Below are 57,671 nucleotides of genomic sequence, written 5' to 3' on the forward strand. Positions count from 1 at the left end.
CCCGGATAAGCCACTCAAGGTGAGAACCGTTTGTCATCCAACCGCTCACTCGCCGTATCACAAACTCGCTGCGCTCACAGGCTTTCCAGCGTAACCAGTTGGGGAATCAGACAAGCTAGCTGCGTCCAGCAACCCGCCAGCATAACCAGTTTTGGAAAGGCGGCGGTCGCCCGGGAGTCACGCAGTCCTGAGCAGGAGCCTGGCGCGATACGAAAAATCGCGGCACCAAGCCGGTACCGCGATCGCGAGAGCGGATGACGGGAGTCGAACCCGCCTCTGAAGCTTGGGAAGCTTCCATTCTACCGATGAACTACATCCGCAGATGCACAGCAAAGCCACACATACAAGTAAGCACTCTACCACAGCGAGCCGATTTGTGCATCCTGCCCGCGCGGGACCACTACCCGGGACGCTGACGCCGCTACCGAACCCCTAGGACTATCGTCGCAAGAGCACAATATCTGGAGGGACACATGGACAAAGGCTTGCTCATCGCACAAATCGCACTCGGTATATTGCTGATCGTCTTCGGCGTCAGGGGTCACGACGTTCCGATTATCATCATCACGGCGGCCGGTATGATTCTTGACGTCATCGGCTGGTGGTGGCAGTCGCGCACGAAACGGCAGTAGCATGGTGCGGCTCGTCCGGCCGTTCGTCCGACTGGGTGTCTCCGCGTTCGCCTGGCTGTTCGCCTGATTATTTGCCTGATTGTTTATCTGGCAGCTCGCCCGATTGTTCGTCTGCCGGTCGAACCGGCGTCACCCGGCGTGCACACCCGGGCGGTACAGTGGCCCTAGCAATATGCAGGCGGTTTTGTTCCGCTCCAATATACGCTCCGCACACCCGCCCGGCACCGAGTGCCCGACCAAGTGCCAGGTGCCGGGCAACGGGTGCCGAACGGAACCGCGCTTCCAGCAATCCCTAAGGAGAGCCCCAGCCATGACGAACCACACCACTGACACCGCCAGAAACCCACTGCTCGGGCATGCGATTTCGCATGGCGGCACGGTGATCGGTTTGTTCGCCATCGTGTTATGGGGTTTCATGGCCGGTCTCATGCGTCTTGCCGCGGACGCGTTCGGAGCCACGCTCGGCGCCGCCATGGTTTACACGGTCGGCGGTGTCATGCTGCTGCTCACCCGCCGACCGAAACCGCTCCCCCAAGCGCCCCGCCGCTACCTGCTGCTTGGTGGCATCATGTTCATCACCTATGAGACGTCGATTTCCCTGTCCATCGGCCTTGCTTCGACCGCCGCGCAATCCGTCGAAGTCAGCCTCGTCAACTACCTGTGGCCGACCCTGCTGGTACTGTTCACGGCGGCGCTGTCCGGCCGAAAAGGCACAGTCTGGCAGGCTTTGCCGGGAGCGATTATCGCCACGGTCGGCGTTGCGATGGCGGTGGGCGGCGACAGTCTGGATGTGCAATCGGCGCTGCGCAATATCGCGTCGAATCCGCTGCCGTTCATGCTGGCGTTCGCCGGGGCACTGATCTGGGCGGTGTACGCGGCGATCACGCCGAGCATGTCCGGCGGCTACGACGGCACGACGGTCTTTTTCTGCTGCGTGGCAGTCACCCAATGGGTCATCCACTTCATTTCCGGCGGCGGGATGCCCACGCAGGCTCCGAGTGTCGGCGGTGTTCTCGCAACGGTTGCGTGCGGCGTGTCCATCGCGGCCGGATACGCATGCTGGGGGCATGGCATGCTGCACGGCAATATGGAAACGTTGGCAATCGGATCATACGCGACACCAGTGTTCTCGACCGCATCCAGCACCGTACTGCTGGGGGTCGCGCTCGGACTGCCGTTCTGGATTGGCGTGGCGCTCGTGGTCACCGGCTCGCTGCTCAACGTGTGGTTCTCGCGGCGGTCACAGGCGCGGGCGAGGCGGGCATCGGACGCCGGACGCCGCGAGTGAGGACCCGCTCACACAACGGCGCCTGTCTGGCATCGGCTGCGACCTGGCTCACACCAGAATGCCGTCGAGGTGGTCGACCTCGTGCTGGATGATCTGCGCGACCCACCCGGAATAGCCGGTCACATGCCTGCGGAAGGAGTCATCCTGCCAAGCGACGGTGATGTTCTCGTACCGTTTGGCACGCGTCACATCTTCCAGCGACAGGCATCCTTCTTTCGTCAGGTACATGCCGGAACGCTTGATAATAACCGGGTTGACCATGACGACATCTTCCTCGCCCATCGTGACGATGATGATGCGCGTCAAACTGCCGATCATATTGCCGGCCATGCCGACGCAATCGTCATGATGCGCGGCGAGCGTATCACGCAAATCCGTAATCACCGCGGCGTCGTCCACTGTTGCAGGCGCCGATTTGCGGGCGAGGAACGTCCGGTCTTTTACAATGTCACGCTGCATGAGGTCTCCTGTCTAAAGCCTTGTGCTGATTGGCGTCTGCCATCATACCGACAGCCGCAGATGCGGGCGGCCACGTCGATCGCCGCACGGGGACCATGTCATCACGTTTCACGTGAAACACCATCCGGCTGGACGACCTGCGCCCGATCGGAGCAAGCAGTCGCCCCACCGCTGTTTCACGTGGAACATTCTTAACCGGCATGACTACGCCACCCATCACGCGGAACCGCGCCATCCTGCATGGTGTTTCACGTGAAACACTCCGGCCGGAATCCTTGCGCCATTCACCGCATAGGTTCGCACAACCGGTACACGCACCACGTGAGCACTGGCGTCAACACAAGTGACGTACCTACATCGGTCGGATAATGCACGCCATACACCACACGGGAGAACGCAACCACGAACGGTACGATAATCAGGACAACCGTCAGCACCGCACGTACCCCACGCCAAACGACCGGCGATTGCGGTATCGCACTGTCGGCGGCGATAGCCGGGGTGCGCGAATCACCTGCCGACAATCCAGCCAACCTGCGGGACCCCTTGATTCGTGCGTCAATGACCTGCAACATGAACAATGCGAGTGATACGACCACCACCGAACACGCAGTATGGCCGCTGGGGAAGCTCGGATCGGGCATGAGCACGCCGCGCGCGGTACTCGGCCGCGGCCTATCGACGATTGTTTTGATCAAGCCGATCACCGCCATCGGCAGCGCAGCCATCGCCAATCCCCGCAGCATCTGGCCGACGCTGCGCGTGACCGCCAAAATCACGCCAAGCAGTATGGCAATCACCGGTACCGCAACCATTGCGGAAAAGCATACGGCGATAGCGTGCGCAGCCGGCACAAAAGCCGCCCAACGCGCCCCAGCGGCAAGAATAATCCGCATTTCAGCGGCATGATCTGCCGTGTTAGACCGCAGCATCAAACCTTCGACGATAGCGAGCGCCACCATCGCAACCGCGAACAGCACCAAGCTCAGCGACGTACGATGCCGCGATAACACACGTGACGCGGATTGCACACCGGCTTGCATGTCGGCTTGCGGGAGCGGCTGTTCGCTGATCTGCCCGCTCATGGTTGCGCTCATCGCTGTGTCGTCGTGGAGCTTGTGATGCGTTGTCTGAGCCACGCCGAATCCTTTCGCCCGTAACAATCATTAGGAAACATCCTCTGTACGCGCCGCACGAATAGCAGCGGAAGCGGGGACACGAGCCATCAAGCGTACCACCCAGCCAAATGTCGGAACGCAACAAGCCCTCTGACGGCACCAACCCATCACAATGCGCCCCGCAACCCTCCACCGACGCTCAGACAGTAGCCAGCGTTGGCAGACGGTTCTGATGACGCCCACACCACCCCCAACGTCGGCAAACGATTCTACCGACGCTCACACCATTCCCGGCGTCGGTAGACGGGGATTCAGCGGCCGTACTGGGAGTAGACGGGCTGTGCGGTCTGCTGGTAGGGGACCTGCGGGGTGCCACCCGGCATGGTGACGGCAGTGCCGTGCATTTCGTGGGCCATCTGCATCAGCCGGTTGATGCGGTCGGCGGTCGGCGGGTGGGTGGAGAAAAGCTTCTGGAAACCTTGCTCGCTGAACGGGCTTTCAATCATCATGGCAGCGGTGCTCTGATTACCGGCTGTCGCCTGCATCGGGCATTCCTTCACGCCGTACGAAATCTTATACAATGCGGATGCGAGTGCCTCTGGGTCTCCAGTCAGCTTGCTGCCGTCCTCGTCGGCGTCATACTCACGCGTCCGGGAAATCGCAAGCTGAATCAGCGACGCCCCAATCGGGGCGAGAATCGCACTGAGCATGACCCCTAGGAAGCCGAGCGGACCGGAATCACGGTCATCGTCGTCACCACCGCCGAAGTACATGAGCGCGTAGCCGAGATACGTGATAACCGTCGCCATGGCTGATGCGATGGCGGAGGTGAGAATGTCGTGGTTGTACACGTGCATCAGCTCGTGGCCGAGCACACCGCGCAGTTCACGCTCATTGAGAATCTGCAGGATGCCCTGCGTGCAGCATACGGCCGCGTGATGCTCGTTACGACCGGTTGCGAACGCGTTGGGGCTCATGGTCGGCGCGATATAGATGCGGGGCATCGGCTTGCCGGCGCGGGCGGACAGTTCGCGTACGATCCGGTACAGTTCAGGCGCTTCCTGTTCCGACACGTGGCGCGCACCCATCGAGGCGATGGCGATGCGGTCGGAGAACCAGTAGGAGATGAATGTGCTGGCCACGCCGATTATGAGATACATCCCCAGCGTGTCTTCACTTGCTCCGGTCAGCCACCAAATCAGCATGATGACAGCCCACATCAGCCCAAATAGGAGGACTGTTTTCAAGCCGTTGCAATGGCCATGCACCTTCATGTTGCCGTTCATGGTGCTCAGCCTAAAATTCCTCGCTGAGTTTTTTCTGAATACGCGCTTGACGTAAGGACGCGATGGCTGTCCGAGACGCGTGACGGCGGTGTCGCAACATGCGAAAAACGTTGCAACATCGCCGTTTTCCGGAGTATTCCAATCGCGTTCAGCAATGCTACGCCTACAGCTCAGCGCGCATCACTCAAGTCGATTCAGGCCCAATTATCCGGCCGCGTCACTCGGCGTGAGCGAGCTCACGCATCTGCTCAGGATCGATGACCTTCTTATGTTCACGGCCTTCTTTCGCGCCTTCGGACCGTTCGAACGCGTCAATCCGCTTCCATCCGGCGAAATCGATCGGCTTGATACCGCGTTCGGCAAGCAGACGGTCGATGGATTCGGGGTCGCGGTCGGGGGCGATGCGTCCACCCTCGGCGGCTTTCGACAGGTCTTCGAGCATATTGGTGACAATCATCAGGGCGTCGGACTTCGTGGAGCCGATCAGGCCCACCGGACCACGCTTCGCCCAACCGGTTGCGTACAGGCGGTCGCGTACGTCGCCGCCGTCAGCTTCGGTGGTGATACGGCCGTCACCGCCCGCGTTCGCCAGGTGCGCGTGACGCTCGTCATACGCGATACCGGGCGCGGTGGCCGGCTGATAGCCGATGGCATGGTACACGGCCTGCACGGGGTAGTCGGTGAATTCGCCGGTGCGGTGCATCACACCGTCGGCACCGGTTTCCGTACGTTCCACGCGAATCGCCTTGACCTTGCCGTCCTCGCCGAGCACCTCGGTCGGCGCGGAATTGAAGTGCACGTAGTACTTGCGGTCCGCCGGGTTGCCTTCGAAATCGACGTCGCCGTCGTCTTCCATGTCTTCGGCCATTTCGCGGATTGCGTACAGTTCCTCGACCATCTGACGGGTCAGCTTGTTCTTGCCGGCTTCCTCGATGGTGTCATCGTCAAGCTCGAAATCGTCCTCGTTGATAATCAGCTGGACGCCCGGCAGTTTCTCCATCTCACGAAGCTCCTGCACGGAGAACTTCGCCTGTGCGACGCCACGGCGGATGAACAGGTGCAGTTCGCGCGCCTTGTTGCCCTTGATACCCTCGTACACATTGTCGGGGATGTCGGTGCGGGCCTTGAGGTCGTCGGCGTTGCGCATGAGCTCGCGGGCGACATCCATCGCCACGTTGCCGCCGCCGATTACGGCGACCTGCTGCGCGTCCAACGGCCACGTGCGGGCGCCGGTGGGGTATCCGTCGTACCATTCGACGAATTTCGCGGCGCCATACACGCCGTCCAAATCCGCACCGGGCAGGTTCAGCGGCTTGTCTTTGACCGCGCCGGTCGCGAACAGCACGGCGTCGTAGCGCTGGAGCAAGTCATCAAGCGTGATGTCCTTGCCGAACTCCACATCGCAATACAGGTGGATGTCAGGATTGTCGAGGGTCTTCTCGAGCGCGTCCGCGATGAATTTGATGCTCGGATGGTCCGGGGCGACACCGTAGCGCACCAGGCCAAAAGGCACCGGAAGCTTCTCGAACAGGTCGATGCGGGCGTCCGTGCCCACGCCGAGCTTCTCGCCTTCCTTGCGCAGCTGCCGCAGGAAAATATCCGACGAATAGACGCCTGCCGGGCCGGCGCCGATCACTGCAATCCGCAGTCCGTTCTTGTCATCATGTTGGTCAACCATGCGTTCCAGCCTAACGCAACCACGGTAATTGCGGAAGATGTACGAGCGCCGTGCAACCAACCAGCCACACCGCAGGCGGATAGCAGCCGTCGGCACCAAATCCCGAAACACACTCGCCCGCCATGCAACCAATCAATCACACAGCGGACAGATACCAAGCCAAAGCAAGAGAATTCCCTAGACAACCCGCCCGCCATGCGACCCAACAATCGCACCAAGCACTCATCGCGACATGAGAAAGCCAAATCCAACTCGATGTCGTGCACTCACCAAATGAGGAACAACGAACATTATCTGGCACACTTCGCGGAATTCACCACCGCCCGGAAATCATAATATCAACATGAAATCCCGGCGAAGTGGTCTGTCATTGAATGAAATCCTTCACCCGCATGACAAATTCCTGCACATTGGATGAATAGTTTGGATAGGCGAGTTTCAACTGGTCGGGATTCTGTGCATAGACAAGGACCACGTTGTCGAACAGAGTCGACTCATTGGCCTTACTGGCGTTCTCGGCATTCTGATAAGCACGGATTGCAGTATCAAGTGCACCCGCAGAAAACACGCTCATGTTGAGGATTTGCTCGGCACGAGAGAACTCTAACAGATACAGTCCTGCCCCTTCAGCATGCACTTTCTCGGACCACGGCACCGGAAAAACCGTGTCGCTTGATGCTTCGAGGTCATCCAACAACGTCATGAAACCGGGTGTTGAACGGATTGTCTCGGCAATTGTGTCTCTGTCCACGCCTTCGAACCCTGCCGGTATCGATGTCCCCTCCTCTATTGCAAAGGCTGCGGATGCAATACGGAGGAAGTCGCGCATGCGTTTCTCTGTTTCGGAGAGACTCTCCTCAGGCTTTGGCGTCTTGAGATCGAGACTGTATATTTCTCCGGTGGCTTCCACAGTCGTCGCCCAGTAGTGCTGAAGCTTTGTGCGAATCTGTATCTCAACACGGTAGAGAAGAGGATTCTTTCCTTCACCGGCTTGGATTTGAACGACATCGTGGTAGCTTCGATATCCACTGGCCTCCGGACGCTCGATATAGTTCTTAGGCTGCTTGGCATTCGGGAATAAGTCATGCATCCGCTGACAGGCATCCTCCAGCTGACGTATGTCATCGACGATGAGCCTGCAACCGCCAATGTCATCAATGGCACCAAGCTCGAAGGCGTTTCCATGACGTTTCAGCTTGGACAGGATCGACGGCTGGCGCTTTAATCGATACGTCGCCACGCTGCCTGGAAATTCCTTGGAAATCTTGAGAAGACGCCGGAAGCTCTCCTGGGTCGGAACGATGTGCTGCTCCCTCCACTGGAGCATGACTGCCAGCGCGTTCTGATACTCTTGCGACTCCGGTGAGCAGTCGCGCAAAGCTTTTCCCGCAGCTGTCGCTTTCCTGCGACTTACGTCCATCTTCACCTCCGGCTCAACAACTTGTCTTGTCCGTTTCCACGCGTATCATGGATGTCTCAAAGATTCCGGATAATGGCAATCGTAACGCACCGAAGAAAATATTACAGAGGACAGCATCGCAGAGAAAAGCATCAGAGGGGAGGATGGCATGACAACGATAACCGATGTCGCGGCATACATACTCCAGAACAACGGCACGATGAGCACCATGAAGCTCGAGAAGCTGTGCTTCTACTCCCAGGCCCAATCATTGTCGAAACGCGGTGTCCCGCTTTTTGACGAAGACTTCCAGGCATGGCGCAATGGGCCGGTGTCGCCAGCGCTGTTCAATCTCCACCGTCATCTGTTCCTCATCCATGCTGGCGAGCTTGACCAGTTCCTTCCTGATGGCACACCGCGCCTGACGGACGAGGAGAAAACAATCATCGACGTGGTGTGCGGGCAGCTCGCATCAAAGACCGGCAATCAGCTTAGCGAACGCACACACGCTGAAGCACCTTGGCGGGACGCACGTGCCGGACTTTCGCCGGCCGACCCCTGCAATCGGACAATCGGCAAGGATTCCATCGCGCGATTCTATACAGCAAACCCCGTCGTCCGATAGGGTCCGGCGTAACGCGTTCATGCCCGGTACATCAATGGCCAGCGCATTATGCTGAAACGCTACAAGCCGGCGGAACGGCAGAAACCAAGGGAATATCTGCCCGTGGTGCGATCGGATAGTCGCACTGCGCAAAAGCATCAGCCGCCACAACCAAATTCCATGACATATCCGGCTGTTGCGCGACCCGCCAGTCGCACTACGGGCAGATAGCCAGCCCCAAGACCGGAATCCGCAATGCATCGGCACGCCGTGCAACCAACCAGTCACACCGCAGGCAGATACCTGCTATTGGCATCAAATCCCGGTATCTACCCGCCCGCTGTGCGACCGGATAGTCACATCACAAGCAGATACCAGCACCCCCAAGCGCAATCCCGTCACAAAACTGCCCGCCGGGCGACCAACCAGTCACACGACGGGCAGTTAGCGGCCAAGACAGGAAGACAGAGCAGACAGGAGAAACAAGCCTACTCGCGATCGAGCAGCGCGGTCAGCGCCCACAGAATCGACACCACGTCAATCGCCTCCTGCAGGAACGCGCCGACAACCGCAGGAATCAGGTTGAACGCGGCACACACCATGCCCACAATCGCCAGCGACAAGCCGGCAACCACCGCCTGCAGCATGACGCGCTTGGTCCGGCGCGCAATCGCAATCGCCTTCGGCACGCACGCGATGTCATCGTTCATGATGACCACTTGCGCGGATTCCGAGGCGGCAGTCGTCGTGCCATCAGTCATCGCCATGCCGATATCAGCGGCCGCGAGCACCGGGGCATCGTTCACGCCGTCGCCGACCATCATCGACACTGGGCGCGTGGTCGATTCGCCGACCAGCTTCTGGATGATCCGATCCCACCACGGTTGCACCGCGACCTTATCCTGCGCTGCGGAACGCACCGTATTCACCTTGTCTTCCGGCAGCAGCTCGGCATGCACGTCCGTAATGCCGACCTCGTCGGCGATGATGCGGGCGCTGGGCTCCTTGTCACCGGTCACCATCGTCAGACGCTCGACACCCAGTCCGCGCAGACGTTGCAACGATTCTTTCGCGTTCGGCCGTGGAATATCCTTCATCACGATGCGCGCCGCAAGCTTGCCGTTGACCGCCACATACGTGGCCATTTCGTCAGGCGCGAGACCGCCGAAGCGGCTGTCCGGGAAGAAGTCGAGCGGCGTGGCGGACTGCGGCTGCAGACCGGCATCCACCTGGGCTTGCGTGACGTACGCGAACCGGCCGACACTGATGTTCAGGCCGTTGACCGTACCGGAAATCCCCTTGCCGGCGTCCTCATGGATGTTCTTGACAACCGGGTAATCGCCGCGGCGATGCCCCGGATCGGTCGCAGGTTGCGCACAATTGCGATTGCCCTTGTCGTAGCGGTCGTGCAGGCGGTCGAGCGCCGCCGCGCCGGCCTTGACGATGCCTTTCGACAGGATGTGCACGGAATAGGTTTCCACAACACCCGCGAGCATAAGGATGTGATCCTTGTCGATGCGAGCGTGCGCAGCCCCAGCTTCGACACCGACACCAGCATGCTCGGCACCAGTGGCAACCATTCCCATCGCAGTGGCATGCACCGGAATATCCGCACCCGCATCCGGCAACAAATCAACACGCACAACCTGCGGTTGCTTGACCGTCAACGTGCCGGTCTTATCGAAGAAGATATGCGAGACACGGCCAAGATTCTCCAGAACCTCCTGTGCCTTGATGAGGATCCCCGCCTTCGCCAAACGACCAGTACCCGCCATATACGCGACCGGAGCGGCAATCAGCAGCGGGCACGGCGTAGCCAGCACGAGCACTTGTGCGAAGCGGGTCGGCACGCCGGACACGCCCCACGCCACGCACGCGATCACCAGCGAAATCACCGTGAACGGCACGGCCAGGATATCCGCGGTTTTGACGACGGTTGCGCGCGAATTCTGCGCGGACGAGACCAGCTCGAGGATGCGCTGATACTGCGAATCATGCGACAACTGGGTTGCCCGCATGGTGAACGCGGTCGAACCATTGACCGCGCCAGACATGACCCGCGCCCCGGCGAACACTTCACGCGGCACCGGTTCACCGTTGATATTGCTCAAATCGAGAGTCGCCTGGCCGCTCATCAGCACGCCATCGACCGGCACGGTCTCGCCGGGGAGCACGGTCAGCACGTCATCAAGCTTGACTTCCTCAACCGGAACCGTACGGAAATGCATGTTGTCGCTGGAAGCCACAGACGCGTTCGAATCACTGGAAACATTCGACGCCGCAGCGCTTGCGGAATCGGACGTATCAGCCGAATCAGCGGTACCGCCCGTAGCGCTCGCGGTTTTATGGAAGCCGTCTTCTCCGCTTTGCGTTTTCCCGCTTTCAGCGCCGACGCCCGGCAGCGTGGTGATATGCGCGGTTTGCGGAGCGGCTTTGATGAGCGCGGTCAGGTTGCTTTCCGCCTTGGATTGCGCGTACTCCTCGATTGCCTCGCCACTCCAGACCATGAGCACGACAGTCCAAGCAGCCCAGTACTCGCCCACAGCGACCGTGGACAGGATAGCGATAACCGCGAGGATATCAACGCCGACATGCCCGTGACGCAAATCGTCGACCATGCCGATGATCGTGTCGATGACAGTGTACGCGACCAGCGCGATGATGAGGTACTGCCCCAGTGAGGGGTCAAGGGAGCCGAGCGAATGGCCCCAAGGACGGAAGTTCCACAGCAGCGCAATCGGCAGCGCGCAGATGATGGTAATCGGTAATAGCGGTACTCGCTTGCAGAGATCGATGATACGTCTCATCGCTCCTCCTTACGCTCGTATACGGGGCCGGACGCAATACGATTGCACCCGGTTCTGCGATCACGCCTTGTTAACCCACCGACTGCGTTGTTGGCGCCCGGAATCTGGAATCCTGCGGACGGGGAACGCCTCCGATACACGGCGTAAAGATGACATATTCAGTTATGGTGTTCAGTTATGGTGTCGCGTATTCGCGTGACTTCTGCCATGGTATCAGCTTGTTTGCGAACGGAACGGAACACGCCGGTGGCGTGTCGTGAGACAACCCCGACGCCACCGATTCTCAGGAAATTCACAGCGAAACACGGGCGTGTTCAATGGTTCGGCCGGTATGGTCAATGACATCGACGGAATCCGTCGACCAGGCGCAAACCTGATAATTCAACCCCTTCTCTTCTTCTCCTCTGACCCGGCGGTATTCTTCTCTTCTCTCCCGCCGGGTTTCTTCTTTTCCGAACCGGTGATGCCGACAGCATGACGCGCATCACCGGTTTGCACAACCCCTGCAAACCGGTGATATCGAACACACTCCACGCGCAACTAGATCCACACAACCGGCGGATGCGTCCGCGTCACTCGTCCACTGGTGCGACCGAGGCAACCATATACCGCATCAGATCAGAGCGGCTGATTACGCCGACCACCTGCTTGCCGTCGGAGCCGCCGGTCACCGGCAGCTTCTTGACACGATTGCCGGCAAGCATCTCGCACACGCGATCAATCGTCGCGTTCGCCGCCACCGTCACTACACGATGCGTGCAGATCTCCATCACATTGACCTGACGCAAATCCGCGACACGCTGCGCAAACTTATCGCCCTGCACCCACAACGCGTACACATACGACATCGAAACCTTGTCATTCGTGTTACCGACCAGCGTGCGCATAATATCGCCATCCGTCACAAAACCGACAGCATGATGATGCTCATCAAGCACCGGAATCCCGGTCGTACCATTACGTACCATCACCACGAGCGCATCGTAAGCGCTGTCAGCGGCAGTGACAGCGTACACGTCACGCTTCATCGCATCAGCAAGCGACGGCTCAGCATCATGCCCCGACTCATGCGCCGCAGACGCATCCGCATGAGCGCAAGCAGCGGCACGCGACTTCGCCTCAACCCGGGCAAGCGCAAGCGCGGCCAAGAATCCCAGCACATCCACCACGAAAGCGACACGTCACGCCGCATCAAAACCGGCCGCAGCACCCGCCGCAGCAGACTGGCCGGACGCTTCACGAGCGACCGACACCGCAGACAGGATCCCCACAAACACTGAAGAACCCACGCATCCGGCAATCTGGAACGTCGTGGACACAATCGTCACACCGTGCGGGTACAAGCGGCGATCAAGACTGGACAGCGCATACGACTGCGCCGGGCCCATCACGCAAGCGCAGCCGGCGATCGCAGGCGCATACAGCAGCACAATCCGTGCGCTAGTCGTCGAACCACCGGTAAACGACAATGCCAGCACGAAGCACGCAATCACCGCCATGCCGACGCTCACCAGCCAGCCGACACCAAACCGGTCAAACACCTTGCCCGCCACCGGAGACAGCACGCACGACACGATGCACGCGGGCAGCAACGTGAGCGCCGCCTGCAACGGGGAGAAACCAAGCGCACTTTCCATGAACAGCGGCAGCAGAATATTCATCGAGAACACGGTCATCAACGCCGCAATAACCAGCAGCACGCCCAGCACAAACGCACGATTACCGAACGGCTCTAAGTTGAGGAACGGCTCAGGAATGCGACGCTGACGCATCACAAATACAGCCAACGCAACCAGACCGATAATCAGCGCAACCACCGCGGCAACCGTCTGACCGGAGAACACCGTAGACACACCATACAGCAGGCCGATCAGGCCGATAGCGGCAAGCGCCACCGACAGGGCATCCATATGCGGGTGCGTCAGCTGCGCGATATCGCCAATCCACAGCATCGAGCACACCAAGCAGATCGCCGCCAGAACGCCAAGCGCAAAGAACAGGACATGCCACGTGCCGTGCGCCAACAACGCGCCCGCCACAATCGGGCCGAACGCGGGGCCGAGCGTAGTCATCGCGCCGATAATGCCCATATACACGCCGATCTTGTTTTTCGGCGCGACAGCGAGCGTCAAATTCATGCCGATCGGCACAATCATGCCAGTGCCAAGCGCCTGCACCACACGCGCCACCACCAGCACCGCGAAATTCGGTGCGAATCCGCCGATCACACTACCCACGACCAGCAAAATCAACGATAACGCCATCAGGCGTGACGTGCGGATTTTCTTGTACAAGAATCCCGCAACCGGGACCATCACGGCGGCGGCAAGCATGTACGCAGTCGTCACCCATTGCACAATGCCGGCGTTCACCGACAGATCCTTCATAATCGGGTTCAACGCCACGTTGAGGAAGGTCTCATTGAACGTGGCGAGAAAAGTGGCGTATCCTGCCACAAAAAGAACACGGCCAGGTTTGATGGTCGAAGTCACGTATTGTCCTTTCATCTCATGTTGGTTCGGCGCAATCCCCACGTTGTTGCACAGAGCGGGCGTCACCGGAAAGCGCGAAAGCAGACAGTGAGGCCCGGACCGGGAAGCCCCGGAACCGTTGATTTTCCTCGACATGCCTGATGAACGAGAGGCGAGAACCGCATCGATGAAAGGCGAAATCTACAAAAATAGCCGCAGTGTCGCATGACACGCATCGTTTAACGTAACGGAAAATCTGCGACTTCGTAAGTGGACGGGCGTGTCGGGCGGCGGATTGTGTGGCGGGTGGGTGGATGCGGTGGGCGCGCCGGGCGGGTATGCCGGGGCGGGGGCGGCAGAGGTGCTGCGGGGCGGGTCGGGATGGCGGCAGGCGGATTGTGTGAGCCAATCCTCACAAACCCACCGTCAGACAATTCCACATCGCCAATCCGACCCGCCGCACAGCCCACCGTGTGAGCCAATCCTCACAAAGTCGCGGATTCGATCGGTCGCTACCAACACGCACCCAACCAATCCAATCAAGAATTGGCTGGGTCACAAAATCGCGGATTGGACCGATTCCGTAATGGATTTCAAACAATCAGCCCGCCATAATGATGCGTAATCACTAATGACGGGCGAGAAAACCGCGGAAAATCGCAGATTCGCAACATTCGCGAGCGCGCGACACCGGCGGCAGCCCCCGCCCGCCCGAACCGGAAAGGATCGACATGGCCGAAGAAAACCGTGCGGAACTCAACAGGAACCTCGCCCAGATGCTCAAGGGCGGCGTCATCATGGACGTCACCACCCCGGAACAGGCGAAAATCGCCCAAGATGCCGGCGCGTGCGCGGTGATGGCGCTCGAGCGCATCCCCGCGGACATCCGTGCGGCGGGCGGTGTGAGCCGTATGAGCGACCCGGCCATGATCAAGGGCATCCAGGAAGCTGTCACCATCCCGGTCATGGCGAAAGTGCGCATCGGCCATATCGCCGAGGCGCGCATTCTGCAGGCCATCGACATCGACTACATCGATGAGTCCGAGGTCCTCTCCCCCGCCGACGACGTCTACCATATCGACAAAACCCAGTTCAAAGTGCCGTTCGTGTGCGGCGCGAAGAACTTGGGCGAGGCGTTGCGCCGCATCGCCGAAGGCGCCGCGATGATCCGTACCAAGGGCGAGCCCGGCACCGGCGATGTCATCCAGGCCGTACGCCACATGCGCACGATGAACCGGCAGATTCACGAACTGCAGGCGTTGCGCGACGACGAGATCTTCGAAGCCGCCAAGAAGCTGGAAGTTCCTTACGATCTGGCCAAGTACGTGCATGACAACGGCCGTCTGCCCGTCGTGAACTTCGCCGCCGGCGGCGTGGCGACCCCGGCCGATGCCGCGCTCATGATGGAGCTGGGCGCTGAAGGCGTGTTCGTCGGCTCCGGTATCTTCAAGTCCGGCGACCCGGCCAAGCGCGCCGCCGCCATCGTGCAGGCCACCGCCAACTGGCAGGACGCGGACCTGCTCGCCCGCCTGAGCGAAAACCTGGGCGAGGCCATGGTCGGCATCAACGAGGATGAAATCAAGACCATCATGGCCGCGAGGGGCGAGTGACATGGTTGTAGCGGTCCAATACATCGAAAAGGAGCAGGGCGGCGACCAGACACATGACGTCACCGGTATTCTCGCCGTCCAGGGGGCGTTCGCCGAGCATGCGGCGACCCTTGACAAACTGGGCGCATCTTGGCGTCTGCTCAGGGCTGCGGAGGATTTCGACGACTCCATCAGCCGCATGATCCTGCCCGGCGGGGAAAGCACCACGCAAGGCAAGCTACTGCATTCAACCGGACTGTTTGACCCGATCAAACGGCATATCGACGCAGGCAAGCCGGTGCTCGGAACATGCGCAGGCATGATTCTGCTCGCCAGCAAACTCGACAACGATGACAATGTCTACTTCGGCGAGCTTGACGCGGTTGTGCATCGCAATGCGTACGGGCGGCAGCTGGGCAGCTTCCAGACGGTTGGTTCGTTTGGCGACATCCATGATTTGCCGCTCGTGTTCATCCGCGGGCCGTACGTCGCGCAGGTGGGGCCGAAAGCCACCGTCGAAACGGAAGTGGACGGGCATGTGGTCGGCCTGCGGCAGGGCAACATTCTCGCCACCGCGTTCCATCCGGAACTCACCGACGACACGCGCGTGCACGAGTTGTTCCTGTCGCTGTAGAGTTGCGGGGCACAGGACGCGGCGAATAGCGCGGTAGAGCAGGGGCCGAGAGTTGCGACGCCATCTCCCGGTCCCTGTCACGCCGCGCCGGCAATATCACGGATTTAGGCGCGCATCCCGCACAACAGTGCGCAGAAACGCGCCCATCCCGCGTTTCCCCGACCACCCGCCGCTGCAGGAACCCCGAGACGCGACGACATCCCCCAATCACCGGCATCTCCCGCGACACCCCGCCCACGGCAACCGGCAAATAGACAAGCAACTCATACACGCCGACACACCGGACTGACGGCATACTGCATTCCGTCAGTCCGGTGTGTCGTCATGAATCGCGCATTGTCGGGCTGGATAGGCGCATGCACGCCCTCCCCCTATTTTTCCGATTGTTCGGCGGTATTCACGGCCTCCCGGGTCTCGGCTTCGGCACGCGCTGCGGCGTCCCGGATTTCCGCGATCAATGCAGCACCGGCTTGCAATCCGCCCATCGCGAGTCGTTCGAAGTCCGCGGCCGCCTGATCGATCATATGCTCCACGGGCGCAGCCTTGTCGGTCAATTCGAGTTTCGCACCCTTAAGGGTGAGGCTGGAGTCCACGTACCCTTTGAACGCCAAGCTTTCAGCCAACCGGGTCGCCGACACGCGCCCGGCGTCAAGATAATCCTGCAACGCCTTGAAGTCAGCGGTATCACCGCCATAGTGCAGGAACACGATAACCCGCACTTCTCCAAGTTCAAGGCCGAACTGCGTGGCAATGCGTTCCAAATACCTGTCCAAAATCCGAGATGCCTGATGCGCCGCGATGAACGGGTTGTCGCGCATCCCGTCCGGCACAATCAACGGAAGCCGCTCCTCGCCAAGCCGCTTGGTGCTGGGCAACGCGGGATTCGCCGACCCATCCGACGCCCACGCAACCAGATACCGGTAGATGCTGGCCCGCTTACGTGCGAACGTATCCTCGTCGTACACCTGTCGGAAGAACTCAGTGTAATAGTCGAACACGTAGCGTTTGACCCGCACGGCCTCCGACAATTTCATCGCATGATTGACCAGCGACCCGTCGGTTTTCACGTAGTAGTACATCGGCACGTGGATTGGATACACGCTCGCCGCATGCACCATGTATTCAAGGTTGAAAATGAAATCCTCGCACCAGTTGACGCTCGTATCCATACGCACCTGATGGTCGCGGATGATGTCACGCCGGTACAGCTTGTTCCACAACACCCCAAAGTAGAAATCCGCGGGATCCTTGAGCAGTTCGTCCGCGTACTCCTCACGTGAAATCACGCGGTCGATGCCTGTCAGCCCGCCCTTGCGGGACGTGCCTTCGCCGACCACACGGTAGAAATCGGCGATGATCATGTCGGCCCCGCTGTGTTCCGCGGCGCGCACGAGTAGTTTGGTGGCGTCTTCGGTGACCCAGTCGTCGGCGTCAAGGAACTGGATGTAGGTGCCGCGGGCGAGCGCCATGCCCTGGTTGCGCGTGTCGGACACGCCGCTGTTGGGCTTGTGGATGACGCGGACGCGCGGGTCTTTGGCGGCGTAGTCGTCGAGGATCGCGGGCGATTCGTCTTTGCTGCCGTCATCGAGCGCAATGAGCTCGAAATCACAGTATTCCTGCCCGAGGATGCTGTCGATGCAGCGTCGCAGCGCGCCGGCCGCGTTATACACCGGCACGATGATGCTGACGGTTGGGGCGTGCACGTTGTCTTCCGCTTCTTTGGGTGTCTGAGACGTCTCGAACGTTTCGTTCGCCCCCACGGCGTGAAGCCCGTCATCTGCTTGCGTTTCGCTGTATTGTACTGTCTGCTGTTCCATAATCCTGCCCGCTTTCGGCCAGATCGCCGGCGTTGTCAAGTTTCGTCAATCGCTGATATCGCCTATTATCGCGCGTTTTCGCGACGGCCCGTGTATTACAGTGGGGGAAAAGATAGGAGCCTGCGATGATGCGATTTCCCCATGGCGGCGGTTCGTCCGGCACAGCTCAGGCCGGCGGATTGAATGCGCCCGAACCGATTCGTGGTGTGAATCTCGGCAACTGGCTGGTTTTGGAGAAGTGGATGGAACCGTCGCTGTTTGAAGGCTATCGGGCCGAGGACGAGGACACGCTGGCGACGGTCGCCCCGAAAGACCAGCTCGCACAACGTATCCGGCATCATCGCGACACGTACATCACCGAGCGAGATTTCCGCGAAATCGCCGCGTGCGGCATGAACTTGGTGCGTCTGCCGGTGCCGTACACCGTGTTCGAATCCGAGCCGCCGTTGGGTGGTGCGTGGCGGTATGTGGACAAGGCGATGGCGTGGGCTCGTACATATCACCTGCGTGTGCTGCTTGACTTGCATACCGCGCCGGGAGGGCAGAACGGTTTCGACAGTTCCGGGCTGATCGGCGCGGTCACGTGGCATAAGAAACCGCAGAACGTGGAGAAAGCCATCACCGTGCTGGAGGGGCTCGCCCACCGCTACGGCCATGATCCCGCGCTGTTCGGCATCGAAGTCATCAACGAGCCGGTCAGTTGGCCGGTATTCTTCTCCAACCGTAAGAAGCTGGTGGCGCGCAATCCGAAAGACAAACGCTATTCCAGCTACGTGCCGATGAGTTTCCTACGGCAGTATTACCGCGCGACCTACAAACGATTGCGGCGCTACCTGCCGGACGACAAGGCGATCGTGTTCCACGACGGATTCCGGTTCGGCTTGTGGCGGGATTTCTTCAAACGCAACCAGATGACAAATGTGTACGTGGATGCGCACGTGTACTTGTCGGCGGCCGAGCGGATTGTCCAAGTACACAGCCCGTGGGCGTATCGGCTGTTCCTGCGCTGGCAGCGACGGCGGATCCGCAGCATGCAGCGCGTGGTGCCGGTGCTGGTCGGCGAATGGTGTGTGGAGAACGAGTGGGCGAAGAACCTCGACCCTGGCGAAATGGACCTCGACCAGTTCGATGACGCGCAACGCCGCCGGTTCGCGCATGTCACGCGCATGCAGCTTGACTGTTTCGGGCAGGCCGCAGGGTGGATGTACTGGTCGTGGAAACTGGAGCCGTCATCGCACACCGCGCCCGACGCGCTGTGGAAGGAGTGCTGGGATTTCCGGCGGTGCCTGATGCACGGGTGGCTGCCGGATATCGCGGCGCAGGACGACGGGCGATGAGCACACCGCGGTGAGGCCGGGGTCGGAGGTATCCGCCTGTCGTGTGACGGAACGGTCACACCGCGGGCTGACATACAGGCCTGACGGCTTCCGGACGCCGATATCCGCCCACCATGCGACAGAACAGTTACACTGCAGGCAGATACCAACGACCAGCACCCGCACATCACCGGCTACCCCGCCGCCGTGCAATTGGAGAGTCACACCGCAAGCAGATATCGGACGCGCCCGACGCCCAATCGAGCGGTATCCCGCCGCTGTGCGATGGAACAGTCACACCGCAGACAGATAGCGAGACGACAGGAGCCAAACCCGGCGCTACCTGACCGCCGTGCAACCCACCAGTCGCACAGCTGGCCGATTCACAACAACGCCAGCCGTCAACCATCCGCCCACCGTCCGCCTGCCGTCCACGCGACACCACACGAGGGCCTATCCCGGCTAGAATATCGCGCAAAGACATCACGCCGAAAACTGAAAGCCAAAACCAACAACCCAACAACTACAAGCAAACAGCCGGAGGAAGGAGGGCCGCCGCATGCCGATTATGCTGAACCGCCACAGCAGCGTCCCGCTGTACCGGCAACTGGTCAACGCCCTGCGCGAGGACATCGTCTCCGGCGCGCTCGCCGCGAACTACAAGCTCCCGCCCGAACGTGAACTCGCCGAACGCCTCGGCGTCAACCGGGCGACCGTCCTGCAGGCCTATCAACAGCTGAAATCAGAAGGCCTGATCGCCTCACACGTGGGGCGCGGCACTTTCGTGTGCGCGAGCGATGACCGGCAAGGCGGCGCGCCACCCTGGCAGATCCTGTTCAGCGATTATTCGAACCGATTCACCTATCATGACATCGCCGCCGCCGACCAGGCGCAGCGAGCGCCAAATGCCATCGATTTCGCTACAGGTTCGCAGAATCCTGCGGATATTCCCGACGATCTGCTGCGCGATGTCAGTATCCGCGCGTTCGAATCAGCGGATTTCCATGGCACGCAGGAATCCCCCATCGAAGGCTTCCCCCAGTTGCGCGAACTGCTCGCCGACCATATGACGCGCCGCGGCGTGCGCTGCGACGCCGACAACGTGATGGTACTGTCCGGCGCTGAACAGGGACTGGACTTGTGCGTGCGCGCATTCGTGAACCCCGGCGACTGCGTATTGGTCGAACAATCCACGTTTTTCCCTGCATTGCAAGCTTTCCGGTCCGCAGACGCGCGGGTGATCGGCGTGCCGATCGACGAACATGGCATGCGCACCGACCTGCTTGACGGGTATTGCAAACGATTCCACCCGAAACTGATTTTCACCATCCCGACCTTCCAGAACCCGAGCGGCGCGACCATGCCGTTGCATCGCCGGCGCGAACTCGTCGAAACCGCGATGCGCTACCAATGTTTGGTCATCGAGGACGACCCGTACGGCGAACTGTGCTACGGCGAGCGCCTTGCTGAAGGACCAACCGACGCATTGGCGAGCGGGAAGCCCCGACGCCCCCGCGAGCTGACACCGCTCAAAGGCATGGAAAACGCGGGGTACGTGATCTACCTGTCAACGTTCTCGAAGACGGTGACGCCGGGTCTGCGAACCGGCTGGCTGGTGGCTGATAGCCATGTCATCGCGCGGATTGCGGCATTGCGGCGGATGATCGACCAGCATACGAGCTCGTCATCGCAACTGATTTGTATGGAGTTGCTCAGCAGCGGGCGTATCGGCCGGCATATCGGGCGATTGTGCGAAATCTACGGGCATCGGCGTGACCTGATGCTTGACGCTTTGCACCGGTACGCGCCGGAGGGGATGCGTTGGAACACGCCGCTGGGCGGCTACTACCTGTGGGCGCGATTGCCGGACGGGTTACGTGCCGCACGGCTGCTGGATGATGCCCGGCACGCGGGCGTGACGTTCATGCCCGGTGACATGTTCGCGGTTGATGAGGATGACAGCAGTCATATCCGACTGAATTTCGTGCGCCCTGATTCCCGGCAGATCGAACCGGGGATCCGGTTGTTGTGCGACACGATCGCCGAGACGGAGCAGAGCGCGGATGGGCACGGTGGCGAGCGCTAGACATCAGACGCCAGAGAACTGGGATATTGACGAAACTGACTTAGCGGCGATCAATCATGCCTGGATGTCGACGCCACAACGGTCGCAACCGCGATAGTCACAGCACGATGGCCATCACCGCGGCAGTCACCACCGCGACAACCGACAAAGCCGGGCGACGGCGCTTGACTTCAACGGCTTGAAATCCGCCATCCCACGCATGCCTAGACACACGCAAACCGACGGACCTACCGGACAGACTCGGGTACCGGTGGGAATCTGGCGACTTACGCATGTCGAGACATACGCTACGGGCGGTGTCGAAGCGCTTAGCCAAAGCACTGTCGTGGGTTTGACGGTCTACGTATGTCTTGGCATACGCACAACCAGTGCGGCCGCCCGCTGCGGGAACCGGACGGCTGTGTGTGAGCCAATCCTCACAAAGACGCCCCCTCACGACAGCGGACCGACAGATTTCAGCATCGTTGGCCGCCACTTTGTGAGCCAATCCTCACATAATGACACCCGGAGCCGTCCTGTCCTGCCAAATCCGGCCACCGCACCGGCCAGTATGTGAGCGAATCCTCACACAACGGCATGCTCTCAGTCCAGCGGCAGCGAGCACGACAGTCCAACAATCCGACCGCCAAGCGCCCAACAGCAACCCAGCCGCATCCATTCACAGCAGTCCGGTCGCCGACTCCACACTCGTCGTCGCGGTGAACAGCGTCCGCCCACCGCGCACAGACCGCAGCACATCGCACCGCTCGTATACGGCATCGAAGACACTGTCGGCGTCCAACACCACGAAGTTCGCGGGCTTGCCGACTTCCACACCGTACGAGTCACGCATGCCGAGCGTGGTCGCCCCGTTGACGGTAAGGAACTTCATCGCGTCATCGATTTCAGGGAAGCTCATCATCTGGGCTACATGCAGCACGTAATCGAGGATGATCATCATATTGCCGTTGCCGAGCGGGTACCACGGGTCCTGCATGGAATCCTGCCCGAGCGACACGTTAACACCCGCATCGGTGAGCTCCTTGACACGCGTGATGCCGCGACGCTTGGGGAAGGTGTCCTGACGGCCCTGCAAATAGAGATTTTCGGTCGGAGCGCACGCGAAGTTGATGTGCGCGGCCTTGAGCAGCTTGGTCAGGTGGAAGAAGTACGCGTTGTCAGCCGATCCCAGGGAGCACGTGTGGCTCGCTGTAGTGCGCTCGCCGATGCCCGCGCGATAAGCGAGCGCGCTGAGCAGTTCCACGTAGCGCGAGTTCGGGTCGTCGGTTTCGTCGCAGTGCACGTCGATGAGCTTATCGTACTTGGATGCGAGCTCAACCACGGTGTGCATGGAGCGTTCGCCGAATTCACGGCATTGCTCGAAATGCGGGATGCCGCCCACACAGTCGGCACCCATGCGCAGGCCTTCTTCCACGAGGTCCGCGCCGCTTTCGCCGTTCGGCCCTTCGTAGGAGTACATGCCTTCTTGCGGGAAGGAGACGATTTGGATGGTCACCGTGTCCTTGAGCTCTTCCTTGAGTTCGAGGAGCGCTTTGAGTGAGGTGAGATTCGGGTCGGTGACGTCCGCGTGGGAGCGGATGTACTGGACGCCGTGGCGCAGTTCCATGCCGATGGCTTTGCGGGCGCGCGTCTTGATTTCATCGACGGTGAGGTCGGATTTCGTGTCGCTCCAACGTTGGATGCCTTCGAACAGGGTGCCGCTTTCGTTGACGGCGCCGGGCTTGCGAGCGGTGAACACGTAGTCGAGGTGCAGGTGGGTGTCGCAGAACGGCGGGGTAACGAGCTTGCCGCCAAGATCCACCGTTTCGACGCCGGTCATGTCGTAGCCTTGCGCGGGAAGGCTTGCGGCAAGGCCTTCACCGATGGCGGCGAAGCGGTCGTTTTCGACGAGGATGTCTTGGAGCGGTGCTGTTTGTGCGGCGGTGCTGCCGGGCCGTCCGGTGGCGATATGGGCGTTGGTGAACAGGGTTCTGGCGGTCATGGCTGGCTCCTTCCGGTTGTCGCACCGGTGCTGCCGGCTGGTACGGCCGGTGCGGGGTGCGGCGATCATGTTCGTAATGTCGTAATGTATGTCGCCTATTGTGGGCGGAATGTTGCGCGTCATCGTAACGTGGAGATGACGCCGCGAAGCCAAGAAATGGACATTTTGTATGACGCTGACGATGCAGGACGTGATGGCCGATCCAATGTTCGAACGCACCGCCCCGACAGTCGAGGCGGGAGAAGCAGGTATGAGCGGTACGGTCCGATGGGCGTACACAAACGAACGGTACGATATCGCGTCGTTCCTGTCCGGCGGCGAACTGGTGATCATCGAGGGAAGCGCGCTGCTCAGCCATATGGATGACAACGAAATCATCCGATATGTGGACACGCTAGTGGACGCCGGCGTGGCCGGGCTCGCCATCGAACTCGTGGAAGGCGTGCGCACCGTACCCCCGGCCATGATCGCACACGCGAATACACGCGCACTGCCCGTAATCGGCATGCATCGGCGGATGCCGTTCGTCGACCTATGCCAGTCCATCAACACGGCAATTGTGAAAGACCAACTGCTCGTGCAGGTACGCACGGATGCGCTCGCCACCACGATGCGCACCCGGCTCGCCACGGCACGCTCCGCACAGGATGTCGCGAAAACCCTCAATGACATATTCGGAGAATCCGTGGCGATATTCGATTCCGATGGGCTGGTGGTCGCGCATAGCGGCCCGACAATCCGCCCCGCTGATGCTGGCCGCCCGGCGGAACGGACGCTGGTGTTGGACGTGCGCAAGAATGGCGGGCCGCTTGCGAGCATCGAAATCACGCAACGCAATCGTCTTGCTGACGGTCAAATCGCCGAACAGGTCAGCGAGGTGATCCGGCAGGTGCTGCCCGCGTTCATCCAGACGCAACCTCGTAACGCGATGCTCGCCCACGTGTTGCGAGGACCGGCGAACGAACGTCATGCGACCGAACAGGAGGCCGGTGACGCCGCCGCGATGTTGCAAGCGATCGGGCTTGACAGTACGAATCAGTTGGTTCCGTTCGTGATCGGCATGGATTCGGTGTCGTCATCGATTGATGCGGTGTCGCGATGCTTGTCCGGCGAGGGGACCGCGACAATCAGCGGCGGTGACGGCGACGATGAAAACGGTGTCGATCATATTGGTGGCCGTATTGGTGGAGCCCCAGCGCAAGGTGCCGAAGAGGGCAATATCGTGGCGGATGAAGGTATCGTCGTGGATGTGCTGGAAGGCAACCTGCTATTCGGGTTGTATGCGGCGAGCCTCGGAAGCACCGACCGCGGCAACAGCGGCAGCAGTGCGAGCGCCGGCAAACAATCCGACAGCATCGCCGGCACACGGCTCGAACGGCGTCTCGCCGATGCGAGCGCTCTTCCTGGAATCTGGTGTATCTATGGCCGAGCCGTGTCGAGTGTCGGCATGCTGCTTGATGAATGCGGTTTGCTGCAATTCGCGGCGCGTGAGATGCCGCCCGCCGCCGGAACCGTGGCGAACCTGCTTGACGCCGCACCAAAACGGCTGCTCGGCATCGAGCGCACGCGGGATGCGGCGGGAACGTTGCAGTCGCTGATGCTTGGCGATGCCTTACTCGGCCACGATTCATTGTTGCGCACGCTGGAAGCTTGCTTCGACACGGGCGGCAATATTTCCAAGGCATGCGGGCTGTTGGGGATCCACCGGCAGACGATGTACAACCGGTTGGAGAAGATCGGCGACATGACTGGGGTCAGCAAAGACGATTGCATGGCCTGGCCGCTGCTACTGTGCGCGGCGAAACTCGCGGCGGTTGGACGGACGTCCTCCGGACGACCGACATCGGAACAATCAGCGACCCGATGACCAGGCAGCCCACGACGAACAGCCCACACAAACACCGTTGGCACTATCCACCAATCCAACTGGACAATTTGTCCATTCTCTGTTCGGACACCGTAATCCCCGGTTCACCATCGCGCAAATCACCCCAGCGATAGTACGAGGCAACAGCTCGTTTTCTTATGCGTCATGAATGCAACATTCATGACCAGTGATTTTCTCCGGAAAGCCGGTACAAGCCGGCAGTGGTAGCGATAGAAAGGCGGTGCCCAATGACACAGAGTATGACACTGGCATCAACCAATGAGATGCCGACAACGACATACGTCACCAATAACAGCAATAGCAATTACGAAGACTTCCTCTCAGTAGTACCCGAACAAGCAAAGACCAAAAGCCTGTGGGGCCAGTTCTGGGTGTGGTTCGGCGCGAACGTCGCCCCGATCAACTGGCTGCTTGGCGCTTTAGGCGTCCAGATGGGGCTCGGCCTGTGGGAAACCTTTGCCGTCATCCTCGTCGGCAACGTCATCGGCATGTCCGTTTTCGGATGCATGGTACTCCTCGGGCAGCGCACAGGCCTTACCGGTATGCTGCTCGGACGCCGTGTATTCGGACGCTACGGCAACTACATCCCGACAACCATTCAGGCCATCGTGGTCATCGGATGGTGCGCCATCAATACATGGGTGGTACTCGACCTCATCACAGCGTTGCTCATGAAAATCGGCTTGGTTGACTCCATCGCAGGTCATTTCGCGCTTAAGGCATGCATTGGCGCCGTTGTCATGATTATCCAGGTTGTCGTTTCCCTCTTCGGGTACAAAGCAATATCGACGTTCGAGAAATGGACCGTACCGCCCACTGTCGCCATCCTGCTGGCCATGACTATCGCAGCATGGGGCTTCATGGGCATCGATTGGCACTACGCGGGCACGCTGACCGGCACCGGAACCGACAAAGTCGCTGCCATCTCCTCCATCATGACCGCAATCGGCATCGGCTGGGGCTTCACATGGCTTACCTATGCCTGCGACTATTCGCGCTTCGTCAGCCGTTCTGTTCCACGCCGTAAGCTGTTCGGCGCGAGCGCACTCGGCCAACTCATCCCTGTGGTGTGGCTGGGCCTGCTCGGCGCGACGCTTGCTACGAAGTCCGGCAGCATTGACCCCGGCCAGCTTATCGTCGACAACTTCGGCGCACTCGCCATCCCCGTGCTGCTCTTAGTCGTGCACGGCCCAATTGCGACCAATATCCTGAACATCTACAGTTTCACGCTTTCCGTGCAATGCCTTGATCTCAAAATCAACCGTCGCGCTATCAACGTAGCGGTCGGCTTCTTCGCTTGGCTTGGCGTATGCTTGTTCCTCAGCCTGTCCGACATCGGCAACACCCTCGACAGCTGGTTGTCCAGCGTCGCCGGGTGGACTTCCGTCTGGGGTGGCATCATGTTCGTCCACTTCTACATCATCGAGCGTCAGCGTGACGACTTCTCCTCAGTTCTCGACGACCCCGGCAGTGATGGCATCCCTGTGGTCCGCTGGCAAGCCATGGTCGCGTTCGTTCTCGGCCTGCTCATGACCTGGATGTTCAGCTACGGCGGGCTGCCCATCTTCCAAGGGCCGATCTCCGCTGCTATCGGTGGCATCGACCTGTCATGGCTTGCAGGAATCGTCACCTCAGGTGGCGTGTACTATCTGCTCGCCCGCGCCACCAATCTGCGGGAATGCAACGCGCCCCTCGCCTAACCGCTCCATGCGGTGCGCCTTCGGCAAGTCAACCGAGGCGCACCGCCTCATTGTTTTCCCATGTTGTCATCGCCCATTGCCGTCACATGGTTTGTTGAAAGAAGCATCATGATTATCCATAACGTGCATGTCGAAAACTCTCCCGAAACGTCAGATGTCAAAATCACGGACGGAGTCATCACCGCCATCGGAACATCGCTACAACCAACCGGGAATGACGAGGTGATCGATGCCCAAGGCGGACTGCTGATTCCACCATTTGTAGACCCTCACGTGCACCTCGATGCGGCACTCACCGCAGGCGATCCGGAATGGAATGAGACCGGAACGCTGTTCGACGGCATCCGCATCTGGTCGGAGCGCAAGAAGACCTTGACCGTCGAGGATGTCAAAGACCGCGCGAGACGGACACTGCTGATGATGGCGAAACGTGGAATCCAGTACGTCCGTACTCATGTGGATGTGACCGACCCGAGTCTCACCGCGTTGCACGCACTGCTTGAACTTCGCGATGAAATCGAACCGTATGTGACACTGCAGATCGTTGCGTTCCCACAAGAGGGAATTCTCTCGTTCCCGCACGGCAAGGACCTCATGCGCGAAGCCGTCGAAGAAGGAGCCGACGTCGTGGGCGGCATCCCCCACTTCGAGTTCACCGCTGATTACGGCGCGCAATCGTTGCGGTTCCTGATGGATCTCGCCGAGCGTAACGACCGTCTGGTCGATGTACATTGCGATGAAATAGACGACCCGGCATCACGCAACCTTGAAACGCTCGCCACGCTCGCCTACGAGAGCGGCATGGGGGACCGGGTGACTGCAAGCCACACCACGGCGATGGGCTCATATAATGACGCATACACTTACAAACTGTTCCATTTGCTGGGAATGTCGCACATTAACTTCGTGTCGAACCCGCTGGTCAACATGCACTTGGGCGGACGCTTCGATACATATCCGAAACGTCGTGGCCTAACTCGCGTCAAGGAGCTTTCCGAAGCGGGAATCAACGTCGCATTTGGTGAAGACGATATCCAAGATCCATGGAGTCCGCTGGGAGCCGGCAATATGTTCGACGTGGTTCGCATGGGATTGTATGCGGCGCAGCTCATGGGATACGGGCAGATCATGGACTCATACCGCTATGTGACATACAACGGCGCCCGCACACTGCATCTGGCGCCCGCTGATTACGGTATCGCCGTCGGGAAGCCGGCAAACTGCATTATCTTGAACGCGCCAAACTTCTATCACGCGCTCAACGAGAACGTAGAGGTGCTCTACAGCATCCGACACGGTCGCGTCATTGCACGGACGACGCCGCATGAAACACATCTTTTCAATCCGGAACTTCACTGATCATGCCCGTTGTTGCCACTCCGACCGGCCCGCGCTAGGTGATTACTCGGTGCGGGCCGGTTTGTGTGTGAGTCCAGACTCACAAAGGCGCCCCCCGGGAACGCCGAATCGGGCAAATCCTGCCATCGCGATGCCGACGCTGTGAGCCTAGATTCACACAGACACCCTCGGGGACCACCCAATCAGGCCGATTCAACCAGCCCGGCCCTCACTGTGTGAGCAAGCCCTCACACGACCGCATCCAAGGCCCAGCGAACCGGCCATTTTCGGCGCCCGCACTCCCCGACATGCGAGCCGATACTCGCGCAACGGCCCGCCGGTACAGGGAAACAGCAGATTCTTACCAGTCAAACTGCCACCATCTGAGCCGATACTCACACAGCCACAGCCGCATCTCAAGCCATTGGACACAGTAGCGACGGCTCCAGCCTCCTCGCGTTTGCGCGATCGCGCATGTCTGGCCATACGCGGGACGGCAGACCCGCTCGCCGAACTGAGGTATCGACTGATATCTGATGCCTTGCGTATGTCTCAACATACGCAACCCGTCAATCGCCGGGCGCCCCAGCCGTACCAATCCGCATCCGCCGACTTACGTATGTCGAGACATACGCACGATGACGGGTCCAATGCCCGGACCGAGGCACCGGCTGGCATCCGTCGACTTACGCATGCAGGAACACACGCGGCCCGCACACCGCTCCGTCACCCCGCACCCCACCCAAGCACCCGCCTTCCGCCGACAACAGAGAACCCGACATCCCGGCACGTCGTCTGATATGCTGAATCGACTGTCCCCAGCGATACGAATTACTTATAGCGAGCGCGAGACCGCTGCCATACCGCCGCACATCGCGCGTGCCGGTAATTTCCCCGTGATGTGGGACAGGAATACTTTGGTAAACACAACGACATCCTGCATGCAGAACAGCGAGAACAACGCTTCGCTCAAACAGGCACAAGACACGGGAGAACAGATACGATCATGGGGCACACACTCCGCACCGGCCGCATCAACCGGTCAACATTCGCAATATTCATCGCGGCCATCGCCGCGCTCACTCTCACGCTCGCCGGCTGCGGTTCCAGCACCGCCAAATCGTCTGGCGACGCCAACAAGCTGACGGTCGCCATCGCGTCGGCGGTCAGCACGCTGAGTGTCAATCAGGAGGCCGGCAGCGCGAACTACCAGCTGGCGGCCCTCTATCAGGAGGGTCTCACCGGCGTCGACGGCACGGGCAAGGTCATCCCGGCGCTCGCTACATCTTGGAAGTCCAGCGACAACAAGTCGTGGGTGTTCACCCTGCGCAAGAATGTGAAGCTGCATGACGGCAGCACGCTGACCGCCGACGACATCGTGTACGCGATCAACGTGGCCCGCGATTCGAAGAAGTCCCCCGGTCTGTCAGTGTACTGGCCAAATTATGTGCAGTCGGCCGAGAAGACCGGTGACGACCAGATCACCATCACCTTGTCCAGCCCGCACAGCGATTTTCCGATTCAGGTGTCCAATGTGGCTGGCCTGTTCGTCACGTCGAAGAAGTTCTTTGATGAGGCGGGCTCGAATTACGGCTCGTCCAAGAAGCTCATCGTCGGCACGGGCCCGTACAAGGTCACTGAATTCGACCCATCCAGCCATGTGACGCTCACGAAGTTCAAGGATTATTGGGGTAAGAACAACGGCCCGCAGACGGTTCGCGTTGACTTTGTGGCCGAGGATTCGACCCGTCAGCTGGCGTTCACCAGCGGCAAGGTTGACGTGTCGTTCAACGTACCGGTGACGAGTGTCGCCCAGTGGCAGAAGAATGGCGCTTCCACAACCGCGTACGCCGACCGCTCCTACTACGGTCTGACTTTCGACCCGAATGTCGCTCCGTTCAACGATATCCACGTGCGTAGGGCGGTTTCCTACGCGGTGGACAAGAAGGCTATTGTTTCCGGCATTCTCAAGGGTTACGGCGAGGTCGCCACGGGTATTGACTCCCCTGAGCAGCTTGCCGGCTGGACCGACAACGATGCGAGCAAGGCCGCCAAGCAAACGGCTAAACTTCCTGCGATCAGCTACGACATGAAGAAGGCGAAGGCGGAACTCAAGCAGTCTTCCAAGCCGGACGGCTTCACGGCGACGCTCACTTACCCGACCGGTTATGCGCAGGCGGGTAAGGCGTCGCTTGCCATCGCGCAGAACCTCAAGGAGCTTGGTATCACACTCAACGTGAAGGAGGTTCCGCTGGAGCAGTGGCTGAGCGATATCGGCAACGGCAAGCAGGGTATCGGCTGGATGATCTACAATCCGACCACCCCGCAGCCGAACGAGGTCACGTCGTGGCTGCTGGCGGCGGGCGGTTCCGGCACGAACCCGGCTAATTGGAATAATGCTGAAGTGGCGGCGGAAACCGATAAGGTCGGCACGCTGGATAAGGAGTCCGACAAGCTGGCGCTCGTGCTGAAGAGCACTACGACCGCGCTGGATGAGGATATTTACTCGCCGATTTATTGGGGCAAGTCGGTGGTCGCCACGGCGAAGGGCGTGAAGCTCGCGAAGATCGGCACGTTCTGGCTCGGCACGAATTGGGCGGCGGATTTCAGCAAGAACGCGTAGCCTGATACGTGACACGTGATACCAGTTGCTGGAGGCCATCGCGTGTGGCTCTCAGGTGACTGATGGCTTGTCGCCCGTGGCGGATTCCGTCGCGGGCGACAAGCCATTCCCGCCAAACCAGCGCTTCGGCGGGGCCAAGTCCAGATGCGCATCGTAACGAAAGGCGGATTTGTGAAAGTCGCGAAGTTCATTGGCAGACGCCTGCTCAATCTGGTGATTCTGCTGTTCGTGCTGTCGCTGGTCACGTTCGGCCTGCTGTACTTGACGAACAGCGATCCGGCACGCACGCTGGCCGGCGCGAAAAAAGTCAGTGCGGCACAGCTCGCTGAAATCCGCCACCAGTATCATCTTGACGAGCCGTTGTGGAAGCAGTATGCGATTTGGCTCGGTAACGCTATACACGGCGATTTTGGTACGTCAATCCGCACGCAGCTGCCGGTGGCGCAGATGATCGGGCAGCGCGCGTGGGTCACGTTGACGTTGGCCCTGATGGCCATTGCGATTGCTCTGCTCATCGGCTTGCCGCTGGGCGTGGTTGCCGCGAAACGGCATGGCACGTGGCGTGATGGGCTGATTACCGCGCTGGCGGTGGTCGGGGTGAGTGCCCCGAGTTTTTCGGTCGGTCTGCTGCTACTCTACGTGTTCGCGGTCAAACTGGGCTGGTTCCCCGTGTATGGGCTGGGCGACGGCAGTTTCGCCGATGCTGTGCCGCATCTGCTGTTGCCGGCGATTACGCTTGCGGTCGGCTTGTTCGCCGCGGTGATCAAGGTGTCGCGCGCTTCGCTGCTCGAGCAGGTGGAGTCGGATTACACGCTGTTCGCGCAGTCGCGTGGCGTGTCTCGCGGCACGATTACCCGCTGGCAGTTGCGTAATGCGGCGCTGCCGATCATGACGTCATCCGGGTTGCTGATCGCTTCGCTGATTTCCGGCACGGTGGTTGTGGAGACGACGTTTTCACTTGGCGGCTTGGGCACGTTGCTGCAGGAGTCGGTGACGTTCAAGGATATTCCGGTCGTGCAGGCGGTGACGTTGCTGCTGGCGACCGTCATCTGTGTGACGACGGCGATTATCGACGCGTTGTACACGCTGGTTGATCCACGATTGCGTCCAAGTGGTGGACACCGCGGTTCTGCCGACGCACCGGCAAGCAAGGAAGGTGAGGCGTGATGTCCGACACGACACAAACTTCGACTCAAGCTCCGCTTCAACCCCAGCATGGGCCGCAGGAACCGGCTTCCCGGACCGCGTCCCGGACAACGCCGCAATCCTCGCCCCAACACCCGCGGCTGCTGCCGCTACCCACCCGCATCCGCCGCGCGATGAGCGGCTCGTGGGCGATGCTGGTCGCCACGCTGATTCTTCTTGCAACCGTTATCATCGGCCTGATTCCGGCATTCAATTCGCAGGCGTTGAAGCAGGATATCGTGCTCGGCGCGGTTCCCGCCGGCACAGACGGTCATGTGTGGGGCACGGACGCGCTGGGTCGTGACGTGCTCATGTTGACTATCGCCGGCGCCAGGACGGCCATCGCAGGCCCGGTGGTGATCGCTGTCGGGGCGATGGCGATCGGCCTTGTATTCGGTCTGCTTGCCGCGTATACGGGCGGCTGGGTGGATTGGCTGATCTCCCGCGTGGTGGAACTCATGCTTTCCCTGCCGACACTGCTGCTCGCCATTGTGCTCGCCGGCCTGATCGGCGGCGGCTACTGGGTGAATGTGCTCGTGTTCATGCTGTTGTATGCGCCGTACGAGATCCGCTTGGTGCGGTCTGCGGCGCTCTCGCACCTGCATGACCCGTTCCTTGATGCCGCACGGCTGCTGGAGCTCAGCCCGGTACGCATTCTTGCCCGCCACGTGTTCCCGGTAATCCGCCCGGTGGTCGGAGCGGCTATGTTCCTCGACATGAGCAACGCGCTGGTATCGCTGTCGTCGCTGTCGTTCCTCGGACTTGGTATTTCACCGCAGGCCGCTGATTGGGGCCGGCAGCTTTCGGATGCGCGCGACCAGCTATTCAACAACCCGATGACCGCAATCGCCCCCGGCATCGCGATCATCGTGGTTTCTGTCGCCATGAATATTGTGGGCGATTGGATTACCGCCCGCGCGGACAGAGGTGAGCGATGAGCATCATGAAGGACAACCGGCAATCGGTTGCGCAGCAAGGCGAAATCCCGCAGGATTCCAACACCACCACAACATTGGGGCAGGGGTCTGAAAGCCTGCAGGCCACGGCTATTACGCTTCGCGGGCTCAAGGTCCGCATCGGTGACGCCGAACTGTTGCACGGTGTCGATCTTGATATCGTGCGGGGCGAAACCACAGCCATCGTCGGTGAATCCGGTTCCGGCAAATCGCTGACCGCGAAGGCTCTCGCAGGCCTGTTGCCGCGGTATGCCCATGTGCAGGGGTCGTACAGCCTGCTGGGTGAGATGGTGAATTTGGCCGGCGACGGGCGCTCGTGGCGGGCGTTGCGTGGCGGCGCGATTGTGTGGCTCCCGCAGGACCCGTTCTCGTCGCTTGACCCGTTGCACACCTGCGGAACACAGATTGCCGTCGGAATGCGTGAAGGTTCCCGCGCCGAGCGCCGCGACCGTGCGCGGCAGTTGTTGACGGATGTCGGGCTTGACGCCGGTGTCGCCGACCGCTACCCGCATGAGTTGTCCGGCGGTATGCGTCAGCGTGTGGCCATTGCGGCGGCGCTCGCACCGCAGCCGCAGGTGCTGATCGCCGATGAGCCGACCACCGCACTGGACGCGCAAATGCAGAGTGGCGTCTTGGATTTGCTGGGCCGTTTGCGCGACGAACGCCAATTGACGCTTGTGCTGATTACGCATGATTTGGCGCTTGCCGCACAGCGTGCCGACCATCTGGCGGTGTTCCGCGATGGTAGGGTGGTCGAGACCGGCAGCCGGGACGATATCATCCGACACCCGCGAACCGCGTATACGCGCGAATTGCTGGCCGCCCATGCCGGCATCGGCGAGATGGAACGCCCGGCCATCGGCAGTGCCGTGGTGCGTGCCGAACATCTAGTGAAGCGTTTCGCCGGGGCTCCCCGACCGGCGGTCGATGATGTATCGCTCACCGTGCATGCCGGTGAAATTTTCGGCTTGGTGGGCGCCTCCGGTTCCGGCAAATCCACGGTTGCTCGCTGCCTGGTCAATCTGGAACGTCCTGATTCCGGCGATGTACGGTATACGGACGGCAAGGGCGGTATGACCGGCTGGTCGATGCATGTGGCGCAGCTCGTGTTCCAGAACCCGTACCAGTCGTTGAACCCGACGATGACGGTCCGGCAGACGCTTGCCGAGGCGTTGCGCGCGTCCGGCAGCCCTGCTGATGATGCGCATATCCGCAAACTGCTGGATGTTGTCGGTCTGGAAGCCGAGTATCTGGACCGCAAGCCGGGTACCCTGTCAGGCGGGCAATGCCAGCGCGTGGCCATCGCCCGCGCCCTTGCACCGCAGCCGAAACTGCTAGTGGCCGATGAAGCGGTGACCGCGTTGGACGCGAATGTGCAACGCCACGTGTTGGAAACGTTGCTGTCGCTGCGGGAACGCACGGATTTGGCGATCCTGTTCATTTCTCATGATCTTGATACGGTCCGGCGTATCGCCGACCGGATTGCGGTGATGGTGGACGGACGGATCATCGAAGAGGGCTCCACCGCAGAAGTCATGGACCATCCGAAACACGAATACACGCGCAAGCTCATCGCCTCGGTGCCGCAAGCGCTGTCCGTGAACCTTGCAGGCGAGGAGCGCCATCAATGAGCGCCGCGGAGACCCAACGTATGCAACGTGCACAGAACACACGGCACGTCGCCTACCGCGCGATCCCCGTCCCCCAATCCTGCGGCGCCGACGCCAAACGGCAGCAGGCTGCCGGCCGCACAACAACCGGCGATACCATCACAGCCGGCGCCCGGCACGACGGTATCTGCTCGATTTATCTCAAACTGCCGGAAGTCACGCGCGCCGCACTGGTCCAAGCGCAGGGCGCGTTGGAACGTACGGTGTATACGGCCAGCGATGGGCAGGATACCGCGTTTCTGTTGGGCTACCACCGTCCGCATACCGCACAGGAGAAGCTGTGCACGTTCAGTGGCGCGGAGCGGCTGCGGGAGGGGCTTGTCGAATATGCGGCGCTGCATGCAATCCGCGGTTCGCACGTGATCACGGTCAAAACGGAGCCGGGAGTCTACGCCGAACAGGCGATGACGACCGATGACGGGCAATCATGGCATCCGTTGGACGAGCATGAGCATTACCGGCAGACCACGGAGTTCACCTGCGGCCCGGTTTCGCTGCTCAACGCGATGCACCGGTTGCATCCGCAGGTGACGGCGAACCGCGTGGATGAGCTGCATATCTGGCGTGAGGCGACGATCGCAATGGCGTGCGAACCGTACGGTTTGGCATTAAGCGCGATGAAACGCGGGGAACAGCCGCGTATTATCGTTTCGAAAACCGGGCCGGTGCTCAACCCGGCAGATGGTGCGATGGGCATGCTCGATGCCGCGATGTCTCTCGACGTGCAGGAGCATTTCGCAACCCAGGCGCATGCGGCCGGCATCCCCGTCGAAGTCATGCCGTTCACTGCGGCGGATGTCGCCAAGCGGCTTGATGGCGGGCGCGTGGCGCTGGTACTCATTGACGAGCATGTCATGCATGGTGAAATCTGCCCGCACTGGGTGACAGTTACCGGCATGTTGGCTGATGGCACGCTGCTGGTCGACGACCCGTGGATTGATGAACCGTACGGTGAGACATTGGTCGACGCCTACCAGTTGCCGATCCGTCAGGCTGATTTCGATTTGATGATCCACTACGATGAGCCGGCGAGCGCCCAGGCGATGATCATCCTGTAGCCGCCGTATCGGCTTTGCCTAGATAAGTGCCGTATAGGCGAAAGCCCGGCAGGACTCGTACGTCCATGCCGGGCCTTCGTTATCCGGGCCGCTCAGTCAGCGGGTTTCCCGCAGACCGCAGGATTTACCACAGGCCGAACGGGTCGAACACGCCGCCGCCATCATCGTTGGAACCGTTGCCGTTGCCGGAACCGTTATTCCCGTTATTGTTGTTATTGTTGTTATTGTTGCCGGAACCGTTTGAATTGTTGGAGTTCGTGGTGGTTTCGGCCTGGTCGAGGGTCACGTCCACGTTCATCGTCTTGCCGTCGCGGACGATGGTGAGCGTCACTTTCTCATTCAGCGTTGCAGCGCGGACGTAGCCGAGCAGCGAGTAGCTGTTGGTCACTGCGTTGCCGTTGAAGGCGACGATGGTGTCACCGGACTTCAGGCCCGCCTTGTCTGCCGCGCTGCCGGAAGTGACTGCGGAGCCTGTGCCGGAGGAGGTGATTTCGGCACCGCCGCGAGTCACGCCGTCGGCTTCCACATTGGCGCTCTTGACAGTCACGCCGAGCACAACATGCGTTGCTTTGCCGTCCTTGATGATTTCGTCGGCGATGGTTTTGACCACGTTCGACGGGATGGCGAAACCGATGCCGATCGAGCCGCTGGAATCAGAGCTCGAAGAGCTGGAGGACGCCGTCGCGATCGAGGAGTTGATGCCGATGACTTCACCGGCCGCGTTGAAGGTCGGGCCGCCGGAGTTGCCGGGGTTGATGGCCGCGTCGATCTGGACGGCGTTCGTGACGACCTCGTTGTTGTTGTCGTCGGTCACGGAAACCGGACGGTTGATGGCGGACACGATGCCGGTGGTGGCGGTGTTCTCGTAGCCGAGCGGGTTGCCGATCGCCATGACACCTTCGCCGACGGCCAGCTTGTCGGAATCGGCGAAGCTTACCGCGGTCAGGTCGCTCGGCGGGTTGTCGAGCTTGATGACCGCCAGATCAGTGGTGCTGTCGGTGCCGACAACCTTCGCGGAGTAGATGTCCCCGTTGGCGAGGGTCACCTGGATGTCGGAAGCGCCGGAAATCACGTGGTTGTTGGTGACGATATAGCCCTTGGTGTCCACGATCGCACCGGAGCCTTTTGCCACTCCGCCGCTAATGCTCGCCTGGATGGACACCACGGATGCCGAGACTTTCTTCTCGACCGCGGTCCAGTCGGTGCTGGTGGTCTTGCTGTTGGTGCTGCCGGAGCCGGATGTGTTCGAGGACACGCCGCTGAGCGAACTGCTGGTCGGAACCGTAACCCAGCCGTTGGTGATCGCCGCGTAACCGACGCCAAGACTCAGAGCCGCCGCAACGAGGGCTGCGACAACGGCGACAACCACGTTATTCGCAGTTTTGCGGGCCGCTGGGCGTCCGTCGGGGCCTTGGGGCGCAACGCCCTCATTGAATGGTCCTTGCGGGCCGTTTGGGCCTTGGGGCGGGAACATCGGCGCTTGTGAGGCGCCAGGCTGTGCCGGGTTCGGCATACCACTGTTGGCTGACGAATCGCTGTACGGCTGCCGGGTGTCGGCGGGCTGTCCGCCGGCGTTGCCTGCACCATTACCGTAGTATCCGCCGTAATATGCGCCATACGGGTTCTGTTGATGCTGTGAGGGAATCTGTTGGGTCGCTCCGAAAGTCTGGGTGGGTTGCGTCTGCTGTGTCGGAACCGGACCGTACGCCCCGTATTCCGGTGCCGGCGTGTATGTCGGCTGCTGCTGGGTGGCGTTCGCGTCGTTGCCGGTGTCTGCCGTCGGCTCGTTCGTCTCGATGGCGGAAGTCGGCTGGCTTGCATTGTTGTCTTCTGCGTATGACGTGTCGCTGGTTGTCTGATCGACCGGCGGCATAGGCACGGTCTGCCGGGCATCATCCTGCGGCTGTTCGGGCTGGTTGTCCCAACCGGTATTGGTATCAGCCATGTTCACTCCTTTTGCCTAACTTTCGGCCGCACGTTCCGTTCGGCCTTGCACTATCTATGAGTAAAGACGCCGCTTCTTCATGTTTCCTGAATGTTCCTTGGAAACCGATGCAAAATCCTCGTCGAATATGCATAGAATGCAGAAAATCAAGGATTCCAGCGGGTTCGCCGTAACAACACAGGCTATCGGCTCAGCTGAGAGCGATGTCCGGCGCACGCCACACCAACCGAGCTACAGCAGGCCGATCAGCCGGTCCACCGATTCGGCGGTCGTCGCCCAGCTGGTGCAGATCCGCATCACCGTATGGTCGTCGTCATACCGTTCCATGAAGCCGAGGCGGACCTCACGTTCCAGCCGTTCGATGGTCGCATGATCGAAACTCACGAAAATCTGGTTGGTCGTGTTCTCGTACACCATCCGGTAGCCCTTGGCGCGCAAGGCCTCGCGGATGCGGTGGGCCATCTCGTCCGCGTTGCGGGCGATTCGCGTGTACAGTCCGTCGGTGAACAGCGTGTCGAATTGCAGGCCCATAAGCCAGCCTTTCGCCATCAATGCGCCATGCTGCTTGATTTGCGCGGTGAAATGCTTGGGCATGTTGCCTTTGGTGAATACCACGGCCTCACCGAACAGCGCGCCCACTTTCGTGCCGCCGATATAGAACACGTCGGCGATCCGGGCGATATCCGGCAGCGTCACGTCAGTGCCGGACGCCACCAGCCCGTAGCCGAGGCGGGCGCCGTCGATGAACAGCGGCATGTGGTACTCGTGGCAGACGGCCGCGATGGCTTCAAGCTGCGCTTTCGTGTACAACGTGCCGTATTCGGTGGGGTGCGAGATATATACCATGCCGGGGAAGACCATATGCTCATGGTTGTCATCAGCGTAGAAGGTTTCGCAATACTCGCGCAGCTCGCCGGCGTCGATCATCCCGTCGTGTTGCGGGACGGTAAGGACCTTATGCCCGGTCGCCTCGATCGCGCCCGCCTCATGCACGTTCACATGGCCGGACGCCGCGGCGACCACGCCCTCATACGGCTGCAGCATCGTGTCGATGACCAGCTGATTGGTCTGTGTGCCGCCGGAGATGAAGCGAACTTGTGCTTGTGGGCATGCGCACGCCTGGCGGATCTTCTCCTGCGCGGCCTCGCAGTAGTGGTCGGTGCCGTAGCCCGGCAGTTGCTCCATATTCGTCTCGGCGAGCCGCTTCAGGATCGCAGGATGAGCGCCTTCACTGTAATCGTTCTGGAACACGAGCATGGGATACGCCTCGAATCGTAGGTAGGACAATGGCTGAATACCAGTGCCATCGTATCATTGGGGGCCCTGCCGCCGACGGCCAGGTCCGTGGCGGCAATAGATTGAGGAACCAGCGGCCATTCCGATCCCCCTATTCCTATCCTGCCCGATGAATCCCGGCACCCGTCTTACGCAAAATCAAAACATCTCATCGAATCGGCATGTACGGAAGAGAAGTTCAGAAAAATCTCTCGAAAACTCTCCACGGAGACGAAATCCAAGATTTTTTGAGATTCCCAGCCAGCATCACGAATTCCCGTAATCGTGGGATCATTGAAATTCCAAGCTTCCGCCCGCCACGCCATACCGACGACCAGACGATGGAGTCTCAACAACTTCCGGAAACGGGCGTCATCCGCGAGATGTTCAGACTTTCTTCCCAATATCTCACGAAACCAGAAAAAGAACGAAGATTGTTGGATTCCGCGGGTTATCGGCATCAGCACTGGTGACGCAGGAGACTACGATGCAATAGTCCCTATCCGCACCCCACCGTCGGTCTGGGAAATTGTGCGTAAATCGGACATCCGCAAACAAAGTCCCATGTATCCGCGGAAGTTTATCGCCGATGTACAGATTCGGCACTGTTCTCCCAGTACTGCTTTCTAGGGCGATTTTCAAGAACTGCGGATTTCCAACGTTCCCGTTGGGAGATCTCTTGCGAGGCCACCGGAATCCGGTAAACTCCCGCACCACGCGCGGGAGAACAGACACGAATCACAAAAATCCGCTATTTCTCCCACATCGACCACCAACCGCAAGCCACCGACCTGTCATCCCTCCGACCTCACCGACCCGAGAACCACCTCAGCGTCGGCAGAAAGTCGGAATATTGAACAGCTAATTCTGGCTTCGAAAATATACACGCGCAAATTGTCATCCAGTCGCCGACCCATCACCACTGCCAACCAACGCACGGGGATAGATAATCCGCCCGCGTGAATCTGAGACCATGCTGGGCATGTCCAAATATGTGACTTCGATGCCCCCATCATCTTGCGCAAAATGTCCCCCTGGAACTACGGTTGCAACCACGGAATAGGCGACGACGATGAACTCGTTGTATGCCGCACCGGAATTCTCAACATCCGCAATGTTATCGGACTCGTATGAAGTGAGGAACTTGCACACATACTCCTCATGCTCGCCATACTTTAGTGTAAGCAGTTCATCACCATGGGCAATACCGTATTCCAATAGAATTCCTACGGTGTTCTTTTCTTCTTTGTGGTACCACATCTATTCTTCCTCCGGATAAGCTGGCACGATATGCGCGCCCTTGGCGCTGTAGTGAATTGTTCCGCAAGTTGTTTGGCGTGTTTCTCCGGTATCGGGATTGACCCATAGCCCCACATCTTGTTATTCAGCCCCGGAAGTCACCGGAAAACAAAAAACCGGAGCCGAAGCTCCGGTTTGTTCGTGCGAGCGGAGGGAGTTGAACCCTCACGAGCATTCGCTCACTGCCACCTGAAGACAGCGCGTCTACCATTCCGCCACGCTCGCAGACAAATAGACAAGATACCATGATTGACTATCTGTCGCAAGCCGAAAGCATCGGCGTGTCGCAAAATACCGTACCCGGCGGGCGTCGGCGGGATATCTCCCCCGGTACCGCATCAGCCAGTTCACCCGCGCGACCCGTTCGCGTAGAATCGCGCCAGCGTCTCGTCGCGGAACTCGTCGAAGTACCCGCCGTCAATCGACGCGCGGATATCATCAAGCAACTTCACGAAGAAATGCTCGTTGTGGATCGTCGCCAACGTGAAGCCGTTGAATTCCCTCGCCCGCAGCAGATGATCGACATACGCCCGCGAATAGTGCGTGCACGTGTAGCAGTCGCAGCCCTCCTCGAGCGGCGAAAAGTCGAACTTGTTGGCGGCGCGCTTGATGTTGTACCGTCCGTCGCGTGTGAAAATGGCGCCGTTTCGCCCGCAACGCGCGGGGGCAACGCAGTCGAACGTGTCGCCGCCGTTTTCCACGCATGCGAAGATGTCATCCACCGCCGCGATGCCAAGCACGTGGCGCGGCCGATTCTCCGGCATTGCGTCGCAGATCCACGCGCACGTGTCGCCGATAATCCGTTTCTCGATCGCGCCTCCGATACCGACGCCGTCGAAGTCCAGCGAGGCGATTTCCTCGGCCGCGTGCCGCCGCAAATCCTCGTAATTCGCGCCTTGGACCACGCCATATAGCGCCTGGTACGGCTTGCCGAGCCGCTCCCGGGTGAGCCGCTCATGCTCGGCGACGCACCGCTTCGCCCACCGGAACGTGCGTTCCACCGAGCGTTCCTGATATCCGCGCGTATTCATGAGCGTGGTCAGCTCGTCGAACGCGAACATAATGTCGGCGCCGATCTTGTGCTGGATCCCCATGCTGATTTCCGCGCTGAACCGGTGTTTCGCGCCGTTGAGCGGCGATTTGAACGTCACGCCGTCCTCGTCCACGAAAGCGAGACGCTGCTTGCCTTCGGCAATCACATCATCCGACTTCATGCCGGTCACGTCCATGGCGAGCGTCTTCTTGAAGCCCGCGCCCAGCGACAGCACTTGGAATCCGCCAGAATCCGTGAAGGTCGGGCCATCCCAGTTCATGAACTTCGCCAGCCCGCCGGCAGCGTCAAGCACGTCCTCACCCGGGCGTTCGAACAGGTGGAACGCGTTCGACAGCAGGCATTGCGCACCAAGCTGCTTCATGGATTCCGGCAGAACGGCTTTCATTGCCCCCTGCGTGGCGACCGGCACGAACGCGGGCGTATGGATGTCGCCGTGCGGGGTATGGATGATGCCGGTGCGCCCGTACCGCGCACCGCCTCGCCCTTTACCGTTCGCGGCATCCGGCAGACGGGTGATGGTTTCGAACCAGAACGCGCTACGGTCGCCAGGTTTGCCGGGTTCGGCGCCACGGGGGTGTTCAAGCAGACTAGTCATAGCCGCTACTTTAGGCGGAACCTAGGGAAAAGACAGTTGCGTGGCAGAGTTCGCGCACTGTCCATTCGCGTGGATATGTCCAGGTGACACCCCGATGATGTCCGATGATGACTAACGTCCCGTCGCATGGCTACGCGGGACTATACGCCCGTGAGGGGCTGTACGCGAGCAAGCCCCCGGATTTCGCGGGAGTTTATGCGGAATCCCGCGATTTGCGGATAACCTCCCACGCAGAGCCCGGGAGTTTGGCGCGATTGCGCTGTACGGCCGATAAACTCCCAATCAAAACGTTGGAATTCCGCGATTCTGAAAAATCAGCCTCGAAGCCTCCAGCGGGAGTTTATTCGCCAAATGCCATATCCACGATACTCTCCCACGAGAATCCGGGAGTTCACCCGCCGGCAGGCAGTTCCGGCACAAAGTCCCAAGACCGGTACACCTCGTGCCCATTTCTGCGTCACGAACCACGGCGCGCATCGCAGTCACTGTCATCGGCCAACAGCATCATAGTCTCAATTTCTCGCGTTTTCGTCCCCTCCCTCCGAGATGTTGAGACCAGAATCTGAAAAAACCATCTCCACTGGCATTTCCGAAGAGATATTGAGACTTGACGACAAGGAGGCCCCCGGGCGGCATACTGCGAAAACGCCGGAAAATCAACGATTCGAAAGCGCGAGACTCTGGCGGATATGGGCGCGACATCTCAAAATCTCGCAGAATCGAGCCCAGAGAAGAGACATCAAGAGTTTTTTCTGAATATCTCTCGATTTCGACGAATCGACAGAGATATTGAGATTCGCGGCCCCACGCGCGCCGGACATCAGACATCACCGGCACCCGTATACGACACATCGCATTCGATGCACACGATAACTCGCCTGCGGTACGACGTCCATCCAGAGCACACCGTGCATCTTGCATTCCCAGCAACGATGCCCTGCTTCCAACACAACTGACCGCGCCCGGCATATCAACCGGACGCGGTCAGTTCGTGTAGCGCTGAGCTTATGTATCGCCGCCAGCCTTCTGGCTTGGCTTACGGCACCGGCACAATCACCAGCAACCGCCAGAACCGCCAGTGTCTACCGCCAGCTACCAGCGAACCTACTTCGCCGATTCGTCGCTTGGATGCGGCTTCGGCTTCATGGCGCTTGGCAGCGGCATGTGAATCGGCTTGTGCGGCTTGACCGGCGTATGCTGCACCGGCGGCTCGTCGCTCGCGGCCTTCGCCGCTGCTTCCGCAGCCCACTTCGCGTATTCGTCTAAATCGTCATCAACTGGTGATGACTCGCTCTTTGTGCCCTCGCCCGACTCATGCGCATACTGCTCTTCAACGTCGGCGAACGGATCGAACGAACCGGTACCCGGCTCCTGGGAATTGAGCTCCTTGGCGAGCTCATCGTAGTCGGTATCGGTAGTCAGGTACTTGAGCTTACGGGCTATTTTCTGCTGTTTTGCCTTCTGACGTCCGCGGCCCATCTGACCCCCTGCAATGCTTATAGTTGTTGAATCATCATATAAGAGAGTACCACTTATTATGCACGTCGTGGTTGTCTGATGACACTTTTACGATAAAAGCAAGTTTTCCTTGGGTTTTCAAGCAAAGGATTGGTCATGGCAGAAGAGCAAGTGACTGCTGTAGGCAACGAGATGAGCGCGAGTTTCCTCGCCGCGAAGAAGCGTTCCGATGAGACGCTGGCGGCCCTCAAAGAGAACCCGGGCAAGTTCACGATGCTCACCGGCGACCGCCCGACCGGACGGCTGCACTTGGGCCATTATTTCGGCTCGATCCGCGAGCGTGTCGCCATGCAGAACCTGGGCGTGAACACGAATATCATCATCGCCGATTATCAGGTGATCACCGATCGCGACACCACCGAGCACATCCAGGACAACGTGCTCAACCTGGTGCTTGACTATGTGGCCGCCGGCATCGACCCGAACAAGACCATGATTTACACGCATTCCGCGGTTCCGGCGGAAAACCAGCTTATGCTGCCGTTCCTGTCGCTGGTCACCGAGGCTGAGCTGCACCGCAACCCGACCGTGAAGTCCGAAATGGAGGCTTCCGGCCACGCGCTGACCGGTCTGCTGCTCACCTACCCGGTGCATCAGGCGTGCGACATCCTGTTCTGCAAGGCCAATGTGGTGCCGATCGGCAAGGACAATCTGCCACATGTGGAGATCACGCGCACCATCGCCCGCCGGTTCAACGAGCGGTATGCGAAGAAGCACCCGGTGTTCCCCGAGCCGAGCGCGATCCTATCCGAAGCCCCGGAAATCCCAGGTCTTGACGGCCGCAAGATGAGCAAGTCCTACGGCAATTCGATTATGCTGGGCGCCACCGCTGAGGAAACCGCGAAACTCATCAAGAAGAGCCGTACCGATTCCGAGCGCAAGGTGACGTATGATCCGGTGAACCGTCCGGAAGTGTCCGCACTGCTGACCACTGCTGGCCTGGTGACGGGCCGCGACCCGAAGGATATCGCCGAGGAGATCGGCGATGCCGGCGCCGGCGCCCTGAAAGCGTATGTCACCAAGTCGGTCAACGAATTCCTCGCCCCGCATCGTGAGCGCCGAGCCGAACTCGCCAAGGACATGGATTCGATCCGCGATATTCTGCACGACGGCAACAAGCGCGCCAACGAAATCGCCGAACAGACCCTGGACGAGGTCCGCGAGGCCATGGGCATGAAGTACTAAGCAGGTCAGGCAATCCGCGCTGGTTCTCACAAACCGGCTACGCTACGAAGACCTTAGCGTAGCCGGTTTGTGTATGCGGCGCCTGCGAAAGTACTGCCTTGACGGTTATCAATCACCGTTGCTCATTGTCAACCATTGCTTGAACGACGCAGGAGGCACGATGCCGACGTGGACAGCATTGCGCCTTGCATCCTGTGTACCTCACCATTTCGTGAAATGCACCTCACCCACATTCAAATGGATGCTGGCATCATGCCCTGGCATGGAACGAGTCGTACATTACGATGTTGCGAGCGCACCCCGCATGCACGCTCAAACGAGCGGTAGCAGGCCGCTCAGATCGTCGCGCTCGCCGACCGCGCTGATGCGGCCGGCCTGTTTCTCTTCGGCCCACGTGGTGATACCGCACGCCAGACGCAGCCATACGTCCGGATCGAGTTCGATGACATCTGGCGGCGTGAGATTATGCGGGTCAGACGCCGGCCCGTCCAGGATCTTGATGGCACCCCACGGTGCCACGCGCACTTCGACGCCCTCCCCCGGCGCCTTGCGTTCCAGCAGATACAGCGAGTAACGCACGGCCCACGCCCACACCGGACGCGGCAAATCGTCCGGAGACACGGCCAAGCGACCGGCTTCGTTATTATCCTGTGCAGCGATCGCCCGCGCCTTGTCACGCCACTGTTGCAGCCCGTCGCGGCCTTTATCAATATCCTGTTCCCTGATTACCGGCATACCCCCCATTGTGCCACGGCCGGCGTGTGACATGACGTGGCGTATGGCGTATGGGCGGTTCGAATATGCTGCACCGCGTATGCCCAGACATACGTCACATGACGGGGATGGAAGGCGTTCCGCCCTGCCTAGGGCCATAATGCCGGCACGTATGTCTCGACATGCGTAGACCGCAGAACACGGCACGGCACGACCGCTTTCCGGCGAAATCTGACCAACCGCGTATGCCCCGGCATACAGGATGCGACGGAAACCGGAACAGCAATCCAGACTCCCCCACGCCCCGCCACCGGACACATATACTCACCCAAACGCAAAGAGGCGGAATCCCGCACCACACATCACACATGCAGTGCAGAGCTTCCGCCTCTTGAGCCGACCGGCGTCTACCGACCTACCGATCTACTGGTCTACCGGCTCAGGCGTTCACGCCCCTACCGGCCAGCACTGGCGCTTACTTGAGGGCGCCGGTGTGCCAGATGCGCTCGAGGTAGTCCTCGATGGAGCGATCGGAGCTGAAGTAGCCGGAGTTGGCCACGTTGAGCACGGCCATACGAGCCCACTTCATCGGATCGCGATAGGTCTCCTCGATCTCGGCCTGGATGTCCAGGTACGCGCGGAAGTCCGCGAGCGTCATGAAGTAATCCTTGTTCAGCCAGTCGTTGACGAGGTCCTTGTAGGTGTCCTTGTCGCCGTTGGAGAAGGTGCCGTCCGCGACCATGTCGATGGCCTGCTTGAGCTGCGGATCCTTCTCGTAGTACTCGCGGGACAGACCCTTGGTGTCGTAGCCCTTGGCGTACAGGGCGGAGACTTCCGGCTCGGTCATGCCGAAGAGGAAGAAGTTCTCCGGGCCGACGAGCTGGCGGATCTCAACGTTCGCACCGTCGAGCGTACCGACGGTCAGAGCGCCGTTGAGGGCGAACTTCATGTTGCCGGTGCCGGAGGCTTCCTTGCCGGCCTGCGAGATCTGCTCGTCGAGGTCGGTGGCCGGGATGAGGTTCTGGGCCAGTTCGATGTTGTAGTTCCACGGGAAGTAGACGTGCAGCTTGCCCTTGGTGGCCGGATCGTTGTTGACGACGCGAGCCACATTGTTGATCAGCTGGATGGTCTGCTTGGCCAGATAGTAGCCCGGGGCGGCCTTCGCGCCGAAGAACACGGTGCGCGGCACCAAGGTGTCCGGGTCGACTTTGCCGGACTTGATGTCGGCGTAGGTGGCGATGACCGCGAGGATCTTCAGGGCCTGACGCTTGTACTCGTGCAGACGCTTGACCATCGTGTTGAACATGGTGTTCGGGTCGATGTCGAAGCCGTACTTGCGCTTGGCGAACGCAGCGAAGTCGTTCTTGTTGGCCTGCTTGACCTCGGCGAACTTCTTGACGAACTCCGGATCATCGGCCAGCGGGATGAGGCCCTTGAGCTGCTCGAGATCGGACAGCCACGCGTCGGTGCCCAGGCCCTCGGTGATGAGGTCGGACATGCGCGGGTTGGCGAGCTTGATGAAGCGGCGAGGGGTGACACCGTTGGTGACGTTGGTGAACTTGTCCGGGTACACGGAGGAGAAGTCCTTAAGGGTGACGTCCTTGAGCAGCTCGGAGTGCAGCTCGGCCACACCGTTGACGTAGGAGCCGCCGTAGGTGGCGAGGTACGCCATGCGGACGGAAGCGTCCTTGCCGTCGGTGTAGATGCGCATACGCTCGATCTGGTCGTCGGCAACGCCCTTGCCCTTCAGCTCGGCCATGAACTGTTCGTTGATCTTCTTGATGATCTCAAGGTGACGCGGCAGCAGCTCGCCAATCAGGGAGGCCGGCCACACTTCCAGAGCTTCCGGAAGCAGGGTGTGGCAGGTGTAGTTGAAGGTCTTGTTGGTGATGGACCAAGCGGTATCCCAGTCGTAGCCGTACTCGTCGATCAGGACGCGCATGAGCTCCGGGATGCCGATCACCGGGTGGGTGTCGTTGAGCTGGAACACGATCTTGTTCGGCAGCGTGGTCAGGTCAGGGTTCTTCTCGCCCGGGTAGAACACGCGGATCGCGTCGTGGATGGACGCGGAGACGAAGAAGTACTGCTGCTCGAGGCGCAGCTTCTTGCCCTGCGGGGTGGAATCCTCCGGGTAGAGGATCTTGGAGATGTTCTCGGCTTCGACCTTCGGAACCACAGCGTCGAGATATTCGCTCTTGTTGAAGGTGAGCAGGTCGAACTCGTCGTAGGACTTCGCGGTCCACAGACGCAGCGTGTTGACGCGGCCGGACTTGTAGCCCGGAACCATGTAGTCGCACGGGACGGCGCGGACAGCCCACGCCGGCTTCCACACGCGCTTGCCGTTCTCTTCGACGACTTCACCGCCGAAGTTCACGCGCTGGTCACGGTTGTAATCGACGTGGCCCCACGGCTCTTCGTTGACGAGCCAGTAATCCGGGGTTTCAATCTGCTTGCCGTTCTCGTCGAACTCCTGCTTGAAGATGCCGTACTGGTAACGGATGCCGTAGCCGAACGCCGGCACGCCGATGGAGGCGAGAGAATCGATGTAGCAGGCAGCCAGACGGCCGAGACCGCCGTTGCCCAGGCCCGGTTCGTATTCGGCGTCGATGACGTCCTTGGTGTCGAAGCCCAGCTCCTTCATGGCGCCTTCGAACTGCTCGGTCAGGCCGGCGTTCAGCAGCGCGTTCTCCAGCTGCTTGCCCATGAGGAACTCAGCGCTCAGGTATCCAACGGCCTTGGTGTCGCCGTTGACCATGTCATGCTGGGTCTTCATCCAAGAATCCACGAGGTGGCGGCGCACGGCAGCAGCGGTGGCCACATACACATCAGCGGCGGTCGCCTGCTCCGGCGTCACGCCCTGGGTGTACTTGAGCTGCTCGCGAATCTCGTCGGTGAACTCACCGGAAGTAAGCGAAGACTTCGGTGCAGTGATTTCGGTCATTATCTGACTCCCTTTGACGGAACCTATTCCAAGAACCATTATGCCTGAAAGTCTCGGCATCGGCACGGCCTGACAAGCGCAGTGCGCCCCTTTCTGCATACGTTCTCAGAGGTTGATATTAACATCACCCCCTCAACCATGCTCAATCACGTTGAAACATGACGTCAAACCTTCTTTGTGTTTACTGAATTAACAATTGCGGAAACCCAACTCCCACGCGCCCCTACGCGGAACGCCGACATGAAAGCAATCGTTTGCATAACACGACACGCCCAATACCGTTTGCCCGTGCCGGATGGAGCGCCAGCAGCAGATGGAGCGGCAGCGGCGGATAGCGCGGGAGAATTCGCCGGATTCCCCGATTCGCGCCCGTTCTCCCCTATCCGACGCGGGAGTTTTACGGGAATCCGGCGCCGTTATGATCAATCTCCCAACAGGAACATTGCAATTCCGCCGTTCTTGAGCATCGTCCCTGAAACCGTTTTCGGGAGAACATCGCCCGAACCGCACATCCCCGGCAAACTCCCGCGAAACCACAGGACTTTACCCTCCGACGGCGGGTTTGCGGATATCTCCCGCTTTTCGTCTTGAACGCTCACCGATATCACGGCCGTTCGGCACAACCGGTTCGCGCCGGTACAGCCCGCGGAATCCGCCAAACGCCCAATACCACAGCAGGGACGCCCCTTACGGAACGTCCCTGCATATGCGCCATACGGAACAACCTGTACGGCATCGTGATTACTGTGCGCAGTCGGCTGAATCAGGCCTGTTCAGGTTCTGCTGCGGCTTCATCGGCTTCACCTGTAGCCTCATCCTCCGCCTTGTCCAATCCCAGATCGACCGGCGAAGAGCTGTTCTCCCACGGCTCCTCCCACGGGTCGTAGTCCGGGTTCTGCTGCTTGTAGATGTACACACCCGCGACTGCGGCGAGCAGCGCTCCGAAAAGCAGCGCAAAGAACTTCCAACCGTTAGAAGACTTCTGCTCCATGACGGCTCCTTTCAGGTACCAGGTGACCTGCCCATTCAAGTCAACTCTGATTACCATAGTAAGACCTTGTTTGTGACGATTGGGTGGAAGAACGTCAAGAGTCCGCCCATTGCAAAGAATCACCGGCGCCGCCCCGCATCGGGCGTTACAGTTAAGACCATGCGAATTGGCAGTTTCACTCTCGACCGGCGGTCCATCGATGCACAATGGCGCAACGGCGGACCGGTGATCACCGCGGCGATCACCGTAGCGTGCGTCATCGTATGGCTTCTGGAAATCCTGTCGCGGTACATGTCGCCGACGCTGTTCACCGCAATGCTGGGATCGGGCATGTTCATGCCCATCACCGCCGTGGAGCATCCGTGGACCTGGCTGACGTCAATGTTCCTGCACTCCACATCGATTCTGCATGTCGGTTTCAACATGATGGCGCTATGGTCGGTCGGCCCGGTATTGGAACGGCTGTTCGGGCACTGGCGTTTTCTGGCGTTGTATCTGATATCAGGATTCGGCGGTGCCGTAGGCGTCGCCGTGTGGTGTCGCATCACCGGCAACTGGCTGATGGCGGCGTATGGTGCGTCCGGCGCGATTTTCGGCCTGTTTGCGGCGCTGCTCATCGTCTTCAGGCGGATGGGCGCCGATATCCGATCCATGCTGGTGTGCATGGTCATCAATTTCGCGATGCCGGTGGTCATCCCGAATATTGCGTGGCAGGCGCATGTCGGGGGTTTTCTTGTCGGCGGTCTGCTGACCTGGCTGCTGATGGATGGGGTTCCTGCATTGCGTAGGCAACCGTTTCCCAAGCGCATGTGGATATACGGGTCGATGGTGACCGTGGTTCTTGTGGCGGTTTTGGTGCTGTGCGTCCCGCCGATTGGGCGGATTGCGTAAGACTCGCATGGCGGCCTGCGGCGAAGTGGCCTGATGGGCCGATTGTGCGGCATCGATGCGGCGCGTATCCCGTCGTGGTGCGATTGGTATGTCACACCGCGACGTGATATCGCCGGCGTATACGTCAGCGGGATCGGTAATCTGCCCGCGGTGCGATGCAGCAGTCACACAGCAGGCGGATATAGACGGATGTGGGCGGTTATCGGCTGGCACTTGCCTGTGGTGCGATCATACGGATACACAACAGGCTGATTGCCGCCCGACAGCTTGGCACCAGCCGCCATCGGCCCGTCATCAGTCCGCCTCAGGAGAATTACATCGGTGTAGTTTTCCACATCTGTGGACAACGCGGTGGATAACTTGGGTATAAGTGGGGTATAACTCGTGGACAACACGACAAGTTATCCACATACATATCCACAAAACGTGCGTTTCCAAGCATTTTCAAGTGTGGACGATGTGCACAAACAGTTATCCACATTTTTTAAATCCATCGATTATCGATAATTTTCTCTTGTGGTGCCCACACGCGCTAACCCCTAGATGTGGTGTTACCCACAACTTATCCACCAAGTTGTCCACTTATCCACATTTGGTGGACAATCCACATCGCGCTTCCCCACTGCTGGCACCATCCCTCCACGTATGATGACGGCATGGATTTCAACGAGCCGACACGACAGTTCATCGCCGCCCACAGAAACGACGATGTCCGCAACGCGGCGCTGCACGCACACCAAGACGATGTCGATCTGCCCTTCGCGCTCGACCAAATCGAAGGATGGCAGCGCGCCCGCACCAAACTCCCCCAATGGGCGTCATGCGCGGATATCATCTATCCCCCGCATCTGGCAATGGAACAATGCTCATCGCAATCCACCGCACAATACAAGGCGGATCTTGCCCGACGCCTGACCGCCGACGCACCGCACCCCACCACGCTAATCGACATCACCGGCGGGTTCGGCGTCGATTTCTCCTTCATGGCCCGCGTTTTCGACCACGCCATGTATATCGAACAACAACCCCATCTGGTCGAGCTCGCCCGGCACAACATGCGGGTGCTCGGCATCAACCACGCCGAATACCTCAACGGGGACGCCACCGACATGCTCGACAGACTGCCCGAGGCAAGCCTGATCATGGCCGATCCGGCGCGACGCGACAGCCACGGCTCACGCACGTACGCCATCGCCGATTGCACCCCCGACATGCTGTCCATACTGCCGCGGCTCACCGCCATCGCCCCGAACATCCTCATCAAGCTCTCCCCCATGCTTGACTGGCATCAGGCGGTCCGGGATTGCACGGCCGCCCTCACCGCTTCACCGACCGGCGCGGCCGTCACCGAAGTGCATATCGTGTCGGTGCACAACGAATGCAAAGAACTGCTACTGGTTGTCAGCACCGGCAGCTCAAATGGCACAAAAGCCGGCACGGACGACACCGGATACGCCCCGACCATCGTCTGCGCCGACGATGACACCGTCATCAGCTTCCGGCAGACACAACTCCCGGCAAGGCAATCGTCAAACTCCGACAAGCAGACCCTCACAGACAAGCCGGCATACTTGTACGAGCCCAACGCATCGTTGATGAAAGCAGGATGCTTCGACCTGCTCGCCTCCCGTTTCGCGGTCAACCCCATCGACCGCAACAGTCATCTGTTCGTATCCGACACGCTGGTCGCCGATTTCCCGGGGCGAATCTTCGCCATCACGGCGGTCGGCCCCGTCAAACGGACGCTTCACGGCATCAGCCGCGCCAACGTCGCCGTACGCAACTATCCGGCGAGTGTGGCGCAAGTGCGAAAACGGTACCACATCGCCGACGGCGGGGATACATTCATATTCCTGACCACCATGTCAGGCAAGAAAACCGCGTTCGTGTGCGCCAAACCATAAGCCACGGCCATGACGCCGGCGGTTATGACGCCGATTGGCGCCGTCCATTTCCGATTCCCGCACCGGTTGCGCTGACAGACTACTCAGCGCAACCGGTGCGGGAGCAAACAATACCGGCGACTACCGCCACCACATGGTCATAAGGAAGCCGACCATGATCAGCGCGCCGCCAATCGCGAGATTCCAAGCGCCGATGCCGGGAATCGGGTATGACCCGGTCAGGTAGTACACCACAGCCCAAACCAGACCGATAATCATGAACGCGCAGAACACCGGCACGAACCACCCCGGATTCGACTTGGCGCTCTTGATGCTTTCCTCGACGCGCTTGGTGTTCTCCGCCTGGCGCTTCATCATACGCTGCATTTGCGGGGTCAGCGTCGACTTGTCAGCTGTAGCGTTCAGCACCGCTTCGACTTCATCCATAGGAATGTCGTAGCCGTCATCGTTCGTTCCGTCATTGGACGTGGTGGCGTCCGACACGTTGGCAGCCGACTGTTCGTCGGTTTCGTGCAGCTCTTCGTCAGCCATGTGCATAGTCTCCATTCAAATAGGCTAAAAAGTCATCATAGCGGCTACACTCGAAAGCAGCGGACACGGCGGAGGCGATATGAGCAAACACACCGGGAAACACGGAGTACGGCATTCCGCACTCGGCGGTATTGCCGTGTTCGTGGTCGTCGCGCTCACCGGTTTCCTGCTCGCCACCAATATCCGCGTGAACCGGACCGCAGTTGTCACGTCAGACACTGCGCAAATGGTCGAACAGCGCGTCGAACGCGCCAACAAGCTCCGCAGCGAAGTCAGCGCGCTCAACTCCCAAGTCAACACGCTCAACAAGCTCGCCGGCAACGCGAACAGCAGCTCCACCAACAGCGAAGACGCCGGCTCCGGCACCGTGCTGCCCGCGGTCGAAGGCCCCGGCATCACCGTGACGCTTGACGACTCGCCCTTGTGGAAAACCATGGTGAACGATTCGGAATCAACCTCGAATATCAACGATTACGTCATCCATCAGCAGGATATCGAGGCTGTCGTCAACGCGCTGTGGACGGGCGGGGCTGAAGCGATGATGATCCAAGATCAGCGGATACTCTCCAATTCCGCTGTGATCTGCGTCGGCAACGTGCTCATGCTGCAAGGCAAACAGTATTCGCCGCCGTATACGATTGCCGCCATCGGTCCCACCGACGACATGCTTGACGCGTTGGAAGACTCGCAAGCCGTTCAGATTTACTTGGAGTATGTCAGCGCGTTCGGCCTCGGCTGGAACGTTCAGTCGAAAGACACCTTGAAATTCCCCGAATCGCCGTTGCTGCTGCAACCACTGAAATACGCGACCGTAATCGGCACGGAAAGCGCGGGAGACGCGGAAAACAGCGGCAACAACCAGAATTCGAGCGCATCCGGCAATGAATGACCATCCATCGAATGCCGAGCAAACACAAACCGCCAACCGTCAACCATCAAACCAGAACGAGCAGGCCATGAACGAACCGATTACCCAGTCAGCCAAGTCCGCCCACACCGCAAGCCGGGGAGGCAAAAGGCTCAGCATCGGCTGGCAGATTGTCGGCATTGTCGCGGAACTGCTGATCACCGCAGCCATCATCTGCGGACTATACGTGGCATGGCTGTTCTGGTGGACCGGCGTCCAAGCAGAGCACGAGCAGGCGCAAACCCGCGAAACCACCACCAGCACGTGGACGCAACCCGCAGACGACAGCGGAACCGTCGCCATCGCCAAAGCACAGGAGGGAGACCCGCCCATCCAACCGGCCAGCGCCAATGAGGGGGAGCTGGTCGCCGAAGTGTATATCCCACGATTCGGCAACCAGTGGGTGCGCAATATCGTGCAGGGCACCAGTCTCGAGCAGCTCAACAAGCATGGTATGGGACATTATGAGGAAAGCCAGATGCCCGGACAGATCGGCAATTTCGCGTTCGCCGGGCACCGCGCGGGCTACGGTTCACCACTGTCCGACATCAACCTGCTGCAGAAGAACGATGCGGTGATCATCCGCACCCAGGATTACTGGTACGTGTACCGGTACACTCGGCATCTGGTCGTCCTGCCGACTGAAACCGAGGTCGTCGCGTCCAATCCGGACGCTCCCGGTAGCGCACCCACCAAGCGTATGCTGACCATGACCACTTGCAATCCGCGATATTCCACGCCGACCCACCGCTGGATTGCGTACGCGGAATTCGCGTACTGGGCCAAAGTCTCCGACGGTGTTCCGGCAGAACTCGCAGGGGATGGCGCTTCAGGGCCGGTGAACTTCTCAAGCACGCCGAAACAGTCAGCCGTCTCACAGCTGGATTCCCTCGAACCGGTGGTGCAATGGGCGCTTATCGTGTACGCCGTACTGTTCATCGCCGCGGCGATCGTATGGCGGTGGCCGGCACGGCGCGCCATCCGCGAAGGACGCCGTCAGAAGCCGGATGCGAGCATTTACGGGACTCTCGCACGCCTCCAGCCGGGCGTACTGCCGATACGCATCATCCTGATGGCCCTGCTTGCCGTCGCGGGTACTGCGGCGTTGTTCCAATGGGTGTACCCGTGGGCGGCGTCCACCATACCGGTCCTTCAGCAGATGTCGAACTATGTGGCTGTGTAAGATGACTTGCAACACGTGGCATGCAACACGGTAAAGGAGAGGCAATGACCGATTCAGCGCATATTCTGGTCGTCGACAACTACGATTCGTTCGTCTACACGATTGTGGGCTATCTGCGCACGTTGGGCGCGACCGTGGATGTCGTACGCAACGACGCCATCGACCCGTCCAAAGCGGGCGTGCTTGACGGGTACGACGGCGTGCTGATTTCCCCCGGCCCCGGCACGCCCGCGCAATCCGGCACCAGTGAGGATATGATCAGGTTGTGCGAAGCCACGGGCAAGCCCATGTTCGGGGTGTGTCTTGGATTGCAGGCGCTGGCGGAAGTATTCGGCGCAACGGTTGACCACGCACCAACCATCATGCACGGCAAAACCAGCCAGGTCGAGCATATCGATGATGAGATTTTCGCCGGGGTGGCAAACCCGATGACCGCGACCCGTTACCATTCGCTGGCCATTGAGCCGGATTCCCTGCCGGACGACTTGGTGGTGACGGCACGCGCCACGGATGATCAGACGATTCAAGGCATCAAGCATCGCAATCTGCCGATGTACGCCGTACAGTTCCACCCCGAATCGGTGATGACGCAGGACGGCTACCGTCTGCTGGCGAACTGGCTCGCAGTGTGCGGGCAGGCCAACGCGGTGGATAAGGCGAAAGGCCGTCAGCCGAAGATCATGAAGACCCGCTGACGGCCATTGTGTGAGGATTCACTCACACAACGCGGGGTCGGCTGGCATCAACGCCCCGGATACCGGCACACGTGATGCGAACGGCCCGGAACACCAGATGATGTTCCGGGCCGCTGCTTATTTTTCTACAGTCCGTTAGTGAGTAGCTGGGCTAGCTGCGGTGCTGCTATCCGTAACGGTAGAGGACGAGCTGGCGCTCGGCGACGCCGAGGTCGTCGACGACGGTGACGACGACTTGGTCGTCAGTGTGATCGCCGCGCCCTTACCCGCTTGGCTTCCGGCAGTCAGGCTCTGCTCGGTGACAATATCCGTGTCTTTCGCGTTCTGCGACGAGTTGGACACTGTGAACCCGAGTCCTTCAAGCGTCGACTTCGCCGATGCGTACGTGGCGCCGACCACTGACGGGACCGTCAGCTGCTCCTTGCCTTTGGACACGTACACGTTGATGGTGGACCCCTGCTCGATCGAGGTTCCAGGCACCGGGTCAAGACGCGTCACCGCGCCCGAAGGCACCGCGTCGGAGTTCTCCTCTTCGACCGACGTGTTGAAACCACGCTCCTGCAACATCTTCAGCACCGTATCCTTGGACTGGCCGACCAAGCCGTCAGGAACCTTGGTCATACCCGAGGAAATATACAGCAGGATGGTCGTGCCCTTCGATTGCTTGGATCCAGCAGCCGGGCTGGTGCGGGTCACATTGTCTTTGGACACCGTGTCACTATCTTCGGTCTGGGTGCTGGCAGCTACCTTGAATCCGGCCGCCTCCAACGCGGCACGCGCATCATCCTGCGACTTGCCGCTGACATCGGGAACGGTTCCTGTCGACGGGCCAGCCGAGAACCACACTCTGACCACGGACCCGAGAGCCACCTTCTTGCCGCCCGCCGGCGACTGCTTGGTGAATGTCCCCTTCGGTTCGGTGGAATTCGTATCGGTTTCAACCTTGATTTTCAGTCCTACGGCGTCGAGCTTCTCTTCCGCGCCCGCCTCAGTGGTGGACGATGAGAACGTCGGAACAGTCACCATCTCGGTCTGTCTGGAATGCATGAACGCGAACACCACGCCGCAAATGGCCGCAATCACGGCGAGTGACACAACCACGGCAATGATGATGCGCTTCTTCTTGCGCTGCTCTGCCTCACGCTGCTGGGTGCGAGTCTCGCCCTCCGGTGCCGTGAACGGATTCGCGGTAGCAGTCATCGCCGGATTGGTCATCACCGGATTGGTTTGCGTAGTCACCGTCGCGGGTGTGGTGAGCAACTGGGTTTCCTCAGTGCGACGACGCCCACTGTTGTTCGCCAAGTCAGTCAGCTGGTTGAACGTGGCCGCAATCGGCACGCCGCCGTTCATAAACGTCAGAATATCGTTCTTGAACTCGGTGGCTGTCGCATACCGGTTCTGACGATCCTTCGCCATGGCTTTCGCGCAGATGTTGTCCCACATCTTCGGCAGGCCGGGAACCACGGCACTCGGGGGAGTGGCGGCCTCGGAAACATGCTGATAGGCGATGGCGACGGCGGAATCGCCGGTAAACGGCGGACGGCCGGTCAGCATCTCATACAGCACGCAGCCTGCGGAATACAGGTCGGAACGCATGTCCACGGTCTCACCGCGAGCCTGCTCAGGGGACAGGTATTGTGCGGTGCCGACCACACCCTGCGACTGGGTCATCGTGGCCGCGGAATCATCCAAAGCGCGGGCGATGCCGAAATCCATGACCTTCACGACACCCTGATCGGAAATCATGATGTTCCCGGGCTTGATATCACGGTGGATGATGCCCATACGATGCGAGTATTCGAGCGCGTTGAGCACGCCAAGCATCACCTGTTCGGCGTCCCGCTGGCTGAGCGGCCCGTTCGCCTTGATGATATCGCGCAGGGTCTGGCCTTTGACATACTCCATCACCAGGTAGGGGACGCGTTCGGTCTGGCCGCCTTCATTGACGATGGTTTCCTCACCGGAATCGTAGATGTTCACGATATTCGGGTTGTTCATCTGTGCGACCGAATGCGCCTCACGGCGGAACCGTGTGAGGAAAATCTCATCATTGGCAAGATCGGAGCGCATGATCTTGATGGCGACGGTGCGTCCCAGACGCTTGTCAAGCGCCACGCGCACCTCCGCCATGCCGCCTCTGCCAACGAGCTGGCCGAGCTGGTATCGGCCGTTCGCCAACGAAGTGGGTACACTGCTGCTCATTGCTGCTCCTTCCATTGCGGGCGGAACGTCGAACTCACCGTCCGCGGCTCCTCGCCCCCGCTAATGAATACTTGCTTCGGCGCCTGCGACTCAGGCAGGCCAGCCAAGGTCGTTCCTTCGGTATGCGGCGTACTGCTCACGCGACGTGGCAGCCGCCCTCGGGATGGCACGATGGTCGTGTCATCGCTGAGTTTGGTTTCCTGATCCATCAGTCTGCGTTCGATACGCGCCAATGTGCGCGACACCACCAACGCGTCC

Annotated in this window: 44 protein-coding genes and 2 tRNA genes (1 of these 46 only partly in view); 21 read left to right on the forward strand and 25 right to left on the reverse strand. The window is 60.1% G+C overall.

Translation table 11 applies throughout. The annotated features are described in order from the left end of the window. Window positions 1-249 precede the first annotated feature (249 nt). Window positions 250-320, reverse strand: a tRNA-Gly gene (locus tag BBOU_RS05305). Window positions 321-473: 153 nt separating this feature from the next. Between BBOU_RS05305 and BBOU_RS09235 the strand changes: the two genes are divergently transcribed. After that, on the forward strand, window positions 474-632 hold the full coding sequence (locus BBOU_RS09235) for a hypothetical protein (protein ID WP_155809247.1): 159 nt from the start codon (window positions 474-476) through the stop codon (window positions 630-632). Between the two features lie 310 nt (window positions 633-942). Continuing rightward, complete coding sequence (yddG, locus tag BBOU_RS05310) at window positions 943-1,920, forward strand: aromatic amino acid DMT transporter YddG (protein ID WP_051616806.1); 978 nt, start codon at window positions 943-945, stop codon at window positions 1,918-1,920. 48 nt (window positions 1,921-1,968) lie between these two features. On the opposite strand, the gene BBOU_RS05315 is transcribed toward yddG, so the two are convergent. From BBOU_RS05315 to BBOU_RS05335, 5 genes are all read right to left on the reverse strand, one after another. Beyond that, a complete protein-coding gene (locus BBOU_RS05315) occupies window positions 1,969-2,379 on the reverse strand; it encodes a peptide deformylase (RefSeq protein ID WP_026503076.1) in 411 nt (136 codons plus the stop codon). 284 nt (window positions 2,380-2,663) lie between these two features. Further along, the gene (locus tag BBOU_RS05320) at window positions 2,664-3,518 is read right to left on the reverse strand and encodes a phosphatase PAP2 family protein (RefSeq protein WP_026503075.1); all 855 of its coding nucleotides are present in this window, start codon (window positions 3,516-3,518) and stop codon (window positions 2,664-2,666) included. A 290-nt stretch (window positions 3,519-3,808) separates the two neighbouring features. Then, window positions 3,809-4,783, reverse strand: a complete 975-nt coding sequence (gene htpX, locus BBOU_RS05325) for a zinc metalloprotease HtpX (protein WP_033490229.1) — start codon at window positions 4,781-4,783, stop codon at window positions 3,809-3,811. A 217-nt stretch (window positions 4,784-5,000) separates the two neighbouring features. Then, window positions 5,001-6,461: an FAD-dependent oxidoreductase gene (locus BBOU_RS05330; RefSeq protein WP_026503074.1), complete on the reverse strand. Its 1,461-nt coding sequence runs from the start codon at window positions 6,459-6,461 to the stop codon at window positions 5,001-5,003. A 367-nt stretch (window positions 6,462-6,828) separates the two neighbouring features. Continuing rightward, the gene (locus BBOU_RS05335; protein ID WP_026503073.1) at window positions 6,829-7,881 is read right to left on the reverse strand and encodes a RelA/SpoT domain-containing protein; all 1,053 of its coding nucleotides are present in this window, start codon (window positions 7,879-7,881) and stop codon (window positions 6,829-6,831) included. Window positions 7,882-8,029: 148 nt separating this feature from the next. Here BBOU_RS05335 and BBOU_RS05340 point away from each other — a divergent pair, with 148 nt between their 5' ends. Continuing rightward, window positions 8,030-8,485, forward strand: a complete 456-nt coding sequence (locus tag BBOU_RS05340; RefSeq protein ID WP_026503072.1) for a Panacea domain-containing protein — start codon at window positions 8,030-8,032, stop codon at window positions 8,483-8,485. Window positions 8,486-8,952: 467 nt separating this feature from the next. On the opposite strand, the gene BBOU_RS05345 is transcribed toward BBOU_RS05340, so the two are convergent. The 3 genes from BBOU_RS05345 to BBOU_RS05355 all read right to left on the reverse strand — a co-directional run bounded on the left by BBOU_RS05345 (window position 8,953) and on the right by BBOU_RS05355 (window position 13,763). Continuing rightward, entirely contained in the window at window positions 8,953-11,271 is a 2,319-nt protein-coding gene (locus BBOU_RS05345) for a heavy metal translocating P-type ATPase (RefSeq protein ID WP_026503071.1), read from the reverse strand. Between the two features lie 572 nt (window positions 11,272-11,843). Further along, complete coding sequence (locus tag BBOU_RS05350; RefSeq protein WP_152595607.1) at window positions 11,844-12,431, reverse strand: CBS domain-containing protein; 588 nt, start codon at window positions 12,429-12,431, stop codon at window positions 11,844-11,846. Window positions 12,432-12,452: 21 nt separating this feature from the next. Beyond that, on the reverse strand, window positions 12,453-13,763 hold the full coding sequence (locus BBOU_RS05355) for a DHA2 family efflux MFS transporter permease subunit (protein ID WP_161788241.1): 1,311 nt from the start codon (window positions 13,761-13,763) through the stop codon (window positions 12,453-12,455). A gap of 710 nt (window positions 13,764-14,473) precedes the next feature. Between BBOU_RS05355 and pdxS the strand changes: the two genes are divergently transcribed. Beyond that, the gene (gene pdxS, locus BBOU_RS05360; RefSeq protein ID WP_015449602.1) at window positions 14,474-15,352 is read left to right on the forward strand and encodes a pyridoxal 5'-phosphate synthase lyase subunit PdxS; all 879 of its coding nucleotides are present in this window, start codon (window positions 14,474-14,476) and stop codon (window positions 15,350-15,352) included. Between the two features lies 1 nt (window position 15,353). Next, window positions 15,354-15,965 carry a pyridoxal 5'-phosphate synthase glutaminase subunit PdxT gene (pdxT, locus tag BBOU_RS05365; protein ID WP_026503069.1) on the forward strand — a complete coding sequence of 204 codons (612 nt, stop codon included), beginning with the start codon at window positions 15,354-15,356 and terminating at the stop codon, window positions 15,963-15,965. Between the two features lie 371 nt (window positions 15,966-16,336). Here pdxT and BBOU_RS05370 read toward each other — a convergent pair whose 3' ends face one another. Further along, window positions 16,337-17,782, reverse strand: a complete 1,446-nt coding sequence (locus BBOU_RS05370) for a glycosyltransferase family 2 protein (RefSeq protein ID WP_051616802.1) — start codon at window positions 17,780-17,782, stop codon at window positions 16,337-16,339. A gap of 125 nt (window positions 17,783-17,907) precedes the next feature. Here BBOU_RS05370 and BBOU_RS05375 point away from each other — a divergent pair, with 125 nt between their 5' ends. Both BBOU_RS05375 and pdxR read left to right on the forward strand, forming a co-directional pair. Further along, window positions 17,908-19,119 carry a glycoside hydrolase family 5 protein gene (locus tag BBOU_RS05375; protein ID WP_051616800.1) on the forward strand — a complete coding sequence of 404 codons (1,212 nt, stop codon included), beginning with the start codon at window positions 17,908-17,910 and terminating at the stop codon, window positions 19,117-19,119. A gap of 538 nt (window positions 19,120-19,657) precedes the next feature. Beyond that, the gene (pdxR, locus tag BBOU_RS05380; RefSeq protein WP_026503067.1) at window positions 19,658-21,184 is read left to right on the forward strand and encodes a MocR-like pyridoxine biosynthesis transcription factor PdxR; all 1,527 of its coding nucleotides are present in this window, start codon (window positions 19,658-19,660) and stop codon (window positions 21,182-21,184) included. Between the two features lie 97 nt (window positions 21,185-21,281). On the opposite strand, the gene BBOU_RS09240 is transcribed toward pdxR, so the two are convergent. Together BBOU_RS09240 and BBOU_RS05385 are read right to left on the reverse strand one after the other, a co-directional pair. Then, window positions 21,282-21,500 carry a hypothetical protein gene (locus BBOU_RS09240; protein WP_152595605.1) on the reverse strand — a complete coding sequence of 73 codons (219 nt, stop codon included), beginning with the start codon at window positions 21,498-21,500 and terminating at the stop codon, window positions 21,282-21,284. Between the two features lie 342 nt (window positions 21,501-21,842). Then, window positions 21,843-23,165: an amidohydrolase family protein gene (locus BBOU_RS05385; RefSeq protein WP_026503066.1), complete on the reverse strand. Its 1,323-nt coding sequence runs from the start codon at window positions 23,163-23,165 to the stop codon at window positions 21,843-21,845. A 169-nt stretch (window positions 23,166-23,334) separates the two neighbouring features. Between BBOU_RS05385 and BBOU_RS05390 the strand changes: the two genes are divergently transcribed. The 8 genes from BBOU_RS05390 (at window position 23,335) to BBOU_RS08890 (ending at window position 35,583) form a co-directional block, all read left to right on the forward strand. Beyond that, on the forward strand, window positions 23,335-25,032 hold the full coding sequence (locus BBOU_RS05390; protein WP_026503065.1) for a PucR family transcriptional regulator: 1,698 nt from the start codon (window positions 23,335-23,337) through the stop codon (window positions 25,030-25,032). Window positions 25,033-25,280: 248 nt separating this feature from the next. Beyond that, a complete protein-coding gene (locus BBOU_RS05395; RefSeq protein WP_026503064.1) occupies window positions 25,281-26,753 on the forward strand; it encodes a purine-cytosine permease family protein in 1,473 nt (490 codons plus the stop codon). 108 nt (window positions 26,754-26,861) lie between these two features. Further along, window positions 26,862-28,112, forward strand: a complete 1,251-nt coding sequence (gene codA / locus BBOU_RS05400; RefSeq protein WP_026503063.1) for a cytosine deaminase — start codon at window positions 26,862-26,864, stop codon at window positions 28,110-28,112. Between the two features lie 985 nt (window positions 28,113-29,097). After that, the gene (locus BBOU_RS05405; protein WP_033490223.1) at window positions 29,098-30,714 is read left to right on the forward strand and encodes an ABC transporter substrate-binding protein; all 1,617 of its coding nucleotides are present in this window, start codon (window positions 29,098-29,100) and stop codon (window positions 30,712-30,714) included. 171 nt (window positions 30,715-30,885) lie between these two features. Further along, window positions 30,886-31,881 (forward strand): ABC transporter permease, encoded by a 996-nt coding sequence (locus tag BBOU_RS05410; protein WP_238552071.1) that lies wholly within the window; start codon window positions 30,886-30,888, stop codon window positions 31,879-31,881. Further along, complete coding sequence (locus BBOU_RS05415) at window positions 31,881-32,837, forward strand: ABC transporter permease (protein ID WP_238552074.1); 957 nt, start codon at window positions 31,881-31,883, stop codon at window positions 32,835-32,837. Before BBOU_RS05410 ends, BBOU_RS05415 begins: the two co-directional genes overlap by 1 nt. Further along, window positions 32,834-34,486, forward strand: coding sequence for an ABC transporter ATP-binding protein (locus tag BBOU_RS05420; RefSeq protein WP_051616798.1), 1,653 nt, complete (start codon window positions 32,834-32,836; stop codon window positions 34,484-34,486). The genes BBOU_RS05415 and BBOU_RS05420 overlap by 4 nt, the downstream gene beginning before the upstream one ends. Then, window positions 34,483-35,583 carry a peptidase C39 family protein gene (locus BBOU_RS08890; RefSeq protein WP_051616796.1) on the forward strand — a complete coding sequence of 367 codons (1,101 nt, stop codon included), beginning with the start codon at window positions 34,483-34,485 and terminating at the stop codon, window positions 35,581-35,583. Before BBOU_RS05420 ends, BBOU_RS08890 begins: the two co-directional genes overlap by 4 nt. A 124-nt stretch (window positions 35,584-35,707) precedes the next feature. Here the strand turns inward: BBOU_RS08890 and BBOU_RS05430 are convergent, their stop codons facing one another. From BBOU_RS05430 to BBOU_RS05460, 7 genes are all read right to left on the reverse strand, one after another. Continuing rightward, window positions 35,708-37,528 (reverse strand): S1C family serine protease, encoded by a 1,821-nt coding sequence (locus BBOU_RS05430; RefSeq protein WP_026503058.1) that lies wholly within the window; start codon window positions 37,526-37,528, stop codon window positions 35,708-35,710. A 231-nt stretch (window positions 37,529-37,759) separates the two neighbouring features. Beyond that, window positions 37,760-38,785 (reverse strand): threonine aldolase family protein, encoded by a 1,026-nt coding sequence (locus BBOU_RS05435; RefSeq protein WP_026503057.1) that lies wholly within the window; start codon window positions 38,783-38,785, stop codon window positions 37,760-37,762. A 915-nt stretch (window positions 38,786-39,700) separates the two neighbouring features. Next, window positions 39,701-40,063: a hypothetical protein gene (locus tag BBOU_RS05445; protein ID WP_026503055.1), complete on the reverse strand. Its 363-nt coding sequence runs from the start codon at window positions 40,061-40,063 to the stop codon at window positions 39,701-39,703. After that, window positions 40,064-40,177: a polymorphic toxin type 50 domain-containing protein gene (locus BBOU_RS09630; protein WP_081815531.1), complete on the reverse strand. Its 114-nt coding sequence runs from the start codon at window positions 40,175-40,177 to the stop codon at window positions 40,064-40,066. Between the two features lie 67 nt (window positions 40,178-40,244). Beyond that, window positions 40,245-40,327 (reverse strand) — tRNA-Leu (locus BBOU_RS05450). Window positions 40,328-40,449: 122 nt separating this feature from the next. Continuing rightward, window positions 40,450-41,751, reverse strand: coding sequence for a tRNA guanosine(34) transglycosylase Tgt (gene tgt / locus BBOU_RS05455; RefSeq protein WP_026503054.1), 1,302 nt, complete (start codon window positions 41,749-41,751; stop codon window positions 40,450-40,452). 1,104 nt (window positions 41,752-42,855) lie between these two features. Beyond that, the gene (locus tag BBOU_RS05460; protein WP_026503053.1) at window positions 42,856-43,230 is read right to left on the reverse strand and encodes a DUF3073 domain-containing protein; all 375 of its coding nucleotides are present in this window, start codon (window positions 43,228-43,230) and stop codon (window positions 42,856-42,858) included. Window positions 43,231-43,365: 135 nt separating this feature from the next. Here BBOU_RS05460 and trpS point away from each other — a divergent pair, with 135 nt between their 5' ends. Beyond that, window positions 43,366-44,454 (forward strand): tryptophan--tRNA ligase, encoded by a 1,089-nt coding sequence (gene trpS / locus BBOU_RS05465; RefSeq protein WP_026503052.1) that lies wholly within the window; start codon window positions 43,366-43,368, stop codon window positions 44,452-44,454. 312 nt (window positions 44,455-44,766) lie between these two features. Here trpS and BBOU_RS05470 read toward each other — a convergent pair whose 3' ends face one another. The 3 genes from BBOU_RS05470 to BBOU_RS05480 form a co-directional block, all read right to left on the reverse strand. Beyond that, window positions 44,767-45,189 (reverse strand): sterol carrier family protein, encoded by a 423-nt coding sequence (locus BBOU_RS05470; RefSeq protein WP_026503051.1) that lies wholly within the window; start codon window positions 45,187-45,189, stop codon window positions 44,767-44,769. 454 nt (window positions 45,190-45,643) lie between these two features. Continuing rightward, window positions 45,644-48,109, reverse strand: a complete 2,466-nt coding sequence (locus BBOU_RS05475) for a glycogen/starch/alpha-glucan phosphorylase (protein WP_026503050.1) — start codon at window positions 48,107-48,109, stop codon at window positions 45,644-45,646. 763 nt (window positions 48,110-48,872) lie between these two features. Next, a complete protein-coding gene (locus BBOU_RS05480) occupies window positions 48,873-49,100 on the reverse strand; it encodes a hypothetical protein (RefSeq protein WP_026503049.1) in 228 nt (75 codons plus the stop codon). 159 nt (window positions 49,101-49,259) lie between these two features. Here BBOU_RS05480 and BBOU_RS05485 point away from each other — a divergent pair, with 159 nt between their 5' ends. Together BBOU_RS05485 and BBOU_RS05490 are read left to right on the forward strand one after the other, a co-directional pair. Beyond that, complete coding sequence (locus BBOU_RS05485) at window positions 49,260-49,991, forward strand: rhomboid family intramembrane serine protease (RefSeq protein WP_026503048.1); 732 nt, start codon at window positions 49,260-49,262, stop codon at window positions 49,989-49,991. A gap of 656 nt (window positions 49,992-50,647) precedes the next feature. Further along, entirely contained in the window at window positions 50,648-51,895 is a 1,248-nt protein-coding gene (locus tag BBOU_RS05490) for a THUMP-like domain-containing protein (RefSeq protein ID WP_026503047.1), read from the forward strand. Window positions 51,896-52,015: 120 nt separating this feature from the next. Here the strand turns inward: BBOU_RS05490 and crgA are convergent, their stop codons facing one another. Beyond that, the gene (gene crgA / locus BBOU_RS05495; RefSeq protein ID WP_193352443.1) at window positions 52,016-52,441 is read right to left on the reverse strand and encodes a cell division protein CrgA; all 426 of its coding nucleotides are present in this window, start codon (window positions 52,439-52,441) and stop codon (window positions 52,016-52,018) included. A 64-nt stretch (window positions 52,442-52,505) separates the two neighbouring features. Between crgA and BBOU_RS05500 the strand changes: the two genes are divergently transcribed. The 3 genes from BBOU_RS05500 to BBOU_RS05510 all read left to right on the forward strand — a co-directional run bounded on the left by BBOU_RS05500 (window position 52,506) and on the right by BBOU_RS05510 (window position 55,211). Further along, on the forward strand, window positions 52,506-53,315 hold the full coding sequence (locus BBOU_RS05500; protein WP_051616795.1) for a DUF881 domain-containing protein: 810 nt from the start codon (window positions 52,506-52,508) through the stop codon (window positions 53,313-53,315). A gap of 67 nt (window positions 53,316-53,382) precedes the next feature. Further along, window positions 53,383-54,516, forward strand: coding sequence for a class E sortase (locus BBOU_RS05505; protein ID WP_051616820.1), 1,134 nt, complete (start codon window positions 53,383-53,385; stop codon window positions 54,514-54,516). A 44-nt stretch (window positions 54,517-54,560) separates the two neighbouring features. Then, window positions 54,561-55,211 (forward strand): anthranilate synthase component II, encoded by a 651-nt coding sequence (locus tag BBOU_RS05510; RefSeq protein ID WP_026503044.1) that lies wholly within the window; start codon window positions 54,561-54,563, stop codon window positions 55,209-55,211. A 135-nt stretch (window positions 55,212-55,346) separates the two neighbouring features. Here the strand turns inward: BBOU_RS05510 and pknB are convergent, their stop codons facing one another. Both pknB and BBOU_RS05520 read right to left on the reverse strand, forming a co-directional pair. Continuing rightward, a complete protein-coding gene (pknB, locus tag BBOU_RS05515) occupies window positions 55,347-57,413 on the reverse strand; it encodes a Stk1 family PASTA domain-containing Ser/Thr kinase (protein ID WP_026503043.1) in 2,067 nt (688 codons plus the stop codon). After that, window positions 57,410-57,671, reverse strand: partial view of a serine/threonine-protein kinase gene (locus BBOU_RS05520; protein WP_026503042.1) — the 3' end only. 770 nt of this gene lie beyond the right edge of the window; only the last 262 of its 1,032 coding nucleotides appear in the window; the start codon falls outside the window, past its right edge — the gene reads right to left on this strand; the stop codon is at window positions 57,410-57,412. The genes pknB and BBOU_RS05520 overlap by 4 nt, the downstream gene beginning before the upstream one ends.

The organism is Bifidobacterium boum (assembly GCF_000741535.1).
Classification (GTDB): domain Bacteria; phylum Actinomycetota; class Actinomycetes; order Actinomycetales; family Bifidobacteriaceae; genus Bifidobacterium; species Bifidobacterium boum.

Bases quoted from the DNA above. Each gene is read 5' to 3' on its own strand.
- BBOU_RS09235 (WP_155809247.1), top strand. From the start codon at position 474: ATGGACAAAGGCTTGCTCATCGCACAAATCGCACTCGGTATATTGCTG.
- yddG (WP_051616806.1), top strand. From the start codon at position 943: ATGACGAACCACACCACTGACACCGCCAGAAACCCACTGCTCGGGCAT.
- BBOU_RS05315 (WP_026503076.1), bottom strand. From the start codon at position 2,379: ATGCAGCGTGACATTGTAAAAGACCGGACGTTCCTCGCCCGCAAATCG.
- htpX (WP_033490229.1), bottom strand. From the start codon at position 4,783: ATGAACGGCAACATGAAGGTGCATGGCCATTGCAACGGCTTGAAAACA.
- BBOU_RS05330 (WP_026503074.1), bottom strand. From the start codon at position 6,461: ATGGTTGACCAACATGATGACAAGAACGGACTGCGGATTGCAGTGATC.
- BBOU_RS05335 (WP_026503073.1), bottom strand. From the start codon at position 7,881: ATGGACGTAAGTCGCAGGAAAGCGACAGCTGCGGGAAAAGCTTTGCGC.
- BBOU_RS05340 (WP_026503072.1), top strand. From the start codon at position 8,030: ATGACAACGATAACCGATGTCGCGGCATACATACTCCAGAACAACGGC.
- BBOU_RS05345 (WP_026503071.1), bottom strand. From the start codon at position 11,271: ATGAGACGTATCATCGATCTCTGCAAGCGAGTACCGCTATTACCGATT.
- pdxS (WP_015449602.1), top strand. From the start codon at position 14,474: ATGGCCGAAGAAAACCGTGCGGAACTCAACAGGAACCTCGCCCAGATG.
- pdxT (WP_026503069.1), top strand. From the start codon at position 15,354: ATGGTTGTAGCGGTCCAATACATCGAAAAGGAGCAGGGCGGCGACCAG.
- BBOU_RS05370 (WP_051616802.1), bottom strand. From the start codon at position 17,782: ATGGAACAGCAGACAGTACAATACAGCGAAACGCAAGCAGATGACGGG.
- BBOU_RS05375 (WP_051616800.1), top strand. From the start codon at position 17,908: ATGATGCGATTTCCCCATGGCGGCGGTTCGTCCGGCACAGCTCAGGCC.
- pdxR (WP_026503067.1), top strand. From the start codon at position 19,658: ATGCCGATTATGCTGAACCGCCACAGCAGCGTCCCGCTGTACCGGCAA.
- BBOU_RS05385 (WP_026503066.1), bottom strand. From the start codon at position 23,165: ATGACCGCCAGAACCCTGTTCACCAACGCCCATATCGCCACCGGACGG.
- BBOU_RS05390 (WP_026503065.1), top strand. From the start codon at position 23,335: ATGACGCTGACGATGCAGGACGTGATGGCCGATCCAATGTTCGAACGC.
- BBOU_RS05395 (WP_026503064.1), top strand. From the start codon at position 25,281: ATGACACAGAGTATGACACTGGCATCAACCAATGAGATGCCGACAACG.
- codA (WP_026503063.1), top strand. From the start codon at position 26,862: ATGATTATCCATAACGTGCATGTCGAAAACTCTCCCGAAACGTCAGAT.
- BBOU_RS05405 (WP_033490223.1), top strand. From the start codon at position 29,098: ATGGGGCACACACTCCGCACCGGCCGCATCAACCGGTCAACATTCGCA.
- BBOU_RS05415 (WP_238552074.1), top strand. From the start codon at position 31,881: ATGTCCGACACGACACAAACTTCGACTCAAGCTCCGCTTCAACCCCAG.
- BBOU_RS05420 (WP_051616798.1), top strand. From the start codon at position 32,834: ATGAGCATCATGAAGGACAACCGGCAATCGGTTGCGCAGCAAGGCGAA.
- BBOU_RS08890 (WP_051616796.1), top strand. From the start codon at position 34,483: ATGAGCGCCGCGGAGACCCAACGTATGCAACGTGCACAGAACACACGG.
- BBOU_RS05430 (WP_026503058.1), bottom strand. From the start codon at position 37,528: ATGGCTGATACCAATACCGGTTGGGACAACCAGCCCGAACAGCCGCAG.
- BBOU_RS05435 (WP_026503057.1), bottom strand. From the start codon at position 38,785: ATGCTCGTGTTCCAGAACGATTACAGTGAAGGCGCTCATCCTGCGATC.
- BBOU_RS05445 (WP_026503055.1), bottom strand. From the start codon at position 40,063: ATGTGGTACCACAAAGAAGAAAAGAACACCGTAGGAATTCTATTGGAA.
- tgt (WP_026503054.1), bottom strand. From the start codon at position 41,751: ATGACTAGTCTGCTTGAACACCCCCGTGGCGCCGAACCCGGCAAACCT.
- BBOU_RS05460 (WP_026503053.1), bottom strand. From the start codon at position 43,230: ATGGGCCGCGGACGTCAGAAGGCAAAACAGCAGAAAATAGCCCGTAAG.
- trpS (WP_026503052.1), top strand. From the start codon at position 43,366: ATGGCAGAAGAGCAAGTGACTGCTGTAGGCAACGAGATGAGCGCGAGT.
- BBOU_RS05470 (WP_026503051.1), bottom strand. From the start codon at position 45,189: ATGCCGGTAATCAGGGAACAGGATATTGATAAAGGCCGCGACGGGCTG.
- BBOU_RS05475 (WP_026503050.1), bottom strand. From the start codon at position 48,109: ATGACCGAAATCACTGCACCGAAGTCTTCGCTTACTTCCGGTGAGTTC.
- BBOU_RS05480 (WP_026503049.1), bottom strand. From the start codon at position 49,100: ATGGAGCAGAAGTCTTCTAACGGTTGGAAGTTCTTTGCGCTGCTTTTC.
- BBOU_RS05485 (WP_026503048.1), top strand. From the start codon at position 49,260: ATGCGAATTGGCAGTTTCACTCTCGACCGGCGGTCCATCGATGCACAA.
- BBOU_RS05490 (WP_026503047.1), top strand. From the start codon at position 50,648: ATGGATTTCAACGAGCCGACACGACAGTTCATCGCCGCCCACAGAAAC.
- crgA (WP_193352443.1), bottom strand. From the start codon at position 52,441: ATGGAGACTATGCACATGGCTGACGAAGAGCTGCACGAAACCGACGAA.
- BBOU_RS05500 (WP_051616795.1), top strand. From the start codon at position 52,506: ATGAGCAAACACACCGGGAAACACGGAGTACGGCATTCCGCACTCGGC.
- BBOU_RS05505 (WP_051616820.1), top strand. From the start codon at position 53,383: ATGAACGAACCGATTACCCAGTCAGCCAAGTCCGCCCACACCGCAAGC.
- BBOU_RS05510 (WP_026503044.1), top strand. From the start codon at position 54,561: ATGACCGATTCAGCGCATATTCTGGTCGTCGACAACTACGATTCGTTC.
- pknB (WP_026503043.1), bottom strand. From the start codon at position 57,413: ATGAGCAGCAGTGTACCCACTTCGTTGGCGAACGGCCGATACCAGCTC.